59 protein-coding genes (2 of these 59 running past the window's edge) are annotated in these 57,671 nt (G+C 51.6%); 31 read left to right on the forward strand and 28 right to left on the reverse strand.

Going from position 1 to position 57,671, the window contains the following annotated elements:
- The 4 genes in view from OGY04_RS06210 to OGY04_RS06225 are tightly spaced (at most 28 nt apart) and all read right to left on the reverse strand, a layout consistent with a single transcriptional unit that may run on beyond the window.
- Positions 1–458 carry the 5' end (the start) of a BamA/TamA family outer membrane protein gene (locus tag OGY04_RS06210; RefSeq protein ID WP_286584962.1) on the reverse strand. It extends 655 nt beyond the left edge of the window, so only the first 458 of its 1,113 coding nucleotides appear in the window; the start codon lies at positions 456–458; the stop codon falls past the left edge of the window.
- Between the two features lie 17 nt (positions 459–475).
- Positions 476–1,414: a hypothetical protein gene (locus tag OGY04_RS06215; protein WP_048235382.1), complete on the reverse strand. Its 939-nt coding sequence runs from the start codon at positions 1,412–1,414 to the stop codon at positions 476–478.
- Positions 1,415–1,442: 28 nt separating this feature from the next.
- Complete coding sequence (locus OGY04_RS06220) at positions 1,443–2,558, reverse strand: BamA/TamA family outer membrane protein (RefSeq protein ID WP_375714245.1); 1,116 nt, start codon at positions 2,556–2,558, stop codon at positions 1,443–1,445.
- Positions 2,558–4,171 carry a mechanosensitive ion channel family protein gene (locus tag OGY04_RS06225; protein ID WP_286584963.1) on the reverse strand — a complete coding sequence of 538 codons (1,614 nt, stop codon included), beginning with the start codon at positions 4,169–4,171 and terminating at the stop codon, positions 2,558–2,560. Before OGY04_RS06225 ends, OGY04_RS06220 begins: the two co-directional genes overlap by 1 nt.
- A gap of 626 nt (positions 4,172–4,797) precedes the next feature.
- On the opposite strand from OGY04_RS06225, the gene OGY04_RS06230 reads away from it, so the two are divergent.
- The 11 genes from OGY04_RS06230 (at position 4,798) to OGY04_RS06280 (ending at position 15,893) form a co-directional block, all read left to right on the forward strand.
- Positions 4,798–6,390, forward strand: a complete 1,593-nt coding sequence (locus tag OGY04_RS06230; RefSeq protein ID WP_103285205.1) for an arylsulfatase — start codon at positions 4,798–4,800, stop codon at positions 6,388–6,390.
- Positions 6,391–6,471: 81 nt separating this feature from the next.
- Positions 6,472–7,767, forward strand: a complete 1,296-nt coding sequence (locus OGY04_RS06235) for an anaerobic sulfatase maturase (RefSeq protein WP_286584966.1) — start codon at positions 6,472–6,474, stop codon at positions 7,765–7,767.
- Entirely contained in the window at positions 7,764–8,768 is a 1,005-nt protein-coding gene (locus OGY04_RS06240) for an AAA family ATPase (protein ID WP_079934029.1), read from the forward strand. The genes OGY04_RS06235 and OGY04_RS06240 overlap by 4 nt, the downstream gene beginning before the upstream one ends.
- The gene (locus OGY04_RS06245) at positions 8,768–9,673 is read left to right on the forward strand and encodes a DUF58 domain-containing protein (RefSeq protein WP_128611571.1); all 906 of its coding nucleotides are present in this window, start codon (positions 8,768–8,770) and stop codon (positions 9,671–9,673) included. Before OGY04_RS06240 ends, OGY04_RS06245 begins: the two co-directional genes overlap by 1 nt.
- Positions 9,674–10,114: a DUF4381 domain-containing protein gene (locus OGY04_RS06250; protein ID WP_286584968.1), complete on the forward strand. Its 441-nt coding sequence runs from the start codon at positions 9,674–9,676 to the stop codon at positions 10,112–10,114. It abuts the gene before it with no gap.
- Positions 10,107–11,084, forward strand: coding sequence for a VWA domain-containing protein (locus OGY04_RS06255; RefSeq protein ID WP_204191700.1), 978 nt, complete (start codon positions 10,107–10,109; stop codon positions 11,082–11,084). The genes OGY04_RS06250 and OGY04_RS06255 overlap by 8 nt, the downstream gene beginning before the upstream one ends.
- Positions 11,081–12,595 (forward strand): vWA domain-containing protein, encoded by a 1,515-nt coding sequence (locus OGY04_RS06260; RefSeq protein ID WP_286584969.1) that lies wholly within the window; start codon positions 11,081–11,083, stop codon positions 12,593–12,595. Before OGY04_RS06255 ends, OGY04_RS06260 begins: the two co-directional genes overlap by 4 nt.
- Complete coding sequence (locus tag OGY04_RS06265) at positions 12,592–13,605, forward strand: oxygen tolerance domain protein (protein WP_286584971.1); 1,014 nt, start codon at positions 12,592–12,594, stop codon at positions 13,603–13,605. The genes OGY04_RS06260 and OGY04_RS06265 overlap by 4 nt, the downstream gene beginning before the upstream one ends.
- Complete coding sequence (locus OGY04_RS06270; protein ID WP_286584973.1) at positions 13,602–14,603, forward strand: HAD family hydrolase; 1,002 nt, start codon at positions 13,602–13,604, stop codon at positions 14,601–14,603. The genes OGY04_RS06265 and OGY04_RS06270 overlap by 4 nt, the downstream gene beginning before the upstream one ends.
- 23 nt (positions 14,604–14,626) lie before the next feature.
- Positions 14,627–15,004, forward strand: a complete 378-nt coding sequence (locus OGY04_RS06275) for a hypothetical protein (RefSeq protein WP_048235393.1) — start codon at positions 14,627–14,629, stop codon at positions 15,002–15,004.
- Between the two features lie 52 nt (positions 15,005–15,056).
- On the forward strand, positions 15,057–15,893 hold the full coding sequence (locus tag OGY04_RS06280; protein WP_153753091.1) for a DMT family transporter: 837 nt from the start codon (positions 15,057–15,059) through the stop codon (positions 15,891–15,893).
- Between the two features lie 9 nt (positions 15,894–15,902).
- On the opposite strand, the gene OGY04_RS06285 is transcribed toward OGY04_RS06280, so the two are convergent.
- Positions 15,903–16,424 (reverse strand): GNAT family N-acetyltransferase, encoded by a 522-nt coding sequence (locus OGY04_RS06285; protein ID WP_048226507.1) that lies wholly within the window; start codon positions 16,422–16,424, stop codon positions 15,903–15,905.
- 110 nt (positions 16,425–16,534) lie between these two features.
- On the opposite strand from OGY04_RS06285, the gene tam reads away from it, so the two are divergent.
- Positions 16,535–17,293 (forward strand): trans-aconitate 2-methyltransferase, encoded by a 759-nt coding sequence (gene tam, locus OGY04_RS06290; RefSeq protein ID WP_286584977.1) that lies wholly within the window; start codon positions 16,535–16,537, stop codon positions 17,291–17,293.
- Positions 17,294–17,424: 131 nt separating this feature from the next.
- A complete protein-coding gene (locus OGY04_RS06295; RefSeq protein WP_003832953.1) occupies positions 17,425–17,802 on the forward strand; it encodes a GFA family protein in 378 nt (125 codons plus the stop codon).
- Here the strand turns inward: OGY04_RS06295 and OGY04_RS06300 are convergent.
- From OGY04_RS06300 to sad, 7 genes are all read right to left on the reverse strand, one after another.
- A complete protein-coding gene (locus OGY04_RS06300; protein ID WP_048235395.1) occupies positions 17,799–18,713 on the reverse strand; it encodes a bestrophin family protein in 915 nt (304 codons plus the stop codon). The genes OGY04_RS06295 and OGY04_RS06300 overlap by 4 nt on opposite strands.
- 215 nt (positions 18,714–18,928) lie before the next feature.
- Complete coding sequence (locus OGY04_RS06305; RefSeq protein ID WP_191214674.1) at positions 18,929–20,380, reverse strand: tagaturonate reductase; 1,452 nt, start codon at positions 20,378–20,380, stop codon at positions 18,929–18,931.
- Between the two features lie 106 nt (positions 20,381–20,486).
- Positions 20,487–21,014 (reverse strand): GNAT family N-acetyltransferase, encoded by a 528-nt coding sequence (locus OGY04_RS06310; protein ID WP_137377908.1) that lies wholly within the window; start codon positions 21,012–21,014, stop codon positions 20,487–20,489.
- Between the two features lie 80 nt (positions 21,015–21,094).
- Positions 21,095–21,454, reverse strand: a complete 360-nt coding sequence (locus OGY04_RS06315; protein ID WP_008784753.1) for a DUF4186 domain-containing protein — start codon at positions 21,452–21,454, stop codon at positions 21,095–21,097.
- Positions 21,454–22,380, reverse strand: a complete 927-nt coding sequence (glsB, locus tag OGY04_RS06320; RefSeq protein WP_003832944.1) for a glutaminase B — start codon at positions 22,378–22,380, stop codon at positions 21,454–21,456. Before glsB ends, OGY04_RS06315 begins: the two co-directional genes overlap by 1 nt.
- Before the next feature lie 62 nt (positions 22,381–22,442).
- Complete coding sequence (locus OGY04_RS06325) at positions 22,443–24,020, reverse strand: methyl-accepting chemotaxis protein (protein ID WP_008784752.1); 1,578 nt, start codon at positions 24,018–24,020, stop codon at positions 22,443–22,445.
- Between the two features lie 103 nt (positions 24,021–24,123).
- Positions 24,124–25,512 (reverse strand): succinate-semialdehyde dehydrogenase, encoded by a 1,389-nt coding sequence (gene sad, locus OGY04_RS06330; protein WP_286584979.1) that lies wholly within the window; start codon positions 25,510–25,512, stop codon positions 24,124–24,126.
- Positions 25,513–25,614: 102 nt separating this feature from the next.
- Between sad and ptrR the strand changes: the two genes are divergently transcribed.
- Both ptrR and OGY04_RS06340 read left to right on the forward strand, forming a co-directional pair.
- The gene (ptrR, locus tag OGY04_RS06335; protein ID WP_286584981.1) at positions 25,615–26,490 is read left to right on the forward strand and encodes a putrescine utilization regulator PtrR; all 876 of its coding nucleotides are present in this window, start codon (positions 25,615–25,617) and stop codon (positions 26,488–26,490) included.
- 222 nt (positions 26,491–26,712) lie between these two features.
- The gene (locus OGY04_RS06340) at positions 26,713–27,909 is read left to right on the forward strand and encodes a sugar transporter (RefSeq protein WP_032943422.1); all 1,197 of its coding nucleotides are present in this window, start codon (positions 26,713–26,715) and stop codon (positions 27,907–27,909) included.
- Positions 27,910–27,952: 43 nt separating this feature from the next.
- On the opposite strand, the gene OGY04_RS06345 is transcribed toward OGY04_RS06340, so the two are convergent.
- Positions 27,953–28,618, reverse strand: coding sequence for a MarC family NAAT transporter (locus OGY04_RS06345; RefSeq protein ID WP_003832936.1), 666 nt, complete (start codon positions 28,616–28,618; stop codon positions 27,953–27,955).
- 257 nt (positions 28,619–28,875) lie between these two features.
- Between OGY04_RS06345 and marR the strand changes: the two genes are divergently transcribed.
- The 3 genes from marR to marB are packed head-to-tail and all read left to right on the forward strand — an operon-like array spanning position 28,876 to position 29,961.
- Positions 28,876–29,310 (forward strand): multiple antibiotic resistance transcriptional regulator MarR, encoded by a 435-nt coding sequence (gene marR / locus OGY04_RS06350; protein ID WP_003832935.1) that lies wholly within the window; start codon positions 28,876–28,878, stop codon positions 29,308–29,310.
- An 18-nt stretch (positions 29,311–29,328) separates the two neighbouring features.
- Positions 29,329–29,712, forward strand: a complete 384-nt coding sequence (marA, locus tag OGY04_RS06355) for an MDR efflux pump AcrAB transcriptional activator MarA (protein ID WP_003032424.1) — start codon at positions 29,329–29,331, stop codon at positions 29,710–29,712.
- Positions 29,713–29,742: 30 nt separating this feature from the next.
- Complete coding sequence (marB, locus tag OGY04_RS06360) at positions 29,743–29,961, forward strand: multiple antibiotic resistance protein MarB (RefSeq protein WP_003832934.1); 219 nt, start codon at positions 29,743–29,745, stop codon at positions 29,959–29,961.
- A gap of 761 nt (positions 29,962–30,722) precedes the next feature.
- Here marB and eamA read toward each other — a convergent pair.
- The gene (gene eamA / locus OGY04_RS06365; RefSeq protein WP_100272486.1) at positions 30,723–31,622 is read right to left on the reverse strand and encodes an O-acetylserine/cysteine exporter; all 900 of its coding nucleotides are present in this window, start codon (positions 31,620–31,622) and stop codon (positions 30,723–30,725) included.
- Positions 31,623–31,819: 197 nt separating this feature from the next.
- Between eamA and ydeE the strand changes: the two genes are divergently transcribed.
- Positions 31,820–33,007: an efflux MFS transporter YdeE gene (gene ydeE / locus OGY04_RS06370; protein WP_286584982.1), complete on the forward strand. Its 1,188-nt coding sequence runs from the start codon at positions 31,820–31,822 to the stop codon at positions 33,005–33,007.
- Positions 33,008–33,047: 40 nt separating this feature from the next.
- Here the strand turns inward: ydeE and urtE are convergent, their stop codons facing one another.
- From urtE to urtA, 5 genes are read right to left on the reverse strand one after another with little or no spacing between them, the layout of a single operon-like run.
- Positions 33,048–33,746, reverse strand: coding sequence for an urea ABC transporter ATP-binding subunit UrtE (gene urtE, locus OGY04_RS06375; protein ID WP_048214207.1), 699 nt, complete (start codon positions 33,744–33,746; stop codon positions 33,048–33,050).
- A 9-nt stretch (positions 33,747–33,755) separates the two neighbouring features.
- Positions 33,756–34,553 (reverse strand): urea ABC transporter ATP-binding protein UrtD, encoded by a 798-nt coding sequence (gene urtD, locus OGY04_RS06380; RefSeq protein ID WP_286584983.1) that lies wholly within the window; start codon positions 34,551–34,553, stop codon positions 33,756–33,758.
- The gene (gene urtC / locus OGY04_RS06385) at positions 34,553–35,626 is read right to left on the reverse strand and encodes an urea ABC transporter permease subunit UrtC (protein ID WP_008784742.1); all 1,074 of its coding nucleotides are present in this window, start codon (positions 35,624–35,626) and stop codon (positions 34,553–34,555) included. The genes urtD and urtC overlap by 1 nt, the downstream gene beginning before the upstream one ends.
- Complete coding sequence (gene urtB / locus OGY04_RS06390) at positions 35,626–37,200, reverse strand: urea ABC transporter permease subunit UrtB (RefSeq protein WP_267454674.1); 1,575 nt, start codon at positions 37,198–37,200, stop codon at positions 35,626–35,628. The genes urtC and urtB overlap by 1 nt, the downstream gene beginning before the upstream one ends.
- A 43-nt stretch (positions 37,201–37,243) precedes the next feature.
- Positions 37,244–38,515: an urea ABC transporter substrate-binding protein gene (urtA, locus tag OGY04_RS06395; protein ID WP_071446471.1), complete on the reverse strand. Its 1,272-nt coding sequence runs from the start codon at positions 38,513–38,515 to the stop codon at positions 37,244–37,246.
- Between the two features lie 486 nt (positions 38,516–39,001).
- Here urtA and mgtS point away from each other — a divergent pair, with 486 nt between their 5' ends.
- Both mgtS and OGY04_RS23210 read left to right on the forward strand, forming a co-directional pair.
- The gene (gene mgtS / locus OGY04_RS06400) at positions 39,002–39,097 is read left to right on the forward strand and encodes a protein MgtS (RefSeq protein WP_003032406.1); all 96 of its coding nucleotides are present in this window, start codon (positions 39,002–39,004) and stop codon (positions 39,095–39,097) included.
- Complete coding sequence (locus tag OGY04_RS23210) at positions 39,097–39,141, forward strand: hypothetical protein (protein ID WP_424953288.1); 45 nt, start codon at positions 39,097–39,099, stop codon at positions 39,139–39,141. The genes mgtS and OGY04_RS23210 overlap by 1 nt, the downstream gene beginning before the upstream one ends.
- Positions 39,142–39,381: 240 nt before the next feature.
- Here OGY04_RS23210 and OGY04_RS06405 read toward each other — a convergent pair whose 3' ends face one another.
- From OGY04_RS06405 to dcp, 3 genes are all read right to left on the reverse strand, one after another.
- Positions 39,382–40,308, reverse strand: coding sequence for a diguanylate cyclase (locus OGY04_RS06405; protein WP_286584985.1), 927 nt, complete (start codon positions 40,306–40,308; stop codon positions 39,382–39,384).
- A gap of 155 nt (positions 40,309–40,463) precedes the next feature.
- Complete coding sequence (locus OGY04_RS06410) at positions 40,464–40,724, reverse strand: hypothetical protein (protein WP_235123791.1); 261 nt, start codon at positions 40,722–40,724, stop codon at positions 40,464–40,466.
- Positions 40,725–40,942: 218 nt separating this feature from the next.
- The gene (dcp, locus tag OGY04_RS06415; RefSeq protein ID WP_286584989.1) at positions 40,943–42,988 is read right to left on the reverse strand and encodes a peptidyl-dipeptidase Dcp; all 2,046 of its coding nucleotides are present in this window, start codon (positions 42,986–42,988) and stop codon (positions 40,943–40,945) included.
- A gap of 137 nt (positions 42,989–43,125) precedes the next feature.
- Here dcp and ydfG point away from each other — a divergent pair, with 137 nt between their 5' ends.
- The 3 genes from ydfG to ydfZ all read left to right on the forward strand — a co-directional run bounded on the left by ydfG (position 43,126) and on the right by ydfZ (position 45,040).
- Complete coding sequence (gene ydfG, locus OGY04_RS06420) at positions 43,126–43,872, forward strand: bifunctional NADP-dependent 3-hydroxy acid dehydrogenase/3-hydroxypropionate dehydrogenase YdfG (RefSeq protein ID WP_020996406.1); 747 nt, start codon at positions 43,126–43,128, stop codon at positions 43,870–43,872.
- Positions 43,873–43,958: 86 nt separating this feature from the next.
- On the forward strand, positions 43,959–44,645 hold the full coding sequence (locus tag OGY04_RS06425; RefSeq protein ID WP_167819925.1) for a GntR family transcriptional regulator: 687 nt from the start codon (positions 43,959–43,961) through the stop codon (positions 44,643–44,645).
- Positions 44,646–44,836: 191 nt separating this feature from the next.
- The gene (gene ydfZ, locus OGY04_RS06430) at positions 44,837–45,040 is read left to right on the forward strand and encodes a putative selenium delivery protein YdfZ (RefSeq protein ID WP_003032393.1); all 204 of its coding nucleotides are present in this window, start codon (positions 44,837–44,839) and stop codon (positions 45,038–45,040) included.
- Positions 45,041–45,114: 74 nt separating this feature from the next.
- Here the strand turns inward: ydfZ and OGY04_RS06435 are convergent, their stop codons facing one another.
- From OGY04_RS06435 to OGY04_RS06455, 5 genes are all read right to left on the reverse strand, one after another.
- Positions 45,115–46,581 carry a mannitol dehydrogenase family protein gene (locus OGY04_RS06435; protein ID WP_286584991.1) on the reverse strand — a complete coding sequence of 489 codons (1,467 nt, stop codon included), beginning with the start codon at positions 46,579–46,581 and terminating at the stop codon, positions 45,115–45,117.
- Between the two features lie 165 nt (positions 46,582–46,746).
- On the reverse strand, positions 46,747–48,126 hold the full coding sequence (locus OGY04_RS06440; RefSeq protein WP_286584992.1) for an MFS transporter: 1,380 nt from the start codon (positions 48,124–48,126) through the stop codon (positions 46,747–46,749).
- Positions 48,127–48,179: 53 nt separating this feature from the next.
- A complete protein-coding gene (locus tag OGY04_RS06445) occupies positions 48,180–49,199 on the reverse strand; it encodes a Zn-dependent oxidoreductase (protein ID WP_003832908.1) in 1,020 nt (339 codons plus the stop codon).
- A 13-nt stretch (positions 49,200–49,212) separates the two neighbouring features.
- Positions 49,213–50,427, reverse strand: a complete 1,215-nt coding sequence (rspA, locus tag OGY04_RS06450; protein ID WP_003832907.1) for a starvation-sensing protein RspA — start codon at positions 50,425–50,427, stop codon at positions 49,213–49,215.
- 107 nt (positions 50,428–50,534) lie between these two features.
- Positions 50,535–50,861 carry a YnfA family protein gene (locus OGY04_RS06455; protein WP_008784733.1) on the reverse strand — a complete coding sequence of 109 codons (327 nt, stop codon included), beginning with the start codon at positions 50,859–50,861 and terminating at the stop codon, positions 50,535–50,537.
- A gap of 153 nt (positions 50,862–51,014) precedes the next feature.
- Between OGY04_RS06455 and OGY04_RS06460 the strand changes: the two genes are divergently transcribed.
- On the forward strand, positions 51,015–51,356 hold the full coding sequence (locus OGY04_RS06460; RefSeq protein WP_003032382.1) for a DUF1283 family protein: 342 nt from the start codon (positions 51,015–51,017) through the stop codon (positions 51,354–51,356).
- Positions 51,357–51,391: 35 nt separating this feature from the next.
- Positions 51,392–51,952: a spermidine N1-acetyltransferase gene (gene speG, locus OGY04_RS06465; protein ID WP_008784731.1), complete on the forward strand. Its 561-nt coding sequence runs from the start codon at positions 51,392–51,394 to the stop codon at positions 51,950–51,952.
- 6 nt (positions 51,953–51,958) lie between these two features.
- Here speG and OGY04_RS06470 read toward each other — a convergent pair whose 3' ends face one another.
- Complete coding sequence (locus tag OGY04_RS06470) at positions 51,959–52,669, reverse strand: YnfC family lipoprotein (protein WP_286584995.1); 711 nt, start codon at positions 52,667–52,669, stop codon at positions 51,959–51,961.
- A gap of 102 nt (positions 52,670–52,771) precedes the next feature.
- Between OGY04_RS06470 and OGY04_RS06475 the strand changes: the two genes are divergently transcribed.
- The 5 genes from OGY04_RS06475 to dmsD all read left to right on the forward strand — a co-directional run.
- Positions 52,772–53,080 (forward strand): DUF1161 domain-containing protein, encoded by a 309-nt coding sequence (locus OGY04_RS06475; protein WP_008784729.1) that lies wholly within the window; start codon positions 52,772–52,774, stop codon positions 53,078–53,080.
- Positions 53,081–53,228: 148 nt separating this feature from the next.
- A complete protein-coding gene (gene ynfE / locus OGY04_RS06480; protein WP_128316584.1) occupies positions 53,229–55,667 on the forward strand; it encodes a selenate/tellurate reductase subunit YnfE in 2,439 nt (812 codons plus the stop codon).
- Between the two features lie 10 nt (positions 55,668–55,677).
- Positions 55,678–56,295: a dimethylsulfoxide reductase iron-sulfur subunit DmsB gene (dmsB, locus tag OGY04_RS06485; protein ID WP_032943391.1), complete on the forward strand. Its 618-nt coding sequence runs from the start codon at positions 55,678–55,680 to the stop codon at positions 56,293–56,295.
- A gap of 1 nt (position 56,296) precedes the next feature.
- A complete protein-coding gene (locus OGY04_RS06490; protein ID WP_286584997.1) occupies positions 56,297–57,151 on the forward strand; it encodes a dimethyl sulfoxide reductase anchor subunit family protein in 855 nt (284 codons plus the stop codon).
- 42 nt (positions 57,152–57,193) lie between these two features.
- On the forward strand, positions 57,194–57,671 hold the 5' portion of the coding sequence (gene dmsD, locus OGY04_RS06495; RefSeq protein WP_286584999.1) for a Tat proofreading chaperone DmsD. 137 nt of this gene lie beyond the right edge of the window; 478 of the gene's 615 nt are visible here — the first part of the coding sequence; the start codon lies at positions 57,194–57,196; its stop codon lies beyond the right edge, outside the window.

Raw genomic sequence — 57,671 nt, forward strand, 5'->3', positions numbered from 1 at the left:
TCTCGCATCAATACAGGATGCAAACTCACGGAGTTGTTGGTGTAATCCTGTTCATTACCCTGGGCTGCGTCGTAGCCAATGCCCCAAAAACCCGTTGGCACTTTGTTCACTGAGCCGTCCACAAACAATCGCCAACGGTCGTCGGTAAAAAAGGTATAACTGCTGATCCCCATTCCCAACGCCCCGCTGGCACTGACATAACCCGTCAAGGAAACAGAGGAGTTCTGAGTTGTTTTATCTGCCGCATCCACCCGGTAGATCCCCGCCACCGCCATGCCAAGACCCAGCTTCAGCTCTGGAGTGTAAAATGGCCCCGGCAACACGCTCCAGTTCACCCCTTTTGCCGGATCGTACTGGTTATCCGCACCCAGCTTCCCGAGGAAAGCGTCAATTGAGGGTTGATCCAATGTTAACGCCTCCGCAGACCAGGTCGTCAGAGCCAATAGCGATGTCAACATGACGCGATAACCGTTCATCAGAAGCGATATTCACCGGCAATAAAGAAGCTATTGCGTTCGTTAAATCCAAACTCCGTCAGGACGTTAAATTGTGGCGTCATTTCAAACTGAGTCCCCAGCAGCATGTTCCACGGAGAGGTCAGATTCTGTTTAACATCAAATCGCCCGTTGCCATCCTGGTTTACGGCCTGGATCAGTGGCTGAAGCTCAGCGGGCATATGCAGATCGGAGAGGCTACCCCTGAACTCCTGCTGCACGTTCTGGTACATACTCCCCACCCAGACGCTCAGATGCGATTCGCCCACCGGCCCCTGAAATTTAAAGCGATATCCAACACGGGGAGACACGGTAAGGGCTGAAATTTTGCCATCCAGAATGTCAAAATCAGTACGGGTATAGTTGGTATCCACCAGGGCAAACCAGTTTTCGTATCCTCCTGCCAAAGTAATACCGGTTCCCCAGGTTGTGCCTTTAAAATCGAGAACAAAATCAATATCCTGTAGCTCACCGCTCTGATAAAGCTGATGCACAGATGATGCGATAATGCGGTCAACACCGGTGTAGCGCGAAGGGTCTGCATCTACTGAAACATTCGAGACCGACGATCCGCGTGTGTGCCCTACCAGCCCGTAAATGTTCAAAAACGGGAAGACCCACATGTCCAGACGTAGGTTTTCAGTTTTGCTCTGTTCACGCGTATGGCCGGCATCAATATTGAACATATCGACAGGAATCGGGTGATTGCCAAGCGCCAGTCCGGAAAAACTGATGCTATTGACATCAATATTTTGCCGCATGTTCATATAGCTCAGGTTGATGCCAAACGGTAGCGGAATGGCATATCCCCGCGCCCTGGCCTCCTCGCCCCAAATCGGAAACGTGCTGGCATCAGTTTCAGCTGCGCTGGCCACGCCGGAAACCCACAGCAACGGAACAACCGCGTGGAACCATTTCATTATTTGTCCTCATTCATTCCGCTCATCCCTACAGGCCAGAGCCAACATTAAAATAAACTGCTTGTTCGTTATCGCTAAAAGCGACATCTACACCGGTACGCAGTCCGTATTCGCGCGCAATCAAATATCGAATACCGCTGCCCCAGGCCACTTCTGCGCTACGGTAAAGCTCTGATGTACTGTCTGCCGCACTTCCAGCACCGACAAAACCCAAAACAATCCAACGCGACGACATTTGCCAGGCTAACTGCGTCTGAACGGTACTCACGTCATCCCCCTGATAGCGATAGCGAGAGATACCACGAAGTTCGATATAAGGGCGCGCCATCGGTGGCAGATGTTTATCCTGCTGCGACAGCGTTTGATAGTCCCCTGCAAGTGAAAGCGTCCAGTCGGCGTTCAGTGGCAGGAAAAACTTGCCTTCGAGCGTCAGCAGGTCGTAGCGATAGTCGCCCCCAAGATAGTGACCGTAGAATTGATACTCGCCGCTAAGAGAAAGCCCGCGTCCGGGCCAAAAGAAGTTATCAGTTGTGTCGTATTCCGCTACCAACCCCAATGCAGAGGTGATGCTGCTTTCACCCAATAGCTGCCGCCATACCTGGTTGACGAGCGGATTATTGCGGGCAGAGATATCCATCTTTGCCCAGAACTGTGATGCTCCCAGAAAAACGGGAGAATCCCCTGCGCGAAAGAGAAGCTTTTGCATACCGCCATAACCGCGAGTTTCGGTTTCCACAGCCCGGTTATTGCCAAAGCCAAATACGTCACCGGAATATATATCCAGATTGACATCGGCATAGCCTCCTGCAACCAGATAGCGAATGTGGTCATCCTGCCAGGTGTGGCGATGCCCCCCACCTACAAACCAGGTACCGTTTTGCGTTCCGCCACCGCCAAACGCGCTCATGGCCGGAGGAATAAACTGCCCATCAACCTGTCGTCCCTTGCCATGCAGAAACAGACCGAACAGGCCGCCGCCATAACCAACGGCCGGTTCGGTAATAACCAGCGGAATCGGTAGAAAACCGTACGGGTTTTCTTGTAAATAACGGCTCATGTCCACCATGCCGTCTTCAGGATCAATAAGCCCTGTCGCCATAGCGCGCCAGCACAGCAGAGGAATTAGCAGAAAAAGCCAACGCATTATTTCCCGCCTTCTGGCGGTGTTGCTGGTGCGGTATACCAATTCTCTTTGGCCACCATCACGCTGTTTTCTGGCTGTAGCACAAAATTCGGAGACATAATCTGCACGTTAAATTCGTTGAAGACGTCCTGAATATTGCTGTGCAGTTCATTACGGGCATCGGCCAGTGATACATCCGGCAGCAGGCGCACCTGCAATTCATAGGAAATATACCAGTCCATCAGACTCAGCTGACGCACCAACGGCGGCTGTGAAAGATCGATTCCTTTGGCCCGCTTGGCTGCCAACTCCAGCATTGCGTGGACCTGGCGCCAGGGCGTGTCGTAGCCAATGGTAACGCCGACCGTCAGGTTGACGCCGCCGTTGGTGCTTTGCGCGCTAAGGTTAGTAATTTTTCCACTAACCACTACCGCATTTGGCACTGTGACCACGTAATTTTCACGAGTAATAATTTTGGTCGCGAGCATGCCAATTTCGCTTACCAACCCCTCGTTGTCCGCTACCCGAATCATGTCGCCTTTGCGCAGCGCGCGCGAATAGATCAAAACCAGTCCGCTCATTGCGTGGTTCATCACCCCGGCCGACCCCAGCGTGAGCATCAGGCCAAAGAAAACGCTGATACCTTTAAACGCCAGTGAATTGGCACCGGGCAAAAAGGGATAGGCTGCAGATAGCGCAAAGAGCCACACCACTACAGAGATTAACTTACGGGTTGCGCCCACGGTTTCTGGATGAATTCCAGGCAACTGCAAACGCCCTGCCTCCACCTGGTTGAGAACCACCTTAAGCAACTTCAGGATGAACGCCGTGATGAGAAAAATGATCAGGACGATCATCAAGCCAGGTAACGCTGAGACAATCGACAATGCAATATCACGCACTACGCGTACAGACCAGTCACCAAGGGACTCTCCCCAGACGCGCGTCCAGGGAAACAGGCTAAAGACCCAACTCAGCCAAACGTAAAGTGCAACGATACCCAGCAGGATCATCAACAGTGCGTACAGGCGTGTCTCGATAGCGCCGATAAAACGCCGCCAACTCTGGGGGATCCAGCTTTTGTTCTCAAAAATGCGACGACGATAAACGCGTCTGACCCAACGCCAGGAACGGTATGCACCGAACCAAAACAGCACCAGTCCCACCAGACCAGCCACCGTTTTCACCGCCGACAGCGCCAGCCAGACGCTGTTATACTGATCGCTCAATGCAGACCGCTGCGCCTCCATGCGCGCCAGTACGCGCTGCGCCGCCTGGTCGAGCGTAAGATCGTCTCCTTCGTCGAGATCGCCTTGTGTCAGCAACATCACCGGTTTACCGTTCATCACGATAAGCCTTCCCGGCTGGTTATAACGCGTGACCGATACAACCTGTAGCGGTTCGCGAACATCGGCTTCAGTGAAATTTCGTAGCGTATTGCGGATGCGCAGCACCCGCTCTTCTGGCGTAGTAAGGCCGAATTTCGCCTGGAGCATGACAATCGGTTGATGAAAAATATAAACCGTTCGCGCGCGTTCCTTTTCGGTGGGCTCCTGACGAGGTTCCGCCGCATATGTGTTAACAACCAAAGAGGAAAGAAAGCACATTAAAAAAGCGATCACAATCCTGTTCATATTCGCCACCGAAAACACGAGAATTATCGTTATTATTCAAAAAGCCAACGCAAATTTGATTGCTTTTTTTAGCATAGACCAGCCTTTCACTTACGCAATGTTAGTGATAAAGAGATCTTCATTTCATGTGAAAGATGATATTGCCTTTCAAAGGTTCTTTTCCTCATCACTAAATATAAGCGTTCGATTATCCCCTCTGATAAAAAGGTAAATAACGTTTCCCTACGGGGTCAGTCAGCGTATCCATTCGTAAAGAAATAGCACCTCTTTGACCTGAATAGAGCATTTGGCAGCTATGTATCCGCGTGGCTTGCATAGCGTCCTGGTGCGTAAAATTAACTGTCAGTATGTGTTGCATCGATTCAGCATTATGTTGAAATCCAATAATCATAACTTCTTCCATAATTTATTATTAAATAACTTCCAGATGGAATAACCCCTCCGCCTTAATTAAGCTGCATTAAATTAATCACGATGCGAAAGATATGCCCTGCATTATTCATATTTTTGCAGGAATTCTCGAATAGTTATCTTGTGAAAGTAATTAACCTCCATTAGAAAAAATTTGGAGGATTTTTTTCGTGTCTATACTCAAAAGGCTTTCCTAATGAACGGAGTTCCCCACCATGCATAAAAGTGTCCCTTTTAGAAGGACGATGATTGCCAGTGTGCTAACGTTAGCAGCTGGCGCTGTGTCCACTGTTCATGCTGCACCGGCGACATCTACCGCACCGGAAAATGCGCCAAAGCAAGACTCATCTAAACCAAATATTGTCGTTATATTTGGCGATGACATCGGATACTGGAACCTGAGTACCTACAATCAGGGCACCATGGGATATAAAACCCCAAATATCGACAGCATCGCTGCCGAAGGTGCCAAGTTCACCTCCTACTACGCTGAGCAAAGCTCGACCGCTGGCCGTTCTTCATTCATTACCGGTCAAATGCCGTTCCGTACCGGGATGAGTAAGGTGGGGATGCCGGGTGCGCCGCAGGGTCTGCAAAAAGAAGATCCGACCATTGCGAACATCCTGAAGCAACTGGGCTACGCTACTGGCCAGTTTGGTAAAAACCACCTTGGTGATCGCGATGAATTCCTGCCAACCGCGCACGGATTCGATGAGTTCATGGGTAACCTTTACCACCTGAACGCCGAAGAAGAACCGGAGAACCCGGACTACCCGAAAGATCCGGCCTTCCGCAAAGAGTTTGGCCCACGTGGCGTCATTAAGAGCACCGCCGATGGCAAGATTGAAGATACCGGTCCGCTTACCGTCCAGCGTATGAAAACCGTGGACGAAGAAACGCTCGCGGCCAACAACGACTTCATGGAACGTCAGGTTAAAGCCGGTAAGCCATTCTTCACCTGGTTCAATACCACCCGTATGCATAACAAAACGCACCTGAAAGACGGGAGTATTGGTGCTACGGGCCTTGGAACCTACGCCGACGGCATGGTGGAACATGACAAGATGATTGGTGAAGTGCTGCAGAAGATTAAAGATCTCGGCATCGAAGACAATACGATCCTCGTCTATACCACCGATAACGGCCCGATGACAGCAACCTGGCCGGATGCAGGCGAAACGCCTTTCCGCGGCGAGAAGAACACCGGTTGGGAAGGTGGTTTCCGCGTACCTGCGATGATTCGTTGGCCGGGCCACGTTAAGCCAGGCACCATCGTTGACGGCATTTTCGGCAGTAACGACTGGTTCCCTACCCTGGTTGCGGCTGCGGGCGATCCGAACATTAAAAACGAGCTGTTAAAAGGCTACAAAACGCCGTCCATTACCTACAAGGTGCACCTGGATGGCTACAACCAGCTCGACTACCTCCAGGGCAAGGGCCCGAATCAACGTAAAGAATTCTTCTACTGGAGCGATGACGGCGATCTGCTGGCTATGCGCTACGAGCGTTGGAAAGTTCACTTTATGATTCAGGAACATACCGGTCTTGATCTATGGAAATACCCGTTCACCAAGCTGCGTACGCCACTGATCTTTGACCTTGAAGTCGATCCGCTGGAGAAAGGCAGCGACGGTATGGGCTACAACTCCTGGTTCTACGACCGTCTGTTCCTGATGGGCGGCGCGCAGAAATACGCGAAACAGATGCTGGAAACCTTCAAAGAGTTCCCACCGCGTCAGAAACCGGGTTCGTTCACCATTTCCGACGCTTCGGCGATGCTGGAACAAGGCTCTAATATCAATAAATAACCTAAGCCTCCGGGCAGACTGTTCAGACAGCCTGCCCGTTTTTTGAAGAGTAGTGACGTTTTCTTGTTAGGGGTCTGCTATATGAAGTACAGCACCACACTACCGGTTAAAGCGCTTCCGTCGGCGGAAAAATATGACGGCAAAGGGCCAGAATACAAGCGCCGCTTTCATGTGATGGCCAAGCCCACCGGCTCGACCTGTAACCTTGACTGTTCCTACTGTTTTTACCTGCACAAAGAAGAGCTGCTGCATCAGGACAGACATACTGGCATGAGCGATGAGGTGCTAGAGAATTTCATTCGTCAATACATTGATGGCCAGGACGGCGACCAGGTGGTCTTTTCCTGGCAAGGTGGCGAACCCACATTGATGGGGTTGGAATTCTTCCAGAAAGTAGTCAAATTTCAGAAGCAGTACCAGAAGCCCGGCCAGCGCGTCGAGAACGATTTACAAACTAATGGCGTGTTGTTGAACGACAAATGGGCTGAATTTCTTAAAGAACATCAATTTCTGGTGGGGCTGTCAATTGATGGCCCACGAGAACTGCATGACCGCTACCGTGTCACCCGTAGCGGCAAACCGACATTCGACAAAGTGATGGCAGGCGTTGAGGCCCTCAAGCGTCACGGAGTCCCATTTAACGCCCTGGTCACGGTAAACCGCACCAATGCCCGCTTTCCGTTGGAAGTATACCGCTTCGTCACCCGTGAACTGGGCGCAACCTACGTACAGTTTAACCCGTGCGTCGAACCGGTTGATTTCAAGCAAACCGCACCACAGTTCTGGCAGGACGAAAGCATCCCGTTAACCGGTAGCCGCCGCGCGCGCCCTGGCGATCTTGATTCGATCGTCACCGACTGGTCAGTTGACCCGGAGGACTGGGGCACATTTCTGATCGCCGTGTTTGAAGAGTGGGTTAATAACGATCTGGGCCGCGTACAGGTCAATCTGTTCGAAACGGCGGTCGCGCAGACTATGGGAATGCCTGCTCAAATCTGTACCCATTCAGAGTTCTGCGGTAAAGGGCTGGCGATCGAGAAAAACGGCGATATTTTTTCCTGCGATCACTACGTCTATCCCGAGTACCAGATCGGCAATATTGAACATGCCCAACTTTCACACCTGGCTTTTTCCGAACGGCAAAAAGCCTTCGGCATGGGCAAGCGCGACACGCTACCCAACTACTGCAAAACCTGCCCTTATCTGAAGCTGTGCTGGGGCGAATGCCCGAAAAACCGCATTGTACGCGCACCGGACGGCGAGCTGGGGTTGAACTACCTTTGCCCGGGCATTAAAGCCTTTTTTAACTATGCCGAGCCGATTCTGGTGGGCATCACAACCTTACTTAAACGTGATTTTGCAGGGCTACGCCAATGATAAATCGAGAAAAATTATTACAACTTGAACAACGCATGAATGAGCAGGTTCTCGGTCAGGAAGAGCTGGTGCGCATGCTGATCATCGCCCTGCTTTGTGATGGACACGTTCTGCTGGAAGGCCTACCGGGTCTGGCGAAAACTCGCGCTGTGCGTGAGCTTGCGCGCCACGTTGAGGGGGATTACCGCCGTATTCAGTTCACGCCGGATCTTCTGCCTTCAGACATCACCGGCAGCGAAATCTATCAGCAAAACGCTTCCCGCGAAGAGGATCAGTTCCGCTTCCGCCCTGGCCCGGTGTTCGGCAATATCATTCTCGCCGATGAAATTAACCGCGCCTCGGCGCGCGTGCAGTCCGCTCTGCTGGAAGCCATGGAAGAACGTCACGTAACGGTGGCGGGCAACAGTTGGCCTCTGCCCGGTGTTTTTATGGTCCTTGCCACGCAAAACCCGGTGGATCAGGAAGGAACCTGGCCGCTGCCGGAAGCCCAACTGGACCGTTTTTTGATGAAGGTGCTGGTGCATTACCCGTCTAAAGAAAACGAACAGAAAGTGATGCAACTGGTGCGCAGAGAACAGCAGCAAAAGTACCAACAATTGACGAACGTCACACCGGCCGCACCTGAACAACCCGATGCGCTGATGCTTAGCCAACAAGAAATTGCCGAATGTTGGCAGGCTATTTCCGCCGTTCATGTTTCCTCTACTGTCGAAAACTATATCGTCAATCTGGTGGACTTAAGCCGCCATCCGCAGTCGGTGAGCGATACGCTGGCCGGGTACCTGACCTTTGGCATTAGTCCCCGCGGCACCCTGGCCCTTGAGCGTTGCGGTCGCGCGCAGGCCTGGCTGGAAGGTCGGGATGCGGTGCTGCCAGAAGACATTAAAAAGATAGCCCCGGCCGTGTTGCGCCACCGCCTGATGCTCAGCTACCAGGCCAGCGCCGACAACTGCACGCCGGATGATGCCGTACGGATGCTCCTTGATGCCGTGGTAGCGTGATGAACAGTGCCGTTCGCGTTGACCGCGATACGCTGCTGAAGCTCGCTGGCGATGCGCGAGCCATTGCCAATCCGCCAGGGCAGATCCCACCAGGCGCACTTGGCGGAGAGCGCACATCACGACAGCAAGGTCGCGGGCTGAACTTTGACAGCCTACGCCGCTATCAGCCCGGCGACGACGTCCGGCTGATTGACTGGCAGGCCACCGCGCGCATGCGTACGCCGTGGATTCGCCTGTATAACGAAGAGAAAGAACGTCCCGTGTTCTTGTTGGTCGACCAGCGGCGGGATATGTTTTTTTCGACGCGCGTGCAGACAAAATCCGTCGCTGCGGCTAAAACCGCCGGGCTGCTGGCCTGGCGTAGCTGGCACGACGGCGATCGTTTAGGCGGTATCGTCTTTGGTGACCAGGACTTTTCCCTGCGCAAATGCCGTGCGCCAAACGCTTCACTCCCTGCATTTCTCGACGATTTAGTGCAGTACAACCACGCCGTGGCGGACAACTATCCGCATGAAGCCCCCCATCCGCTCACGCTGGCAGCCATCCTGCGCCACAGCCTGCCGTTGATTCCAACCGGCTGCTGGGTCGCGTTAATCAGCGACTTTCACGATATGGATAGTGAATGCGATGCACTGCTGGCGGCACTGCGCCGTCGGGGAGAAGTGAGCGCGTTCGTGATGCTCGACGATCTGCATTTGCGCCTGCCTGCTCACGGGCGACTGGCGGCCCGTTATGAAGGGCAAGAGGCGGCATTTTCACTCTCGCCTGCACTACAGGACGGCATCAAACAGAGTATTACAGCGCGGCTTTCGGCGCAGGCGTCGCGCCTCACGCGGCTTGGCGTCCAGGTGAAGCAGATTGTTGTCGCCGGGGATCTGCTCAGACAGCTACAAAAAGGGGTTTAGATGCTGGAGAAAGGATTTACGGTACCCGAACTGGCGGAACCGGTTCTCCCCGATTCACCGTCATGGTTTCCCCTGCCGCCGGGATGGTTCGCTCTGGGCGGCGTCGTGCTCCTCGTGATACTTGTTTTTCTCATCATTCGCGTCGCCAGATGGCGCCGCAATCTGTGGCGTCGTCAGGCCCTGACGGCCCTCACTCAACCGCAAACGGTGGACAGCTGGCTGCTGCTGATGAAACGTATTTTGCTGGTGCATCAGCCGCGTGAACAGGTTAGCGGTGCGCTGGCCCCTGCCCAATGGCTCCCGTCCGTCCCACTGGATAATGCGCTGCGCCAACGTCTTTGCGAACGATACTGTCAACCAGACAACCAGTTGAGTGATGCCGATACCGCGCGGCTGCGTGTGCAGCTTCGCACCTGGCTTGAAGGACTACCCCATGTCTGAATACTTTTCACGCCTGGCGTTCGCCTGGCCATGGGCTTGGCTGCTACTTATCCTACCGTTGGTAGGCCACTTTGTGATGGCCAAAGAGCGCTCACTTAAAGAGTATGTTCGGGTCCCTTTTTTGCCCGGGCTGATCAATGAACTCCAGCTCAATAGCCAGCCTGCCCACAGCGGAAAGTTATCGACCGGGCTGTTCTGGCTGGTCTGGGCGCTGCTGGTCTGCGCGCTTGCCCGCCCGGAATTGCTGACTCCGCCACAACATATTGAAAAACCAATGCGCAACATCATGCTGATTCTGGACGTTTCAGGATCAATGGAAAAAAACGATGTTGCGGGGGGCATTACCCGGCTACAGGCGGTGCAGGAATCGGTTAAAAAATTCGTGGCCGCCCGCAAATCAGATCGTATCGGTCTGGTGATCTTTGCTAACAGCGCCTGGCCATTTGCGCCCGTCAGTGAGGATAAACAGGCGCTGGAAACCCGTATCAATCAGCTTGCGCCAGGCATGGCGGGGCAACAGACGGCGATTGGCGACGCGTTGGGCGTGACGGTGAAACTGTTAGATTCCAGCGGCGATAATGAAGCCAGCAAATTGGCCATTCTTCTGACCGACGGTAACGACACAGCTTCGCAGTTGACACCTCGCCTTGCCGCACAGCTGGCGGCCAGCCATCACGTACAGGTCCACACCATCGCTTTTGGCGACGTCAACAGCAGCGGCGATGACAAGGTGGATTTAGGTCTTTTGCAGGATATCGCCCATACCACCGGCGGGCGCGCATGGACGGCGCAGAACAGCGGTGCGTCGCTGGATGCGGTCTGGCAAGAAATTGACGCCATCACGCCGGTGCAGGTGAAGAGTATTGGCTGGTCATGGCGAATACCGTTGTTTGCCTGGCCTCTCGCTGCCGCACTGGTTTTATTGCTGGCTTTTAATATTTATCGCGCGCTCAGGGAGAGAATGGCATGAGTGATTTTCACTTTTTATACCCCTGGTGTTTGCTGCTGTTGATTCCTGCCATCGCGCTGTGGTGGTTACCCTCTGCCGGGCGTAGCGCCTGGTCACGCATTATGGATAAGTCGCTGGCAAACGCGCTGATCGTCGGGCGACAACGTAAACTCAGTCGGGCGCTGCCGTGGCTGGTGATGCTTGGTGTTATCGCGCTCGCAGGCCCAAGCTGGCAGCGTCAGCTTCCCGCCGCCCTGACGCCAGAAAGCAACGTGATGGTGATTTTGCAGCAGGATACCGCGATGCTTGCCAGCGACCTGCCTCCCAGCCGACATCAGCGGATGCAGACCAAAATCATGTCGCTGATGGAACGCATGCCGGGAACACGCTTTGGCCTGGTGGTCTATAACGCCGGGGCCTGGCTTACCACTCCACTTACCGTCGATACGGCCTTTTACTCGCTGTTCCTGCATGCGCAAACGCCTGCACTATTACCGTCTGGCGAAGGTTCTGGATTACAACATGCGGTCTCGCTGGCAATGCACAATATGCCCGCCGCGCCGCGCAGCATTATCCTGGTGACCGATACCTTAAGCGCGGAAGACGCCAGATGGCTTGGTGAACAAAATACGCCGCTACAAATCTGGGTGCCCGGAACCGCGCAAGGGGGCGTGCTGCCCGAGAAATATGCCGCCAGCGGTACGGATACACGGTTGAACGTTTCGCGCTTCGAGCAGATGCGCGACGACGGAATTCCGGTCACGCTGGTAACCACCGATGATGAAGACCTGCCCGTGGTACAGAGCCACATCCAGCAAAGTGTCACCGCGCAAAACAATGCCCGCAGCGATTTACACTGGCGGAACGATGGCTGGATGCTAACGCTCCCAATACTTGCCCTGCTGTTAATCTGGCGACGCCAGCTCTTTTGCTGGGTGTTGGTCGCGCCGCTGCTGCTCTGGCAGCCTTCCGGCCACGCCGCCTGGCTGGATGCCTGGATAAGCCCCGATGTGCAGGGGCAGCGTGCGTTCTCCAAAGGGGATTACGCCCGCGCGGCCCAGCATTTTAACGATCCACTCCGGCAAGGTATCGCATGGTATCGGGCGGGAAATTATCCCGCCGCTACCGCCGCGTTCCGACAGGCGGAACAAACCCCGGAAGCACTGCTCTGGACAGGCAATAGCTACGCCCAGCAAAAGCAGTGGCAACAGGCGTTGAACAGCTACGATCGGGCGTTAAGCCTGCGCCCGGACTGGAAGCTGGCGCAGGGTAACCGCGCAAAAATCGCCGCAATCATTATGCAACTGCGACAAAAGGAGCGCGAAAATAAATCGGCTCAGGGAGAAGAAGAAGATTATAAACCCGATGAAATTAAGCACGACCTGAAGCCCCACCAGGGGGCAGAACAAAAGGATATTCAGCCCATTGCCGGAGGGAATCCACAGGTGAATCAGTGGTATGAAAATCTGGCGGTTTCACCTTCTGGGCTGTTAGAAAGCCTCTACCGAACCCAGCCAGGAGAAGACCAATGAAGCTTATCTGGTTATTACTGCTGGCGGTACTTCCCTGCCAGGCGGCAATGACGGTCTCCCGCGAATTGATCGCCCCAGAACACGTTGTCCCTGGCCAGCCGGTGCGGGTAGCGGTAACGTTCTGGACAGATTCCTGGTTTAACCCGCCGCCGCAGTGGCCCGATTTCCCAGTAGAAAATGGCGATATTCTAACCAGCACGTCACCGAACCAATTGCTGACCCGTCACGATGGCGGTACAAGCTGGAGCGGCGTGCGCATGGAACGCCAAATCACTGCATGGGATCAGGGTAAGCTGGATTTACCGGCTTTCGAAATGACATTAACCGCATCCGGGCAAGCACCCGTTACGGTCAAACTGCCTGCACTGGAAACGGCGGTTAGCTGGCCGACAGGTGTCCAACAACCGGACCGTTTTCTGCCCGCTTCCAGCTTTTCGCTCAGCCAGAAGGTCAATATTTACCGCAATGGTGAAGATAAAACGCTGCGCGCCGGTGACGTAATCGAACGCGTCGTCACCGCCAGCGCTACCGATGTCATGCCCGCTCAGATCCCACAGCTGCTGTATGCTATAAACGGCACGCACACCCAACGGTTGACACCTGAAAACCGTATGCTGACGTCGGGGCGCGGTGACATTACAGGCGCTGAACGCATGGAAACACTCCGCTATTTACCGGTTGATGCAGGAGAAATCACACTACCGCCGATTAAATTACGTTGGTGGGATACAACCCATCAGCAATGGCAAATCGCTGAACTGCCCGGCAGTAAATATACCGTTGCCGCTTCACGCACCGCTGGGGCAGAATCTGTGTTAAAAGGCAGCCGCGACACCTTCACCTGGTCGACCGTGCTGCTGCTGACGGGCGGCCTCGCTTTACTCGTTCTTATGTTTATTTTCCGCCGCACATTGCTGCGTAGCACGCGTTATTTATCTCACCGCTGGTGCCGATTCTGGCAGCCGATTTCGTTACCGGGACAAACCCCAGATAACAGGAACTCACAATGAAGCGTACGTTAATTACACTGGCTTTATGCGGCCTTTGCAGCACCGCCGCGGCTGAGCCCCTCTCCGCATGGAATGACACGGCAGCCAAACACGCTATTGAAGAATGGGTACAAAATGCCACCAACCCCGATCGTCCAACGTTTATTCCCACTGATAAACGCTACGTCGTATTTGATAATGACGGGACACTGTGGCCGGAAGCGCCGATTACGTTTCAGATCCAGTTCGCGCTGGACGAGATTAAACGTCTTGCCCCAGAAAATCCCAATTGGTCGAACGATCCGCTGGTGCAGGCCGTATTGAAAGATGACCTCAAAAGCGTCGTCGGTTCAGGAGAAAAAGGGCTTATGCACCTGTTATCGCTCACGCACAGTGGCATGACAACGGAGGACTTTACTCAGCGCGTTACCAACTGGGTTTCAACGCATAAAGACCCACGTTTTGGCTGCCAGTATGACCAGATGGGATATCAACCTATGCGTCAGTTGCTGGATTATCTACGAGAGAATGGCTTTAAAACCTGGATTGTTTCCGGCGGCGGGATAGATTTCATGCGCGTGCTCTCGCAAAAAATGTATGGTATTCCGCCAGAACAGGTGATCGGATCGTTCGCGCTCGGCGAGTTCGCGTTATCCGGAGATGGGACAACAATCACCAAGACGATGTCGGGAGCCTTCAATGATGACGCGGCGAACAAGCCCGTGGCGATCCACCTGTTTATGGGGCAGCGCCCCGTGGGCGCATTTGGCAATAGCGATGGCGATCTCGCCATGCTGCAGTACACGGCCGCCAATCCGGACGCGAAAACCTTCGGACTGCTGGTCCATCATACCGATGCCGCACGTGAATACGCCTATGATAGTCACCCACCCGCAAGCGGAAAACTTGTTGATGGATTAACGCAGGCGAAATCGCATGGCTGGACCGTGGTTGATATGAAACAGGACTGGAAGACCGTATTTGACCCAGCGCAGTGCGTCGTGAAATCATCACCATAACGATCTGTTTAAGGCATCAGTCCATGTTCCTAAAAGACGATAACATCTTCTTACGTATCATATTATTACTACTTTCTACCTCTACGCTGTCGAGTTGCACATTAACCCGTGTTTCCGACAGCACACATGCCAAAGAGGTCGATGAGCTGAATGTTATTGGTCTGAGCCTGGAGGGAGCAAGGCAAAGAGCAACTGAAAAAGGTTTTGTGTGCAGCGAATACGGAAACGTGAACACGGTTGTAACCGAACAGGGTGAGCATCGATGGCTACAAACTGAATGCAGCAAGAAAAGTGCTGAGCTGTTCTGCCCGCAAATGCGTTTTGTCGTTCTTAATGTCGATCCCAACACGAATAGAGTCGTTGATGTTGGCAATTATGTTAATCAACACACCTGTTTTTAAAGACAACACCTGCATCTTGCGCTAATTATCGTATCGACTAAAGGACGTTATCTTGCTCATCAGAATCATCATCGCAATGGTCGCATTTGCCGGCAACTCCGTACTTTGCCGACTCGCATTGAAGGGGATGCATGCTGATGCTATTTCATTCAGCAGCCTCCGGTTGATAAGTGGCGCAATTGCCCTTTTCTTTTTTATTGCGATAACATCTGACAGCAGAAAATTTGAGTTCAAGTGGTTAAATGCCCTGCTCCTTTGTATCTATGTTTTTTCATTCTCCATTGCCTATGTTTCTCTCAGCACCGGTGCTGGTGCCCTGCTGCTCTTTGGTACCGTTCAGCTCGTCATGACAGTTTGGGGGATAGCTCAGGGAGAAAAGCTCGTAATTTTAAAAATAACAGGAATACTCGGGGCATTGGCTGGAATAGCCATATTGCTGCTTCCTGGTGCAGAACGCCCTTCCTTGTATGCTGCAATAATGATGGTTATTGCTGGGTTAGCCTGGGCTTTCTACAGTATCACAGGGAAAAAAATCACGGATGCTGCTGCCTCAACCGGGGGGAATTTCATCCTGGCAATCCCGGTCGCATTGATTATCCCTCTGTTCTTCCGCTCTCATCTTCATATTGATATATATGGATTAGTTCTGGGCGTGCTTTCTGGTGCAATTACATCGGGAGGTGCATATCTGCTCTGGTATTCATTGCTCCCCTTACTTAGGTCCACAACGGCCAGTACTATTCAACTCAGCGTACCTTGTCTGGCCACTCTCGGTGGGATCCTATTTTTGGGCGAAACGCTCACCGTCAGAATCCTTCTCGCAAGCGTCATTATTTTGGCTGGAATTGGCTTAGTTATTTTCTCTGATATGAGAAAAGGAGCAAAATAGACTGATTAATTATCGGCAAAGACGATACAGAACATGTTGTGCCAATCGATGATCTGGCGGCAACGCGGGATGCGTAAACTCTTCTGTTTTATTCATACCAAGTCGTATCATCAGATTCTCTGACGGTTTATTCAGCACAGAAGTAAACGAAACGACTTCATTTAACGCCAGTACGTCAAAAGCAAATGCAAGACTCGCTTGCGCGGCTTCTAACGCCAGACCCTGGTGCCAGTATGCTTTAGCAAGGCGCCAGCCAATTTCGGTACAGGGTGAAAAATGAAATTTATCAGGTTGTGGATGCAACCCCACACAGCCCACAAACTGGTGTGTTTCTTTTAGCTCTACGGCCCAAAATCCCCAGCCGCGTTCTGCAATACCTTCACTAAATCTATCGGCCAGGTTATCGCTTTCAGCTTTCTGTAGCGGCGCGGGGAAAAAACGCATCACGTCAGAATCGGCATTGAGTGCAGCAAAAGGGGCTCGGTCTTTAGCCTCCCACTGTCGTAATATCAACCTTGATGTTTCCAGCATATTCCTGCCCTTATCATTCATTTTCATATAATCTTCTAAAATAAGTGGCTCATCGGCAAGGTCTTATACCGTCCTTTTCCGACTTTTCCTCTCATACTGGAGATTTATACATGGCCGACTGGAACCCTTCGCTTTATCTGCAATATGCAACTGAACGTTCAAGACCCGCAGCAGAATTACTCAGCCGTGTGGCGTTAGAAAATGTCCGCTCAGTTGTTGATCTAGGTTGTGGTCCGGGAAACAGTACGGCATTGCTGCATCAGCGCTGGCCCACGGCAAAGACAACAGGTGTCGATTCTTCACCTGCTATGCTGAATGAAGCGCGCAACGCATTACCTGACTGCCATTTTATCGAAGCGGATATTAGCCAGTTTCAGCCCGAGCATCCCGTGGATCTGCTTTATGCAAATGCGTCGTTACAGTGGGTGCCCGATCACTATGAATTATTCCCACATTTGGTCTCACAACTGAGTCACAACGGCGTTCTGGCCGTGCAAATGCCGGATAACTGGCTGGAGCCCACGCATGTACTGATGCGCGAAGTGGCTTATGAACAAGATTACCCCGACCGGGGGCGTGCTCCGCTTCCTGGCGTTCACGCCTACTATGATATTTTGACCGAAGCGGGTTGTGATTTGGATATCTGGCGTACAACGTATTATCACATTATGGATTCGCATCAGGCGATTATCGACTGGGTAAGCTCAACGGGACTACGCCCCTGGTTGCAGGATTTGAGCGAAAGCGAGCAGCGTCATTACCTGGCTCGCTACCATGAACTGCTTCAGGATCAATATCCGTTGCAGGAAAACGGCAATATTTTGCTGGCATTTCCGCGGTTGTTTATTGTTGCCAGACGCAATAGTTAAGCGTTTATCATCAGACAGATCACAGGACAGGGCTACCGAGTATGCGCGCCCTCGCCTTTTTATCATAAGGATCTAGTGGCTATGTCAGGCATCTGCTAGTGTCTTGCCACATGTTTCTGACGGGGGTTGTTATGTCTAAAGTCTACATTGGTGGGTGTCTGTGTGGCTCGATCCGCTTCACTGCCAGCAGTCCTAATAATTCCCATACCTGCTCATGCGATATATGCCGGAAACATACGGGGGCCCCGACTGTCGTCTGGATTGAGTTTGATGCAGAAAATGTAGAATGGACGGGAAAAGCCGGAAAACCAACAACCTGGCGCTCATCTGAAACCACCAGTCGGGCTTTTTGCCCTCAGTGCGGTAGTTCCGTGGGCGCCATCGATGACGCTCCGGTCATTGCGCTTTTAGCCGGCGCTTTTGACGATCCTAATGATGAAGATTTGGCGCCGGAGTTTCATTCGTTTTCTGATATGCGGCCAGCATGGTGGGAAACAGAACGAAACTAAGTTAGTTGGTAATGTTTATCCGGCATATGTTTTGCTGGCACATTAGTTTCATCGTTCATTTGCAGTAAATCGATTTCGATTGCATTGCAAATCGCATCCAGCGGCAGATCATTGTTCTCAGTACCAAACGGATCTTCAAGCTCTTCCGCAAGCGCATCGAGCGAGATAAAAGTATAGGAAATAAGCACTGAAATAAACGGCGTCATGTAGTGAAGATCCACCACCAACGCGAATGGCAGCATGATACAAAACAGATAAACAGTGCGATGAAGGATCAAAGTATAAGCAAACGGAACGGGTGTATTCGCGATTCGCTCACAACCTGCCAGTACTGCCGACATATCATTTAATCTGTTGTTTAAACTATGAAATAATATATCGGACAGCTGTCCATCACGTCTGCGTATGGCCAACCACTCCCCCATCAGCAACAAAATGCGGTTTGCTGGCGATTGTGCGGCAAATACCGTCTGCAGATCTTTCTCGCTGAGATATTTCGCCAACGGCTCTGCCTGTGGGTTTCGACGTAATGTCATGCGTAAACAGTGGGCAAATGCGATTTGCAGACGAACAAACTGCCCCAGTTCAGCGTCATCCGGTAAGGTGGTTTTCACCTCGCGAAGTAGCGATCGGGAAGCAATCATCAACTGTCCCCACAGGTGTCTGGCTTCGACATAACGTGAATAGCAGGCGTTATTGCGAAAACCTAAAAAGATAGCAATCGCCACGCCCAGAATACTGAACGGTGCCAGGGTAAATTTGATACCCAACATCGTATACCAGGGCAACATGATGATAACGGCGATGGAGAGCAGGAAGTTCAGCAGCAACCGTGAGAATATTTTAGATAATACTGAACCATGCCAGACGAATATCAGGCGCAGCCAGTGTTGTTGGGGACGAACGATCATGGTTATCTTCGGGAAAATGTGAAATCCGTCACATTAGACGCGATAGCGATCAATGTTGCAAGTTAATCGCAACATTAACCCAACAACTTTTACCCTGCTTAAAATGAAGCCGCACCTAAGTCACAGACCGGGTTTATGATATAAACCACACAGTATGTTGTAACTAATGTATATCCAGAAAAAACCCGGCCTGAGCCGGGTTGTCGGTAGTCGTCTTAGCAAAGTGGCTTAACGGCTTCACGCATACCTTTTGCCAGAATGGTATCCAGATCGGCAGAGACCTGTTCCACCAGTCCAGAAACCTGCGTCAGATCTTGTTCCCAGTGTTCTTTGACACCCAGTACAGATTTGACCAACGCTTCGGTACTTATCTGGCGATCGCGATGCTGGGACCACAGCTGTTGAAAACGCTCTATCCAGTGCGCATCATCCTGAACCGGATAAGACTCACCGTTGCGCTCTCCACGATAAAAAGCAATTAACGCGGCAAGCGCAAACGTCAAACGCGCCGGCAGCTTACCGCTGTCCTGTTGCCCTGCCAGCAGTTGCGGCAATATACGGGTGCGGAATTTGGTCATGCCATTCAGGGCAATCGACAGCAGCTGATGTTTGATGTACGGATTGCAGAATCGACCGGTTACCGCGCTGGCAAAAGAAGCTAACTCATCACGTGGTAAATCCAGTACCGGAATGATCTCTTCATAGATCGCTTTCTCCACGAAAGCACAAATCTCAGCGTCATTCATCGCCTCACCCACGGTGTCCAACCCTGCCTGCCAGGCAACAGGGACCAGCGCGGTGTGAGCACCGTTGAGAATCGCCACTTTGCGCTCTTTGTACGGCTTGATGTCATCCACGATCAGGACATTCAGCGGATACTTATCCAGACGTAGTTCTGCTGCTAATGACTTCGGCCCCTGAATGACAAACAGATAGAAATGTTCTGCGGTATCGAGGAAAGCATCATGATAGCCCAGTTCAGCTTCGAGCTTAGCTACCTCATCACGCGGATAGCCGGTAACAATACGGTCCACCAGCGTGGAGCAAAATGCATTGGCCTGATCCAGCCACTGAATAAACGCTTCCGGCAGCGCCCATTCCTGAGCGTAGCGCAGAACCAGTTCACGCAGCGCATCGCCGTTATAATCAATCAGTTCGCAAGGGATGATAATCCAGCCTTTATCCAATGCGCCGTTAAAATAGCTGAAGCGTTCGAACAGCAGACGCGTCAGTTTAGCCGGATAACTAACCGCTGGCGCGTCGTCAAACTTATCGCCTGCGTGGTAACTGATACCTGCTTCCGTGGTGTTAGAGAACACAAAACGCATATCAGGATTATGCGCCAGCTTCAGGAACTCATCGTATTCGCTATAGACGCTGATTTCACGGTTAACTGAACGAATTAGACGGGCATCACTGACGGCCTCACCCTTCTCATTCAAACCACGAATGATAGTGGTATAGAGGCCATCCTGCGTACTCAGCGATGGCGGGAAGGAACTTTCGATAGGACGAACAATGACCACACCAGCGTTCAGATCGGTATGCTCGTTCAGCAGATCTACCTGCCAGTCTACAAAGGCGCGCAGGAAGTTTCCTTCACCAAACTGAATAATGCGTTCAGGATACTGAGCACCGGGGAAATCGCGACGATTTAGTGTTTGCACAATGGGTTCCCTTTATGATTAGTCATACAACTTGATTGAATTGGTCCAATAGGTTAGCAAACTTTAATACATTGAAACCCTGTTTTGATCAATCCCCGGCGACAAATTAGAGCGTTTTATAGAAAAGTGTGGTTCCGGTCAGCGTCCCGTCGGGCATTTGGGCATAGTCAGGTATCACCCCTACCTTTTTCCACCCACAATTGTGGTAGAACAACTCCGCACCACTGCCCGTCGCCGTATCAAGCACCAGCAGCGTTTTACCTTGTTGACGCGCGCAACTTTCCAGTTCATTCATCAATTCACGGGCCAGGCCACCGCGTCGCGCTGAAGGGTGAACCAGCAGTTTGGCGACATCAGCACGATGAGGTTGATTTTCGGGTTGATCGATAATGAGTTGGACGGTACCGACAAGCCCCCCCTGCGCATTCTGCGTACCAAGAACGATCCGTTCTCCGCGAGAAACACTTTGCGCGACCTTCATCCAGAAAGGCTCTGATTTTTCCCGATTAAAGGGCAGCATAAAACTGATGGAGGCGCCGTCATTGACGCACTGTTCAAGAACATCGCTGAGCTCGTCGATTCGCGACAGAATCTGTGCCGCGCTCAGCACAAAGCAGGGTTTGCCGGAAGCCATGGTTTCTCCTTAGATTGACCCCTTCATACTGCTTTTAACAATTAAACAACACAAGGGGGCATATCATAGGATAATGTTATCTATGGCTTGTTCATTTGGAGCACTAGCCAGTGGTAAATAACCGTGACAACGTAACGTTGCTGTTCATCGTTTAGCGCTACACCCTGAGGTATATCATGCCATTTCGCCAGACACCCTCGACAGCACGTCGCCGTAGCATGTTGAGCAATAAATACCGGGTGACCACGCATAGGAGTCTGTTTTCCATCATTGGCGGGAAACGCAGGTGCCAGTCGTTTAGCTATAAAATCCGCAGCATGTTGTTCGATAACTGGCGCCCCTTTATCCAGACAATACTGCCTTTCTTTCTGACCAAGACGAAACCGCGAGCGAAACGTTGATTTCGCCAGCCGGGCAAAAAGAGGATCGAGCGTTTTCATCAGTAAACCGAGCGCCCCAGCTGTTGTGTTAATTGCTCCAGCACGGCGATACCGGCCAGAGAATTTCCCGCCGGATCCAGTTCCGGACTCCAGACAGCAATCGCCATCTCGTGTGGCACGATCGCCACGATGCCGCCACCCACGCCTGATTTCGCCGGAAGCCCGACCCGCCAGGCAAATTCCCCTGCGTTCTGATACATGCCGCTGGTCGCCATCAGCGCATTGATCTGCCGGGCCTGCATCGGTGTGACCACAGGCTCAGCAAGATGAAATGCATGCCCTTGATTTGCCAAAAAGACAAAAGTCCGCGCCAGTTCCACACAGCTCATTTTCAGCGCGCAGTAGTGAAAATAGTTCTGCAAAACGGTGGGCACGTCATGGTGAAAATTGCCGAAGGATTTCATCAGCCAGGCAATAGCGGCGTTACGCGCCGAGTGCTCAAACTCCGATCGCGCGACCGTCGCATCATAGGCGATATCCGAAACGCCGCTTAATGCCCGCACCACTTCCAGCATCCGTTGACGCGGTGCGCTTAGACGCCCTTGCAGCATATCGCAAACCACCAGCGCCCCGGCATTAATAAAGGGGTTGCGAGGGATACCCTGCTCCATTTCCAGCTGCACCAGGGAGTTAAAAGGATGACCGGAAGGATCTTTGCCGACGCGCTGCCAGATCTCCTCTTCCTGATAGTGACGCATCGCCACGACCAGACTGAGCACCTTTGAAATCGACTGAATAGAAAAACGTTCTTGCGCATCTCCCGCCTGATAGTGCTGCCCATCAACGGTACAGATAGCAATACCCAGTTTTGAACCGTCGACGGATGCTAATGCCGGAATGTAGTCAGCGACTTTACCCTGACCAATCAGCGGACGAACCTGCTGCACAATGGTCTCTAAAATTGAATTGTCCATGGCCCTGGCCACAACATGCTCCTTGCTCGCAGGTATGAAAGGCCTGCGAGTATAACAGAGCTGAATACGCAGCGTCAGGCCGGAAGGCGGAATCTGGCCACGGCCTGCATAAGCTGGTTAGATTCATGGTGAAGCTGTAAGGAAGAATCAGATGCAGCATTCACCAGATCACTGGTTTGTCGGGCTTCGCCGTTCAGGACATGGAGCTGACGGGTTAACTGGTGAATACTGTTCCCCTGATTTAACGTTGCAGTCGAAATGTCGTTCAGTAACGCGCCGAGGTTTTCCACCAGTGCGATAACCTGCTGCAAATTCTTATCCAGTCCGTTAACCGCGTGAAAGCCCTCTTCAATGCCCTGTAACGAGTGTTTAATCAGTGTCTGAATGTTTTGCGTAGACTGACCACTTTTTCGCGCCAGCAGCCCAACTTCTTTCGCAACCACGGCAAACCCGCGCCCTTGCTCCCCGGCATGTGCTGCCTCGATTGCCGCGTTAAGAGCCAGGATATTTGTCTGAAATGCAATGTTGTCGATAAGCGTTGTAATCCCTCGCATTTCAGACGAGCGAGTCACAATCGCCTGCATTGACGCATTTACCGTCGCCATCATTCGGTCTCCACCTGCCGCAATATCACGCGCCTGCACTGCGCGTTGATTCGCCAGTTCAGCAAAGCCACTGTTATCCTCAACATGCGTTTCCAGAACCGAAATATGCGATGTCACAGTGCTCAACTCTTCACTTTGTTTTGCCGACTGCTGGTATAGTTGTTTATTGTTCTGCGCAAGTTCGTTGATATTTCCTACCATTGCGGTGGTGGCATCATTCACCTGCCGCACCAGCGCGCAGAGCCCCTGCTGCATTGCAGCAATACGCGAACTTAATTGCGTCACTTCCCGATTAAACTGACTCACCTGCGGGGCTGGCCGAGAAAGATCACCCGCCGCTAAAATATCGATATGATCGATCAGCCGTCGCAGCGGCATAATCACCCAACGGAACATACTACGCCAGACCAGAAAGGCGATAACCACCAGCACCAGAGGAATAAACAAAAATAGATTCTGTAAACGCTCAAGACTGGTCAACAGCTGCTGACGCCCAGCTTCCGCATGTCGCCCACTGTCCTGCTGAAAGCGCGCGTAATTACCGTTAAAGTCTGTCTGAAAGGCCTGCACGGGTACGGCAAAAAACGCATCAATGGAACCTGACTGCATCAGCCCATCCGCCTGCTCCTGAATACCGCTATAAAAACGCTGATAGCTCTCAGTTAGATCCGGATCCGACTGCGGCTTCATATCCCGCCAGGCATCCCATGCACTTTTTGACTGCGCCAGCGCCCGATACGCCTCTTCCATTAACGGACGCCAACTCCCGTCCGAACCGGTGGCGGCATCCTGCATAAAATAAATTCCCGCACGGTTAAGTAAATCGCTGGCAGATAATAACGCCACCCGCGCTTCATCGACCTTTGCCTGCTGCAAAAGCGCGAGTTGATTACGCCCTTCATTATGCTGTGCGTCGCTGACTGAGGCCGAGAGCATCAAGGAGGACACGACCTGCAAAACAGAGAACAGCGCAATAATGCAAAAAATGCCGGTTAACAGACCGAACTGACGGGGTATTAGACGATGGAAAATTTGCGTTATGTTCATATTACTCTTCTGTATCAAAGCGTTAGCTGCGAGTGTACGGAGAGTAAATGACAGAAAAATTGCAGAAATAAGACAGGTGCCCCCAGCGGAGGCACCCACACCATCAAAGGCGGTTTTTCCAGACGGTCTGCACGTTACAAAACTCATGCAGGCCAAAGTGAGAAAGTTCGCGGCCAAAGCCACTTTTCTTCACACCACCAAACGCAACGCGGGCATCGCTGGCGCTGTAACCATTGATAAATACGCCACCACACTCCAGGCGTGACGCCATCTTCTGCGCCAGCGCTTCATCCGCAGTAAACACCGTGGCGGATAAGCCGAAATCACTGTCATTCGCCAGCGCTAAGGCATGTTCAGCATTCTTCGCCACGGTAATTGCCGCAACCGGACCAAACAGCTCCTGGCGGAACGCCGTCATCTCTGGAGTGACATCGCCCAGTACCGTCACGGTATAGTAATTGCCCTGACCCGCAATTTTTTCCCCGCCGAGAAGTAACCGTGCCCCTTCGGAAAGGGTGGCTTCTACCTGCTGGTGCAGCTCATCACGCAGATCAAATCGCGCCATCGGCCCCAGATCGTTTTCTTCGTTCAGCGGATCGCCCATTTTGAGCGCGCTCGCAGCGGCCACAAAGCGTGAAGTAAACTCTGCCGCAATCCCTTCTTCGATAATAAAGCGCTTGGCTGCCGCACAAACCTGCCCGGTGTTCTGATAACGCCCAGCGACCGCCGCCTTAACGGCCAGATCGAGGTCAGCATTATTGAGGACAATAAACGGATCGGAGCCGCCCAGTTCAAGCACACATTTTTTCAGAGCGGCCCCAGCCTGAGCGCCAATCGCCGCACCGGCACGTACACTGCCTGTCACCGTTACCGCCGTAATACGCGGGTCATTGATCATCTGACTGACCCCGGTGTTATCGGCATTCACCCAACCGTAAACCCCCGCGGGTACACCCGCATCAGCGAAAACCTGCGCAATAATTGCAGCACAGCCGGTTACGTTAGGCGCATGCTTTAACAGGTAGCCATTTCCGGCCAACAGAATCGGGACGGCACCTCGCATTACCTGCCAGAGCGGGAAGTTCCACGGCATGATCGCCAGAATGGTTCCTAGCGGACGATATTCAATCACTGCCTGGTTATTCTCCACCAGCGTAGGTTCCGGATTGAGCATCGCCGGTCCATGCTCGGCGTACCAGTCACACAATGCAGCTGACTTGGCGACTTCAGCACGCGCCTGCTTAATGGGTTTACCCATTTCACGTGAGATACACTGCGCCATCTCTTCCGCACGATGGCGCAGAGATTGCCCGATCTGGCGCAGCGTTTGCGCACGGTGCTCAACGGAAGTATGTTTCCATTCGCTATAGCCATTCGCGGCAAGGTTCAGCGCATGATCAATCTCTTCCGCGCTGGCCCACGGCGTCGCCGTCAGCCTTTCACCGCTGGCAGGGTCAATGGAAATCGCATGTGTTGCTGCTGTGATAGTCATAAGTGCCTCTCTTTATCGCAGGGTATGGTTATATCATGAGCATATTTACTCTTTCTGAAAAATGAATAATATTAACCATACCATTCACGAATAGAGAAGATTATGGATCTGACGCAGCTGGAAATGTTCAATGCCGTCGCGGAGACTGGCAGTATTACACAGGCCGCCGCGAAAGTGCATCGCGTGCCATCCAATCTCACCACCCGTATACGTCAGCTTGAAGCCGACCTGGGCGTTGATCTGTTTATTCGTGAAAACCAGCGCCTGCGGCTTTCCCCATCCGGGCACAACTTTTTGCGCTACAGCCAGCGGATCCTGGCACTGGTTGAGGAAGCCAGGATGGTCGTCGCCGGGGATGAGCCACAAGGACTCTTCTCTCTCGGCTCGCTTGAAAGTACAGCAGCAGTTCGCATCCCCGCTACGCTGGCTGAATATAATCAGCGTTACCCCAAAATTCAGTTCGCGCTGGCGACAGGTCCTTCAGGCACAATGCTGGACGGCGTACTCGACGGAACATTGAACGCGGCCTTTGTCGATGGCCCAATTACCCATCCGGGACTTGAAGGAATGCCGGTCTACCGTGAAGAGATGATGATCGTGACGCCGCACGGCCATCCCCCCATTCAGCGGGCCAGCGACGTCAACGGTTGCAGTATTTACGCCTTTCGTGCCAACTGTTCCTATCGCCGCCATTTTGAAAGCTGGTTTCATGCCGATCGCGCCATGCCCGGCACCATTCATGAAATGGAGTCATATCACGGTATGCTGGCCTGCGTCATTGCCGGCGCGGGTATCGCACTGATCCCGCGTTCGATGCTGGAGAGCATGCCTGGGCATCATCAGGTCAACGCCTGGCCGCTAAGCGAGAACTGGCGCTGGCTGAAAACATGGCTGGTCTGGCGCAGAGGTGCAATGACACGGCAACTGGAAGCGTTTATTGAGGTGTTGAACCCTCAGTTATCACAGAGCACGGAGTAACTGGCAATCCTCAAAGAACATGAATACCTTTAAATCCGGGTGAAGTCATACGCCCGGAATTTCATTATTATTGAAATACTTAAAAATCCAAGGAATGTTCGGCAGCACATTGTGGCGCCCTGCCAATGAAATGAGATCCACATCACAAAATGATTGTATTTTCGCCAGCAAACGTTTTAAGATCGTGGCCTTACCTTTTCGCAGCTAATCCTCTTATTTGATATGACAACAGACACTGTTTCCCGCAAGGTCGCGTGGCTACGGGTAGTTACGCTTGCCATTGCCGGTTTTATTTTCAATACCACCGAGTTTGTTCCTGTCGGCTTGCTGTCCGACATCGCACAAAGCTTCAATATGCAGACCGCTCAGGTCGGGATCATGCTGACGATCTACGCCTGGGTTGTCGCCCTGATGTCGCTCCCTTTTATGTTACTTACCAGTCAGGTGGAGCGCCGAAAACTGCTGATCTGTCTGTTTGTTGTGTTTATCGCCAGCCATGTGCTCTCTTTCCTGGCATGGAATTTTACCGTGCTGGTAATTAGCCGTATTGGTATTGCTTTTGCGCACGCTATTTTCTGGTCGATTACCGCATCGCTGGCGATCCGCCTGGCCCCTGCAGGTAAACGTGCACAGGCTCTCAGCCTGATTGCCACTGGCACCGCACTGGCGATGGTGTTGGGGCTGCCAATCGGGCGTATCGTCGGTCAGTATTTTGGCTGGCGCACGACCTTCTTCGCCATCGGTATGGGGGCGTTAGTTACCCTGCTTTGCCTGATTAAGCTCCTGCCCAAACTCCCCAGTGAGCACTCCGGCTCTTTAAAAAGCCTGCCGGTGTTATTCCATCGTCCGGCATTGATGAGTCTGTATCTACTGACGGTGATTGTGGTCACCGCACATTACACGGCCTACAGCTATATCGAGCCGTTTGTGCAGACCGTCGCGGGTCTGAGCGCAAACTTTGCTACCGTGCTGTTGCTGGTTCTGGGTGGCGCGGGAATTGTCGGTAGCGTCATTTTCGGTAAGCTGGGGAATCTGCATGCGTCAGTGCTGATTAGCAGTGCCATTGCCCTGTTGACGGTATGTCTGGTGCTGTTACTTCCCGCTGCTGACAGCGAAATGCACCTTGCTGTCCTGAGTATTTTCTGGGGCGTCGCCATCATGCTGATAGGTCTGGGAATGCAGGTGAAAGTGCTGGCGCTTGCTCCGGATGCGACTGACGTCGCAATGGCACTGTTCTCAGGTATCTTTAATATCGGTATTGGCGCTGGTGCGCTGGTAGGCAATCAGGTGAGTTTACACTGGTCGATGTCTACGATTGGTTACGTCGGCGCAGTGCCTGCCGTTGCCGCGTTGATATGGTCGGTGATTATCTTTCGTAAATGGCCGGTATCGTTGGAAGAACAGCCTCAGCATTCGTGAAAAATGCGCCCGGTAGACATTAACGATTACCGGGCACAGCGTTCTAAGCGTAGGTTTTAATAATTTCCAGCACGCCGTTAATAATAAACTGCACGCCCATACACACCAGTAAGAAGCCCATCAAACGAGAAATCGCTTCGATACCACCTTTGCCGACGAGGCGCATGATCCCCCCGGAACTGCGCAAACAGCCCCACAGGATAATCCCAACAACCGCAAAAATAATCGGCGGTGCGACCATGATCACCCAGTCCGGAAATTCGGAACCATGACGCACGGTTGACGCGGAACTGATGATCATCGCAATCGTCCCCGGACCGGCAGTGCTTGGCATAGCCAACGGTACAAAGGCGATATTGGCAGTCGGCTCGTCTTCCAGCTCTTCTGACTTACTTCTCGCTTCCGGAGAATCATGCGCCTTCTGCTGCGGAAACAGCATCCGGAAGCCGATAAACGCAACGATTAACCCACCCGCAATACGTAGTCCGGGAATCGAAATCCCGAAGGTATTCATCACAAGTTGCCCGGCATAGTACGCCACCATCATGATGGCAAACACGTAAACGGACGCCATGAGTGACTGACGGTTACGCTCTGCGCTGTTCATATTGCCGGCAAGGCCAAGGAACAACGCTACGGTGGTTAACGGGTTTGCCAACGGTAACAGGACTACCAGCCCCAGCCCTATTGCTTTAAACAAGTCCATCATAATGTCATCTTTCCTGTGCGTTAATCGTCAACGGCAAGTATACGGTGAAATCCGCGAGATAAGCCATTTTCGCGATGTAAGGATTCATTTTTCATCCACGCGTATAAACCATAATTATCAGATCGTTAAAATTTCACTCATCGGATGTTGAGTCTGATGATTTAACAAAACGTGGCATTTGCTGACTCATTCATTTGACTTATATTTGCCTAAGCAATAATATCAGCCGTGACTAACTACTTGCCAGGGCAACCATTGTGAAAAACACCAGTGATCTGTTTAACGAAATCATCCCACTGGGTCGTTTGATCTATATGGTTAATCAGAAAAAAGATCGTTTGCTAAACGACTATCTGTCACCGCTGGATATCACGGCATCGCAGTTCAAGGTGCTCTGCTCCATCCGTTGCGCGGTGTGCATCACCCCTGTCGAATTGAAAAAAGTGCTGTCTGTCGACCTTGGCGCCCTGACGCGGATGCTGGACAGACTGGCCTGTAAAGGCTGGATCGAAAGGCTTCCGAATCCACATGACAAGCGTGGCGTGCTGGTGAAACTCACTGAGCATGGCGCAGCAATTTGCGAGCAGTGTCATCAATTAGTAGGGCAAGACCTGCACCAGGAACTAACAAAAAACTTAACGGCGGATGAAGTAGCCACACTTGAGCACTTGCTTAAGAGAATCCTGCCGTAAACAGAAAGAGGTATGACGATGTCCAGACGCAATACTGACACAATCACTATTCATAGCATTTTGGACTGGATCGAAAATAACCTTGAATCGCCGCTCTCGCTGGAAAAAGTGTCTGAGCGTTCAGGTTACTCCAAATGGCACCTGCAACGGATGTTTAAAAAAGAAACCGGCCATTCACTGGGTCAATACATTCGCAGCCGTAAAATGACTGAAATAGCGCAAAAATTAAAAGAGAGTAACGAGCCCATTCTTTATCTGGCAGAGCGTTACGGTTTTGAGTCTCAGCAGACGCTGACCCGGACATTCAAAAACTATTTTGATGTTCCGCCGCATAAGTACCGTATGACGAATATGCACGGCGAATCACGCTATTTGCTTCCACTCAATCAATGTAATTGCTAATCGCCAGTTAACGACGTAACCGAGGAAATCATGAAACTTCTGTCTTATGCAATGCTGGCCCTGCTGTTTGTTGTTTCGGGCCAGAGCATGGCGGAACAGACCGCGCAACCTGCCACCCAGAACAGTCGCGACGCGATGATTATGCCCCCTGCGCACGATCAGTCCCCGTTCGATTTTAATCATATGGGTGCAGGCAGCGACAAGTCCGACGAATTAGGTGTGCCTTATTACAATATGCGCAACCTGTAATTATATTGCCCAGCAACTGCGGTAATGCCTGTCAGTTAGCGCCTCAGTTTCAGTAAGCATCAACCTGTGCTGGCGGAGGTAAATAACATGCTATCTAGGAGAAAGAGTTCCGTTCACCTCATGTGCATTGCTTCTCTAAAACACTGACTCCTGTGAACGTGTAAAGGGCGTTCTCCGCCACGCCCTTTACAATCCCGACTCCCGGCGGGAAAATTGTTGCTGCGCAATACCCTCCGCTTATTCCTAAAGGCTACCGGGCCGGGCGCGAGGAAGCGTCCTTGCAAAGCGCGCCCTGAGCCAGCATCCATGCTGGCTCTCCCGGCCTTACGGAAACACGTCGGCAATTTTCAGCCGGACCAGCCCACACCTGACCATCTGCGTTTTTTGTTTAAACAGCAAAAAAGATTTAACTGGAAGTCAGTGCGTTGAAGCGATGACCCCGGTCCGGCTGAAAATCGATGAGGCGTTGACGGCTGACCGGGGCTGTCCGCAGGGATGCGGACAGAGGGGACGGCCTGCATGGACGCAGGCTCGGCCCCGACCCGACAGGCAGACGACATAAGACGAATAACTCGCGCAGCGACGATTTTCCCGCCGGGAGCCTGGGATGCAAGGGAGACGGCGGTGAGTCTCCCTTGCACGTTCACGGGTATCTACGCTTCAGAGAAATGACACCGCTGAGGTGAACGGAACCATGAGCAATAATCACATGTTCACCATACATGCTTAACTGACGAGCATTACTCCACTGCGGGGCTTTTTTAGCCCCTCACCGATGCAACCTTACGCAACCGAAAGCCAAACACATTGATATACAACCCTGCCATGATCAGTAGCGCACCGAGCAGTTGCAATCCGGTCAGCGTTTCATCCAGCAGCACGACCGCACTCGCCAGTCCAACGACCGGCACCAACAGCGACAACGGCGCGACACGCCAGGTTTCATAGCGTCCGAGTAACGAACCCCAGATACCGTAACCCACAATGGTCGCCACAAACGCCAGATAAACCAGTGAAAGAATGGTGGTCATATCTATCTCCACCAGACTGTGGGTCATTTGCGTTGGACCATCCAGAAGCCATGATGCCAGGAAGAACGGAACAATGGGAATTAACGCGCTCCATACCACCAACGACATAACGGCCGGACGCGATGTATGCTGCATGATTTTTTTGTTAAAGATATTGCCGCAGGCCCAGCTTAGCGCCGCCGCCAGCGTCAGCATAAAACCGAGCATGCCAACATGCTGACCATTCAGACTGGCCTCAATCAGCACCAGCACGCCAAATACCGCCAGCGCAATCCCAACCAATTGTTTACCCTGCAGACGTTCACCGAAAGCAAATGCGCCCAGAACAATGGTAAAAAACGCCTGAGCCTGCAATACCAGAGAAGCTAACCCTGCAGGCATGCCGAATTTGATAGCGCTAAAGAGAAATGCGAACTGCCCAAAACTGATGGTCAGGCCATAGCCGAGCAATAACGAAAGTGGGATTTTCGGCCTGGCAACAAAGAGTATTGCCGGAAACGCCACCAGTAAAAAACGTAATCCCGCCAACATTAGCGGTGGCATATTGTGCAGACCCACTTTAATAACGACAAAGTTCAGTCCCCAAACCACGACAACCAGTAACGCTAACAACCCGTCTTTACGCGACATACCACCGCCCCTGCAAATATTAAATTTTTGTAAACAAGTTAAAGTAACGGAAATCGTTGTGCCGTAACAGATCATTATTTCAGGTAGGCCACGCAAGGCATTTTCGGACAACTTATTGAGTGTACATCACAGTTTTGGCATGCTATTTGTTTCTTATATCTAAAAAAACATAACAACATGCATTGTCGGGCAGGCAAATGAATATCTCCTTGAGAAGGTCCACTCTCGCGTTACTCGCGTCATCATTATTATTAACAATTGGCCGTGGCGCCACTCTGCCATTTATGACGATTTACCTCAGTCGGCAGTATCATCTGAGCGTTGACCTGATCGGCTATGCGATGACGGTCGCGCTGACCATTGGCGTGGTGTTCAGCCTTGGCTTTGGTATTCTGGCCGACAAGTTCGATAAAAAACGCTATATGCTGCTGGCAATTTGTGGCTTTGCTTCTGGCTTTATTGCAATCCCACTGGTGCATAACGTGGTGGTAGTGGTTTTGCTTTTTGCCCTGATCAACTGTGCCTACTCCGTCTTCGCCACGGTGCTGAAGGCCTGGTTTGCCGATAATCTGTCTGCCACCAACAAGACTAAAATTTTCTCGCTCAACTATACCGTGCTGAATATTGGCTGGACCGTTGGCCCACCGCTGGGCACGCTGCTGGTGATGCAAAGCATTAACCTGCCTTTCTGGCTGGCTGCCGCCTGTTCAGCATTGCCACTGGTGTTTATCCAGACCTGGGTAAAACGTTCGACTGCACCATCAGAAGGTTTAAACGCCGCGGTGTGGTCCCCATCGGTACTCCTGCGCGACCGGGCATTATTTTGGTTTACGTTATCGGCCTTTCTGGCATCGTTTGTTGGCGGTGCTTTTGCGTCCTGTATTTCGCAGTACGTTATGGTGGTCGCCGATGGCGATTTTGCCGAGAAAGTGGTAGCAGTCGTCCTGCCCGTTAACGCCGCCATCGTAGTATCACTGCAATACGCGCTTGGCCGCAGGCTCACCGCCACGAATATCCGCCCGCTGATGACAGTGGGTACAGTCTTCTTTGTCGTTGGCCTGGTCGGTTTCGCTTTCTCCGGCAACAGCCTGTTGTTTTGGGGAATTTCTGCTGCCTTTTTCACTATCGGCGAAGTCATTTACGCGCCGGGTGAATACATGCTTATCGACAACATCGCGCCAGCAGGCATGAAAGCCAGCTATTTTTCCGCCCAGTCGTTGGGCTGGCTTGGCGCAGCGGTTAACCCATTAGTCAGCGGCGTCATTTTAACCACATTGCCGCCATGGTCGCTGTTTGTCGCGCTGATAGTGGCGATCGTTCTTGCCTGGGCGCTCATGATAAAAGGCATGCGCGCCAAGCCCTGGGGGCAGACGGTGGTTTGCTGATGAGTATAGCGACAGAGCCGAAGCCGCTCTGTCGCATACCTCAGATTGCAACCAGTCCCCGAACGCCCTCGGCCTCCATATTTTTACCATCGCCGCTTTGAATAATGCTGCCCCGCGACATGAGCAGGTATTTGTCGGCCAGCTGCTGCGCAAAATCGTAGAATTGCTCCACCAGCAATATAGCCATATCCCCCCGGTGCGCCAGTTGAGAAATCACCTGACCAATCTCTTTAATCACCGACGGCTGGATCCCTTCCGTTGGCTCATCAAGAATCAACAACTGTGGGCGACTTGCCAGCGCTCGTCCAATGGCCAGTTGCTGCTGTTGCCCGCCGGACAAATCTCCGCCACGCCGATGCTTCATCTCCTGTAAAACCGGAAAGAGCGCGTAAATATCATCAGGCACATGTCGGGCCTCCGGTGCTGAAAAACGGGAAAGACCGAGCAGCAGATTCTCTTCGACCGTCAAACGCGGAAAAATATCACGCCCCTGTGGGACATACGCCACACCGGCTCTGACCCGCTGGTGTGGCTTCCAGTGAGTGACATTTTTATCCTGCCAGAGTACGCTTCCGCTACGGGCCGGAATAAGCCCCATCAGACACTTTAGTAGTGTTGTTTTCCCCACGCCGTTACGCCCCAGCAAGCATGTCACCTCACCGATACGCGCTTCAAAGCTCACCCCGCGCAGAATATGGCTGCCACCATAATATTGATTCAGTTCTTTCACCTGCAGCATATGAACTCCTTAACGCCCGAGATAAACTTCAATAACCTGCTCGTTGGCCTGCACATCGCGAAGACTCCCCTGAGCGAGGACACGTCCCTGATGTAATACTGTGACGCGATCGGCAATGGTTTCAACAAATCCCATATCGTGCTCAACAACCATCAGAGAGTGCTTACCGGCAAGCTGGCGAAACAGCTCCGCCGTGTATTCCGTTTCCGCATCCGTCATCCCCGCCGCGGGTTCATCCAGTAGCAGTAAATGCGGCTCCTGTACCAGCAGCATGCCAATTTCGAGAAACTGTTTTTGCCCATGCGAAAGCAGACCGGCGCGGCAGGCCCGCTCATTACCCAGCCGCAACAGCGCCAGTACTTCATCAATACGATCCCGTTGTTCGCCTGAGAGTCGTGCCCGTAGTGACCCCCAGACAGATTTATCATTTTTCAGCGCCAGCTCCAGGTTCTCTTCCACCGTTAATGCTTCAAATACCGTGGGCTTTTGAAATTTCCGTCCAATCCCCTGACGCGCGATGGCAATGGGATCCAGCGTTGTTAAATCGGTCGACTGATCGTATATCGCACGACCACTTTGCGGTCTGGTTTTTCCGGTTATGACATCCATTAACGTCGTCTTCCCGGCGCCGTTGGGGCCAATAATACAGCGCAGCTCCCCGACGCCAATATTGAGCGAGAGATCCGTTAATGCCTGGAATCCGTCGAAATTAACGTTAATTTTTTCCAGTTGGAGTACCGGGTCCGTTTGTTCGCGAAACCGATCGCCCGGCATCTGGCGAGTAAAAAGTCCTTCATCCGGCTGCATTATTTGTCTCCTTTGCGAAACAGGCCAATCACACCACGGGGTAAAAAAAGCGTAACGCCAATAAAGATCAGGCCAAGAAACAGCTGCCAGTATTCCGGCATAATGACGGTAAACAGGCTTTTAGCACCGTTCACCAGTACAGCGCCAAATACCGGGCCGATCAGGGTTCCACGTCCGCCGAGAGCAACCCAAATCGCCGCTTCAATCGAGTTGGTCGGCGACATTTCGCTGGGGTTGATAATCCCTACCTGCGGGACATAAAGCGCCCCGGCAAGGCCGCACAGTACAGCGGAAAGCGTCCACACCAGTAACTTGAAACCTTTCGGATCGTAACCACAGAACATCAAACGGTTCTCGGCATCGCGCACGGCGGTCAGAATACGACCAAACTTACTGCGGGCCAGCGCAAGTCCCAGCCATATTGCCAGCACCAGTAGCATAACCGTCGCCAGAAACAGCGCGATCCTGGTGGACGTCGCGGTCACCGGAAACCCCAGAATGGTGGTAAAACCGGTAAAACCGTTATTTCCACCAAAGCCGGTTTCATTGCGGAAAAACAGCAGCATTCCGGCGAAAGTCAGGGCCTGGGTCATGATGGAGAAATAGACACCTTTGATTTTTGAACGGAAGGCAAACCAACCAAATACCAGCGCCAGCAGGCCCGGCACCAGAACAACCAGCAGCATCGCCCAGAGAAAATGTTGCGTCCCCCACCAAAACCAGGGCAGCTCGCTCCACGACAGGAACGACATAAAGGCCGGTAATCCTTCGCCGGAAGCCTGGCGCATCAGGTACATTCCCATCGCATAGCCCCCCAGCGCGAAGAAGATACCGTGTCCCAGCGAGAGCATTCCGGCATAACCCCACACCAGATCCAGCGCAACGGCCACAATGGCATAGCAGAGAATTTTCCCGGCCAGCGTCAACGTCCACACCGATATGGCCAGCGGATGCTCCGCAGGTAACAGCGCAAGAAACGGCAGAATAATCAACGCCAGCAGTAAGCCCAGACCCAGCACGCGTGTTGTACGCGGCGCTTTACGCGCCAGCGTTATTGTCATTGGCATCGTCATCAGTCAATAACCCTCCCTTTCAGCGCGAACAGTCCCTGAGGTCGTTTCTGAATAAACAGAATGATCAACACCAGGATCATGATTTTGCCGAGAACCGCCCCCACCTGAGGCTCCAGAATTTTATTGAAGATCCCCAGCCCAAATGCCGCAGCCACGCTCCCGGCAAGCTGTCCAACGCCGCCCAGTACCACCACCAAAAACGAATCGATAATGTAGCTTTGCCCCAGCTCCGGCCCTACGTTACCTAGTTGCGAGAGCGCCACACCTCCCAGTCCGGCAATTCCTGAACCAAGGCCAAAGGCCAGCATATCGACTCGTCCGGTAGGTACGCCGCAGCAGGCCGCCATATTGCGATTTTGCGTCACGGCACGCACGCGCAGCCCGAGGCGCGTTTTATTCAACAGCAGCCAGGTGAAGAACAGCACCAGCATGGCAAAGCCAAGCACCACTATTCGGTTCCACGGCAATATCAGATTGGCATAAACCTGAATGCCGCCGGAAAGCCATGCCGGATTGGCGACTTCCAGGTTTTGCGCGCCGAAAGTCATACGCACCAACTGGATGAGCATCAGGCTGATACCCCAGGTCGCCAGTAGCGTTTCAAGCGGACGGCCATATAAATGGCGTATCACCCCACGCTCGAGCAGCATTCCTACTGCCGCAGTCAGCAAAAAGGCGACCGGAAGTGCAATAACCGGATACCAGGCTAACCCGTGCGGGAAAAACTGCCCCATCAGCTGTTGCACCATCCAGGTACAGTACGCCCCGAGCATCAACATCTCGCCATGCGCCATATTGATGACGCCGAGTAATCCATAGGTTATCGCCAGACCCAATGCCGCAAGCAGCAAAATAGAACCCAGTGACAGTCCCATGAAAGCCTGCCCAAGAAGATCCCCAACCTTCATGCGATGCGAGATGGAATTCAGACTTTCGTCAGCGGCAGCACGCACTCGGGCATCGGGTTCATGTTCAGCCCGGGTAAATGGCTGCAGGCGCGCCTGAGTTTCAGGATCATTTGACGCCCCTAATAGTTCGATTGCCTGAAGCCTGACCTCCGGCGAGGTGCTACCCAGTTGCAGATTTGCCAGTACAATAGCGAGTGCGGATTTCACATCACCATCTGACTCCTGAGCCAGTCGTTGTTGTAAAAACGGCAGCATGTCCGGCTGCGCCTCACGCTGTAATGTACGAGCTGCCTCCTCCCTTACCGTGACACTGTCACTTAAAAGCTGATGGACAGCCAACGCTCCGGCTACCAGATTACGCAGGCGGTTAGTCAGGCGAATTTTTTTTAGCTCGCCGTTTGGGGCTATCGCTGTTCCTAACGGCTGTACGTGCGAGCCGTTCATGATGAAGGCATTTTTCGTGTTATCGGTCAGCAGGTTCTCATCTCGCAGTGCGCTGAGCAGCGGGATGCGCTGAACGTCGGGATTCACCGCCCATTGTTCAAGTAAGGCGGCCTGCTGAGCACGGTTGGAGGCGGTAAAGATATCAGCATCTGCGGCCTGGGCTATCCACGGCAAAAACCACATCAGCAACAACACACCACGAATAAAGCGCATAGCTTTCATGAGCGTTCTCCAAAACATTACCCTCCCGCAGGAGGGCGTTAGATCAGTTGCTGGCGGTTTTCACAGGCTGTTCAGATTTTTTATCATTACCAGCGATGTACGGACTCCACGGCTGGGCGCGGACCGGCTCATCGGTTTGCCACACCACGTTAAACTGGCCGTTGCCTTCAATCTCGCCAATCATGACGGGTTTATGCAGGTGATGGTTGGTCGTATCCATGGTCAGGGTAAAACCTGATGGCGCAGCGAAGGATTGCCCCGCCATAGCAGCACGAACTTTATCCACATCGGTAGTTCCGGCTTTTTCTACCGCCTGCGCCCACATGTGCAGGCCAACATATGTGGCTTCCATTGGGTCGTTCGTCACCACCGAATCCGCATTCGGTAATTTGTGCGCTTTGGCATACGCCCGGTAATCCGCGACAAACTTCTTGTTGGCCGCATTATCGACGGACTCAAAGTAGTTCCAGGCGGCAAGGTTGCCCACCAGCGGTTTGGTATCAATACCGCGTAGCTCCTCCTCACCCACGGAAAAAGCCACCACCGGTACATCGGTGGCTTTCAGCCCCTGATTCGCTAACTCTTTATAGAACGGTACGTTAGAATCCCCATTGATGGTTGATACCACCGCCGTTTTTCCCCCTGCGGCGAATTTTTTAATGCTGGCGACAATGGTCTGGTAATCGCTGTGTCCGAATGGGGTGTACACCTCTTCGATGTCTTTATCGGCGACCCCTTTTGAGTGCAAAAAGGCGCGTAAAATTTTGTTGGTCGTACGCGGATAAACATAATCTGTGCCCAGCAGGAAGAAGCGTTTCGCGCTACCGCCGTCCTCACTCATCAGATACTCAACCGCAGGGATCGCCTGCTGATTGGGGGCTGCGCCGGTATAGAAGACGTTAGGCGACATCTCCTCACCTTCATATTGCACCGGGTAAAACAGCAGACCGTTCAACTCTTCAAATACCGGTAGAACCGATTTACGCGAAACCGATGTCCAGCAGCCGAAAACTGCCGCCACCTTGTCCTGACTCAGCAGTTGTCTTGCTTTTTCAGCAAATAACGGCCAGTTCGAGGCCGGGTCAACCACCACCGGTTCCAGCTTTTTACCCAACACACCGCCCTGAGCATTTATTTCATCGATGGTCATCAACGCCACATCTTTTAGCGGCGTTTCGGATATGGCCATCGTGCCGGATAACGAATGCATGATGCCAACTTTAATGGTGTCGGCTGCCTGAACGCTAAAACTCACGCCCATTGCGACAACAGAGGCAGAAAGTGCAAAAGCTTTTAAAAATGTACGACGCTGCATAGTTTCACTCCTGAAATTAGACTTGCTGAAAGCTCCGGTGCAGCCGGGCAGACAAAACGGTGCAAATTAAGGGTGTTCAGAAGTGATAAGGCAAAAACGATGCCAGATATTAAAACCTCATATAAAATCAACAGATTAGCATCTGACGCACATAGATCAGTTTTACATTTTCCCGCCAAAAGGATTAATCACACGAAAAATTGAACCACCATGAGACAACTCTGCATTATAAACGTGCAACAATCTGTATCAGCAGCACACCGTCATAACAGCGTCTCAGGGTTTAAAAACAGGGTTATTTGTGCGCAGATAAATGTGTCTCGTCACTATTATTTATTTTATTCGACGTGATCATGTCAAAAATTTACTTTTCAGTCGAAATAATCACACAGTTCAGCCTTTGTTTAAGATTGAATTGCTACTATAGTCATAAGCGAGGTGAACTTAAGGTAAGAGAGGAAACTCACAGATAAAGGAGCATTTACTATGCTGGGTAATATGAATATTTTTATGGCTGTTCTGGGAATTATTTTATTTTCCGGTTTCCTGGCCGCGTATTTTAGCCACAGATGGGATGATTGATGAACGGAGATAGTCCTGCACCGAACCGGCCCCTTGTTGCGTAGCTGCACAAGGGGCCATTTTTTTACCTGAATCGCACTCGCTGTGCCTTTTTCCTGATTTACAGATAAAAAAAACCGCCGGATAAACCAGCGGTAAATGCTTGCATGGATAGATTTGTGTTTTGCTTTTATACGCTATCTGGCAATTCCCTGCGAAGATAACGGATAGTCAGCTAACCTATCATCGACAACCCCAATGAAAGTTAAACGAAACGCAACTACCTCAAAGCGTTTTTCGAAAACTCACGCACTGAGGGGATACGAGGTTCCGTCATTGGTGTCCACCAACGCAATTTGCTCATTTTTATCTATAAACATGCAGCGATTCCTGCCGGTCTGTTTCCCCTGATACATCGCCCTGTCGGCCCGACCAAGCGCGGTATCCAGCGTTTCACCCTGTTGAACCCGGGTTATGCCTGCCGTCACCGTGATACCGATCTCTCCCTCAGCGTAGGGAATTTTTTTCTGACCAATCAGACAACAAAGTCGCAAACCCGCCTGGCATGCCTGCTCGTCCGTTTTTGTTCTGATGATGATAATGAACTCTTCTCCACCGTAGCGGTACGCCGCCTCATCATATCGCGTCCATGACAATAAATTTGATGCCAGAGCCCGCAATACCACGTCACCCACCAAATGGCCGTAGGTATCGTTAACGTATTTAAAACGATCGATATCTAACAACAATATATAAAGATTAAGCGGTTCGGCATCGAGCAACTGCCGATCAAAAGACTCATCGAGCATTCTTCTGCCAGGTAAACCTGTTAATGCGTCGATATTACTGCGGATACTCAATAAATATATTTTGTAGTCCATTACAGATGAGGTAAATGCCAGCAGCGCGTCCTGGAAGCTGTCGAAATGCCATGAATGGCTACGATTCTCCACGATAGCCATTAGCAATTTCTTGCCTGATAAATGCATCTTTTCGTGGGTGGCGCTTATCTTGCTTACGTAACTACAATCATCCTCATTGTACCGTGATTGATTATTAAGCCACTGTCCAAATCGACAAGCAAAATGCGAGTTTTCACCCATAATATCTGGCTGCGTAACATCTGAAGACACCACGCAGCGGAACATTGTCACTAACCATTTGTAGTGGGCATCAATGGACTTGTTCAACTCAATCAAAATTGCATCTATTTCCTTCGTATTTCTCATCATCACGTTCTCCCTCCCTGTTCGAGCGTTTCTGATGGAATTATCTTAACGATAAAAAAGAAAATTTATGTAAATTTTTTAATAGTAATTAATAAATCATAATTAACAGGATATTACGCTATACCATCTGTTGTGGCATAGCGTTGTCACTAAAGCGGTCAAACCAATAACGGTTCATTCAGCATTTCATTAAGCCCAATCACCTCTAATTGATCGGATGTGTAGGTTTTGTCGCCTCTGGCATATTGATACGCAGAACCATGGGAAAACCCGGATTCACGCGCTTCTTTATACCGTGCGATGATTTCAGCATTTGAGCGTGAAACATGTGGCGTAAACGGAGTGACGCTGGATTGCACAATTTTACTATCTGCACATCCTGACATAACAAGCACAGCTATTAGAACCCCTATTTTCATTAACAATTACCTGAGAAACCTGCCCGTACATGAACGCTAATCTTATCAAACATCCAAAGGCATCATCATTATTAAACTAGCATTCCTGAATATATTTCATCATCATTTGTTGATAACCATTATTGTCAACTTTCATATAAAACCCTAAAAATTGCCATCTTTTAAAATAATAAAAAACCGGGCATCACGCCCGGCTCAATATTCTGGCTAATAATCTCTTAGACGCTCAAACCACGATGTTCCAGCATCGGATCCATTTTTGGATCACGTCCGCTCCATTGGCGATAAAGTTCAGTTAAATCAGTACTGTTACCGCGGGACAAAATCGCTTCACGGAACTTTTGCCCGTTTTCACGAGTTAATCCGCCCTGCTCTACAAACCACTGATAGCCGTCATCGGCCAGCATTTGCGTCCACAAATAGGCGTAATAACCTGCGGCATAACCGCCGCCGAAGATATGGGCAAAATAGCTGCTGCGATAACGAGGCGGCACAGCCTTGAGATCCAAACCTTCAGCCGCCAGCGCCTGCTGTTCAAATTGATCGACCGAAAGAGATAACGCGCTCTTTTCCAGACTGTGCCAACGCATATCCAACAATGCGGCACTGAGCAGTTCGGTCATGTCGTAACCTTTGTTAAACAGGCTGGCCCGCTGCATCTTATTCCGCAACGCCTGCGGCATTTGCTCCCCGGAATCAACATGACGAGCAAAACGAGCAAAGACCTGCGGATGACTCGCCCAGTGTTCGTTGATCTGCGAAGGAAACTCAACAAAATCACGCGGAGTGTTGGTCCCTGAAAGCGTGGCATAACGCTGAGTGGCGAACAGGCCGTGCAACGTGTGCCCAAACTCATGAAATAACGTAATAACATCATCCCACAATAACAATGCAGGCTGACCCTTTGCTGGTTTTTGATAATTACACACGTTGTAAATAACCGGCCGGGTTTCATTGAGTTGCGATTGCTCAACAAAATTGCCCATCCAGGCACCACCGCTTTTCGATTCCCGGGCAAAGAAATCGCCGTAAAATAACGCCAGCCCTACGCCATCGTGATCGAATATTTCCCATACCCTAACATCCGGGTGATAAACAGGAATGTCGAACCGTTCTATAAATTTTATGCCAAAGAGTTGATTAGCTGTCCAGAAAACGCCCTCGTTCAGCACCGTATCAAGGGCAAAGTAAGGTTTGAGCTGCGCCTCATCAAGTGCATATTTCTCACGACGAACCTGCTCGGCATAAAATGCCCAGTCCCAGGCCTCGACGTTAAATTTCCCCTGTTCGTGATTGATAACATTCTGGATTTCGGCCTGTTCATCCAATGCCCTGGCTCGCGCAGCGGGAACAATCGCCCGCATGAAATTGAGTGCAGCTTCCGGTGTTTTTGCCATCTGATCGGCAATTTTCCAGGCGGCGTAATTGGCAAAACCGAGTAGTTTCGCCTGCTGCATCCGGATCTCGACCAGTCGCTGAATAATCGCCCGAGTATCGTTAGCGTCATTGTTTTCTGCTCTCGTCCATGCGCGGTTGAACAGATTCTCGCGGGTCTGGCGATCGCGTAACGCCGCAAGCGCCGGTTGCTGAGTCGTGTTCAATAGCGGGATAACCCAACGCGCTTCAAGCCCTTTCTCCTTTGCAGCTTCGGCGGCAACAGCAATTTCCTCTGCGCTGAGTCCGTCCAGGTAACGTGCATCATCCACCACCAGAGCACCGGACTTGTTCGCCGCCAGCAGACGTTGATTAAACTGGCTGGTCAACGTGGCGGACTCTGTATTGAGCGCTTTAAGGTTCGCTTTATCGACCTCATTCAAACGCGCGCCGGCTAATACAAAACGCTGGTGGATGACCTCCAGCAAGCGTAATGATTCGCTATCCAACCCCAGCGAACCTCGCTGTTGCCAGACCGCTTCAACGCGCGAAAAAAGCGCGCCATTGAGATAAATATCATTGGCAAGGTTCGCCAGTTCTGCGGAAAATTCTTCGTCAAGGCGCTGTAGTTCATCGTTGGTGTGCGCCGCCGTCATCGCGAAGAAAACGCTGGTTACGCGTGTCAGCAAAGCGCCGCTTTGTTCAAGCGCCAGCAACGTATTGGCAAAATCAGGGGCCTGCGGGTTTTGCACAATCGCCTCGATCTCTGCACGTTTTTGCCGCACGCCTTCATCGAACGCTGGGCGATAGTGCTGCACCTCTATCTGATCAAACTGCGGTGCCTGGTACGGCAACGTGCTGTGACGTAAAAAAGGATTCGTTAACGACATCTTTCACTCCTGAAAACGATTTGTTTACCAGAGTAGACTTCCCAGGAATCAACCGCAATCGCGTTACGCAGGAATAGCTCTGAACGGAAATGACGTGCTATGGTAGTACGACATAAAAAGCGTTGAGGAACAGTGAGATGATCGTTTTAGTAACCGGAGCAACCGCAGGTTTTGGTGAGTGCATTACGCGTCGTTTTATTGAGAATGGGCATAAAGTTATTGCCACCGGACGCCGCCAGGAGCGCCTGCAGGAACTGAAAGAGGAATTGGGTGACCGCCTCTATACCGCGCAACTGGACGTACGTAATCGTGCATCGATTGAAGAGATGATGGACGCCCTGCCTGCTGAATGGCGCAATATTGATGTTCTGGTCAACAACGCGGGTCTGGCGCTGGGCCTTGAGCCTGCTCACAAGGCCAGCATTGAAGACTGGGAGAATATGATCGACACCAACAACAAGGGGCTGGTTTATATGACCCGTGCCGTTCTGCCTGGCATGGTTGAACGCAACCGCGGTCATATTATCAATATCGGTTCTACCGCGGGCAGTTGGCCATACGCTGGCGGTAACGTCTACGGTGCGACCAAAGCGTTTGTTCGCCAGTTTAGCCTGAATTTACGTACTGATTTACACGGCACTGCAATTCGCGTTACCGACATCGAGCCGGGTCTGGTTGGCGGTACGGAGTTCTCTAATGTCCGTTTTAAAGGTGATGACGCCAAAGCTGAAAAAGCCTACGAAAATACCACGGCGCTGACTCCGCAAGATGTTACAGAAGCGGTATGGTGGGTGGCTTCTTTACCGGCTCATGTCAATATCAACACCCTTGAAATGATGCCTGTCACACAGTCTTTTGCCGGGCTGAGTATCCACCGGAGCTAATTTCTCTGCCCGGCCTTGTGCCGGGTATAGATAGCCTGAAAGAAGTGATAAAATATCCGGGTTAACTCTCTAAAAAGTAAGAATGAATGACCGTAGAAACGCAGCTCAACCCTACACAGCCAGTAAATCAACAGATTTACCGTATTCTTCGCCGTGATATCGTGCATTGTCTGATTGCACCCGGTACACCGCTGTCGGAGAAAGAGGTTTCTGTACGCTTTAATGTGTCACGCCAGCCGGTACGAGAAGCATTCATCAAACTGGCCGAGAACGGTCTGATTCAGATCCGCCCGCAGCGTGGCAGCTACGTGAATAAAATTTCGCTGTCGCAGGTGCAAAACGGCTGTTTTGTTCGCCAGGCAATTGAATGTGCCGTGGTACGCCGTGCCGCATCGCTGATCAACGATCAACAGTGCTATCAGCTTGAACAGAATTTGAATCAGCAGCGCATCGCAATTGACCGAAAACAGATTAATGATTTCTTCCAGCTTGATGATGAGTTTCATCAGAAACTGGCTTTAATCGCCGAGTGCCAACTCGCCTGGGATACCGTTGAGAATATAAAGGCTACAATTGACCGCGTTCGTTATATGAGCCTGGATCATATTTCCCCGCCTGAAATGCTGCTACGCCAGCATCACGATATCTTTGCCGCCCTTGAGAAGCATGACGGCGATGCGGTCGAGCGCGCAATGATGCTCCATCTTCAGGAAATTGGTGAGTCCGTTCAGCTTATTCGTCAGGAAAATAGCGACTGGTTCAGCGAAGATTAATACTACGCTCACCTCACTCCGGGGTGAGTTTCTCCTGCGTTTTCCCCGCTCCCGCATAACTGCATAAAAAAAGCTGTGATTTTGATCGAAAACAAAAAAAATCATTAACGAGAAGCGTATTTATATTGCGCCCGTTACGTGGGACTAAAAGCCCACGGGCTTTGACGGTAAGTTGGAAAGGAGAAAACACCATGAAAACATACGATCGTAACCGTAACGCAATCACCACCGGCAGCCGCGTCATGATCAGCGACACCGGACTCACAGGCCGCATTACAGCAATAGATACCGATGGCCTGACCGCTGAGCAGATTCGCCGCGGGAAAACAGTGGAAATCGAAGGATGTGAAGGCAAATACGCCCCCCTCGAGCTGATTCGTTTAGGCATGAACTAATTGGTGTGAATGCCAGAAAACACAGCGCCATCTGGCCGTTGCAAGCCAGATGGCGACATAAAGCATAATCTTCGTTACTTCAGTTTTGCTGCATACTTCGCAACCGTCGCCTTCGCCCCTTCAGCCAGTAAAGTAAGATACGCTTGTGTGACCTGACGGTTGAACAGTTCAACCTGTGGCAGTTCACGGCCAAAAATAGCATCGATTGCCAGCAGCGCCTGAACGCGCTCTTCGCCCTCGTTGCTGCTACGCACCGCATTCTGGATCACCGGCAACAGTGGATCGCTAATTTCAATCGCCTGGCCCTGTTCATCCACACCACCTACGTAACGCATCCAACCAGCGACACCCAGTGCCAGCAGCGCAAAGTCACTACCGTGCACAATGTGCCAACGAATGGAATCAAGCATACGCTGCGGCAGTTTTTGGCTACCGTCCATGGCGATCTGCCAGGTACGATGACGCAGCGCCGGATTGCTGTAGCGTTCAATTAACAGATCGGCGTAACGCTGTAGGTCAACACCTTTTACTTTCAGCGTAGGTGCTTGTTCCTGCAACATCAGCGCACGTGCAGCAAGACGATAGTTTTCATCGCCCATGCAATCGTTAGTATGTTGATATCCCGCCAGATACCCAAGATACGCAAGGAAAGAGTGGCTGCCGTTGAGCATACGCAGTTTCATCTCTTCAAACGGAATGACATCAGCTACCAGTTCCGCCCCGGCCTTTTCCCATTCAGGACGGCCGGCAACAAAGTTATCTTCAATTACCCACTGGCGGAACGGTTCGCATGCCACGCCTGCCGGGTCGCGTACACTGGTGATATGTTCAATTTTGTCCAGCGTCTCCTGCGTAACTGCAGGGACAATGCGGTCAACCATTGTTGATGGGAATGTCACATGTTGTTCGATCCACGCGGCCAGTTCCATATCTACCGCTCGGGCATATGCAATGACAACATTGCGCATCACATGACCGTTTTCTGGCATGTTATCGCAGGACATCACGGTAAAAGCGGCTAAACCCGCGGTTTTGCGACGTGCCAGGGCTTCAACCACCACGCCCGGCGCAGTTTTAGGCTGTTTGGGGTTTTGCAGATCGGCTGCAATCATCGGGTTGTCTAACATCAGTTGGCCGGTCGCCGGAGAATGGCAGTATCCTTTCTCGGTGATGGTCAGGGAAACGATCGCGACCTGCGGTTCACACATCGCTGCCAGTACGCTTTCCAGACCATCAACCTGCGCATGCAATGCATTTTTCACCACGCCCACGACTCTCGCAGTCCAGGCATCAGCAGACATCTCTGCAACGGTATACAGATTATCTTGCTGTTTCAGATCGAAAATCTGCTGCTCGCCGCCAATCAGGTTCACTTCGCAGTAGCCCCAGTCACTGCCGTGATCGGCGGCCAGAATGTCAGCGTAAACACCCTGATGTGCGCGGTGAAACGCGCCAAACCCCAGATGAACAATACGCGGAACCAGTTTTGTACGATCGTAGTCAGGAAGTGCAGCCTTTGCCGCTAAGAGCTTGTTTTGCATGGTATGGCCTACTTATAAATGAAATCAGGACTGTTCCAGAGTAACGCCTGTATGGTTGTATGTTTTGATTTGCATTAAGCTTTTTATGATTGGTATGACATCATGTAAAGCTGTGTAATAGCATGGGCAGCGTTCAAGTACATCCGCCCATGCTACTGTCTGGTATCAGCTTGTCTGAGTCACCGAACAACGAACCTTCTCGGCTTTATTCACCTCGGCAGCATCCTCAAGTACGCTCAGGTCGCGATCTTTCACTTCTGGCATCAGCAACGCGGAAATCAAACCAATCAGTGAGTAAGCGATGACCATCACCAGAATTGGCCACCAGGAATTAGTCATGTTGCAGAAAATACCCGCCAGAACCGGACCAAAACCAACAGCAACCAACCCGCCTGCTTCTTTTGAAATCGCCATTCGCGTAAACCGGTTACGCGCACCGAACATTTCCGCCATAGTAATATTTTCGAGAGCAAACAACCCCAATACGGCAAAATTATGAATAACAATCAATGCCGTCATAATGACACCCGGGCTATACGTTTTATCCACTACAATTGACAGCATCGGGTAAGCCAAAATAATTGCTGAAATATTCAGGATAATATAAGGCAAACGACGACCAAACTTATCAGACAACCAGCCAAGCAACGGTATTGTAATAAAGCCCAACACCGAACTGATCATTAAGGCATCAGTGGGTATAGATTTATCAAATAAAAGCGCCTGCACTAAATAACCGGCAAGGAAGGTTTGGATTAATCCTGAATTACCCGCCTGTCCAAAACGTAGGCCGGTTGCCAGCCAGAAAGATTTACTGGTAAACATCGCCCCCAGCGTATTTTCTGACGAATTATTTAATGCCGGAGCGTTTTCTTCATCATTCACTTTCTCAAATACCGGGCTTTCTTTGAGATTCATACGCAACCAGATGGCAAAGATCATCACCACGACACTCGCCAGGAACGGAATGCGCCAACCCCAGGCTAATAACTCCTCACGGTCGAGCGCAAAGAACATCACCGCCCAGATGGCCGTTGCGCTAAGGGTTCCACAGTTGGTCCCCATGGCAACAAGTGAGGAAATAATGCCACGTTTACCTTTTGGCGCGTACTCGGCAAGCATCGTGCCTGCGCCCGAAATTTCAGCCCCCGCACCAAGCCCTTGCACGATACGCAGCGTCACCAGCAGCACAGGCGCAAAGATACCAATTTGTGCATATGTTGGCAGCACGCCAATTAAGGTCGTACAAATTCCCATCATCGTAATGGTAATAAAAAGTACTTTTTTACGGCCGATGCTGTCTCCCATTTTGCCAAATATAAATGCCCCAACAATGCGAGCAATATATCCTGCACCGTATGTACCCATCGCTAAAATAAGCGCCATGGCGGCAGACTGTTCCGGGAAAAATATTTCATGGAATACCAGTGCGGCACCCAAAGAATATAACTGAAAATCCATAAATTCAAGCGCAGTACCCAACCATCCGGATACGGCAGCTCTAACCAGATCTTTCGTGGATCTTTCGTGTTTTTCTTGATTCATATTGGCTATCTCTAAGAGGTAAGATGCGTACCACTTACTCGCAGTTATTTATATTATTCACTGAATGTAAGTAAGACTTTGCAGCAGTGCTGCTGATCTTTCTCAAACAATTCAATTGCGTCGGTAACGTGGTGATAGTCAAAAGTGTGAGTAATAAGTTGATTAGGATCGATAAGTCCGTTGACCAACCAATCAATCACAATCGGGAATTTGTTCGCATTTAATCTTGAGGAATAAATGGACAGTTCTTTCCCGGTAATGCCTTGTTGAATAATCTGACAAGGATCGCTGGAGAAGCCCATCAGAACAATTCGCGCGGCCGGCGATGCCAGCGTGATTGCCTCCTGTAAAATGGATGGATGGCAAGCTGCATCCACGATAATGGTCGGTTTTAGTCCGTTTTCCGCAAGGAACTCTTGCAACGAGTGCTGACTATTATTGATTGCCCAGTCTGCACCGCACTGCTTCGCCATGGCCAGGCGCTCATCGATTCTGTCAGCAATCACTACAGTTTTGACCTTATAGACACGCTTAAGCGCCTGTACAGTGGTCAATCCCATAGGCCCTGCGCCATAAATTAGCGCAATATCGTTTTCTGTTGGTTTAATTTGCCCGGTCACGTTTGCGGCGATAGTGAAAGGTTCCACCATAACGGCATGCTCATCAGGCACTGTATCGGGGATCGTCCAGGCATTTTTCGCTGGCACAACAGCGTACTCGCTGAAACCGCCATCGCGATGCACGCCCAGCACCACCAGCGATGTACAAACGTTAGGTTTACCAATTGAACAGGGATAACAATGTCCGCAGCTGATGACCGGATCAACGGACACCCGTTCACCTATTCTCGAATGGTCAACGCCGTCACCTACCGCCTCGATCACGCCATAAAACTCGTGGCCAATCACGCGCGGGTATTGTGCGAATGGATTATGACCGCGATAAATATGACTGTCGGAACCACAAATCCCCGCCAGTTTCACTTTTACCCTCACCTCACCTGCTAAGGGTTCTGGCACCGGTCGTTCGGCGATAATCAGCGTATTCGGTTTTTCAATTACGATACTTTTCATAGCAAATCACTCCTTACCAGTTCCACAGCGTGCCATCTTCCAGGCGAGCAACGGGCAGATATGCAGGGTCATACGGATATTTCGCCGCCAGTTTTTCGTCAAACTCGATCCCAAGACCAGGTTTGTCTCCTGGGTGCATATAGCCGTTATCAAAGGTCCAGTTATGTGGGAACACCTCCAGCATTTGCTCGGAATAGCCCATATATTCCTGTACGCCGAAGTTCGGCACCCACAGATCAAAATGCAGCGCGGCGGCCATGCACACAGGCGACAGATCGGAAGGTCCATGTGAACCGGTACGAACCTGATACAGCGACGCGAAATCGGCAATCCGGCGCATACCGGTGATACCACCCGCATGGGTGATGGTGGTGCGGATATAGTCGATCAGTTGTTCTTCAATAAGCTGTTTACAGTCCCAGATGCTGTTGAACACTTCCCCTACCGCAATCGGCGTGACCGTATGCTGGCGGATCAGGCGGAAGCACTCCTGGTTTTCAGCTGGCGTTGGGTCTTCCATCCAGAACAAACGGTACTGTTCAATGCTTTTGCCAAAACGGGCCGCTTCAATTGGCGTCAGACGGTGGTGCATATCGTGTAAAAGGTGTTCGTTGAAACCAAACTTGTCACGCACGGCAGCAAACAATTTTGGTGTGAAATCCAGGTATTTCTCCGTTGACCACAACTGCTCTTCCGGCCATTGCCCTTTGGTGGCGGGTTCGTAGGCCAGTCCTTTGCCCTTAGACATACCGTAAGTGGTTTTCATACCCGGCACGCCGCACTGCACGCGAATGGCTTTAAAGCCCATTTCTTTATGACGTGCATAATCTTCGAGTACGTCATCAACGGTATGGCCTGTGGTGTGGCAGTAGACCATAACCCCTTCACGAGAAGCACCGCCGAGCAACTGGTACAACGGCATATTCGCCGCTTTCGCTTTGATGTCCCAGAGAGCCATATCCACCGCAGAAATCGCCGACATGGTGACCGGACCACGACGCCAGTAAGCGCCTTTGTAGAAAAACTGCCAGATGTCCTCAATACGATGCGCATCGCGACCAATAAGCTGCGGACACACGTGATCTTTCAGATAGGACGCCACGGACAGCTCGCGTCCATTTAACGTGGCATCTCCCAGCCCGGTGATCCCATCTTCTGTCGTAATTTTCAACGTTACAAAATTACGCCCAGGACAGGTGACAAACACTTCAGCCCCAACAATCTTCATTTCTTATTCCCTACATCTGTTCTTGTGATGCAGGAAATTTACTCAACTGAGCTACTACCATACAAGTATAAAGATCAAAAAAGCGCTGTTTGATCACAAAAAAGGCGCTATGCGCGCCCCCATCCAGCCACAATGATCAGCATGCCGCACAACGCCACCAGCGCGCCAGACCAGTCATATAAACTGAGTTTTACACCATCGACAATACGTAGCCATAGCAGCGCGGTCACCACGTAAACACCGCCATAGGCTGCGTATACACGCCCGCTGGCTGCCGGATGCAGTGTCAGCAACCAGACGAATAAAGCCAGTGACACCCCGGCGGGTATCAGCAACCAGGCTGTAGCTCCTCGCTTAAGCCAAAGCCAGGGTAAAAAGCAGCCAATAATTTCGCATAACGCGGTGATGAAAAAAAGAAATGTGGTCTTAAGCATTGATGTTATTCAGTTACCTTCGGTTTAACCATGATACGACAGAATCTCGTTAGCGTATCCATATCCACCGGGTGGGTATGCCCGCAAACTGGAATAGTGTAGAATTTAACCCTGTTTTATCGTTTTTACCCTTTCCCATAAAAGGAATTCACCATGAAAATTACACTGACCAAACGCCTGTGCCTGACGGCTATGCTGACGCTGGCTGCGGCTGTGTACACCTCTTCCGCATTTGCTGAAACCAGTAAACTGGTCATTGAATCCGGAGACAGTGCGCAAAGTCGTCAACAAGCCGCAATGGAAAAGGAACAATGGAACGATACGCGTCAGCTTCGCCAGAAAGTCAATAAACGTGCAGAGAAAGAGTGGGACAAAGCCGATACGGCCTTTGATAGCCGTGATAAGTGCGAGCAGAGCGCTAATATTAATGCGTACTGGGAACCTAACACCTTGCGCTGCCTCGACCGCCGTACTGGCCGCACCGTTGCCCCATAATCATTGCACTTTGAAGGATATTGAAAGGATACGATATGACTAGCGCCCTCAGTGTTAAGTTGCGCCCGCTGGAGCGTGAAGATTTACGATTCGTCCATCAGCTTGATAATAATGCCAGCGTAATGCGCTACTGGTTCGAAGAGCCTTACGAAGCGTTTGTTGAGCTGTCAGACCTGTATGACAAACACATCCACGACCAAAGCGAACGCCGCTTCGTGGTGGAGTGCGACGGTGAAAAAGCCGGGCTGGTGGAATTGGTTGAAATTAACCATGTACACCGCCGGGCCGAGTTCCAGATTATTATTTCGCCGGAATATCAGGGGAAGGGTCTGGCCTCACGGGCAGCAAAGCTGGCAATGGACTATGGCTTTACCGTGCTCAACCTCTATAAGCTGTATCTGATCGTCGATAAAGAGAACGAAAAGGCTATCCACATTTACCGTAAACTCGGTTTTATGGTCGAAGGCGAGCTGATCCATGAGTTCTTTATCAACGGCCAATACCGCAACACGATTCGTATGTGTATCTTCCAGCAGCAGTATCTGGCAGAGCACAAAACGGCAGGCCCTAATCTGCTGCCGCCTACCGCTCAGTAAACACGACTAGTAGTAGTCGATCGTGTTTTCAATCGAGTAATGATGTTCAACTGCCGGCTTCACGCTCTCGTCCACGATAACAAGCTGGCAGTTGACCGGATTTGCGTATTCATCGTATTTGCACGTTTGTTTGACATTGCCTAACGGATGATTGTTGAGCAGACTCACCGCGGTGTAATCTAACTTCTTCAATGGATCAACCGACGGTTTAGCATCAACCTGCAAAGTGCTGTCCTTACTGACGGTTGTTTTGCCCAGCGGGTAGCCTTCGGCATCATATCGATACTGCACCTTCATCTCTTTCCCCGTGGCGGAAACGACAAAACCGTTATCGTCGGTATCCCACACCACACCTGCAGCAGGCAGTTCCGCCAGTTGGCATTTGCCCTGTAAACGGATCCGTTTTTCCAGCGTTTCGGCATCCCGATAGTAGTTAGCATCCAGGACCAGCGCCATACCGGTATTGTTTTCGATATCGTGCAGTTCAAGTGTATCGAAACACCCTTCCTGTGACAGGGTACCAGCGACGCGCTTGGTGACCTCACCTTTGTCGTTGAGCAGCGTTTGACTGAAATCTTTCACCGGCCCGCGCAGCGGATCGAAATCAAACTCATTGGAAAAACTGGCCATTTCCGGCGTAAAGGAAACCAGCCCTTTGGCGTTATCACACCCAACCAGCACGACACACAGGAAACCTAACAGGGTCTGTTTCTTCACATTTTTCACCGGGATAAGAAGATAATTCTCAATCATATTAGCAAATACAGTTATTTACACCAGAAATGCTAATCTTAGTCTATGTCGATCATAAAGGAGCTGATGATGAAATACGTAACAGGAATTGCCGCGATCTTACTGGCAGTTGCATCCCCACAGGTTCTGGCGGCACCTGCGTCATGTGAACGCGTGAAAAGCGATATCGAGCAGCGCATCATCAATAATGGCGTCGCAGAGTCCAGCTTTACGCTGAACATTGTCCCCAACGATCAGGCCGATCAACCTGATTCACTGGTGGTAGGACATTGTGCAAACGATACGCACAAAATTCTCTACACCCGGACTAACAGTGGAAACGCCCCTGCCAACAGCTCACCTGCACAGGACGGGCACGTCGCCGAACCGCAATAAATCATACCCTCCGTACGCGGAGGGTTACTCCAGTTTGATATGCATTAAGATGCCATACTCATAAATGGGTAAACTCACTCTATTATTAGCATGCTATTAATTTCGCTGTAGAGATTAATATATAGCGATAACTATAATGGAGTGAGTTATGTCTGATACTGAGCAATATGGAGGCATTAGCCGCAGGATGTTAGTGAAATCCTCGGCTATAGGTTCGTTGGCGCTTGCCGCTGGCGGGTTATCGTTACCTTTTGGGATGCGCACCGCAGCGGCTGCGGTACAACAGGCAATGCAACCGGCTGAAGAGAAAGTGGTTTGGGGCGCTTGTTCCGTGAACTGCGGCAGTCGTTGTGCCCTGCAACTCCACGTCAAAGATGACGAGGTCGTATGGGTGGAGTCTGATACGACCGGAGACGATATTTATGGTCAGCACCAGGTGCGTGCCTGTTTACGTGGACGCTCAATCCGTCGACGGATCAATCATCCGGATCGCCTCAATTATCCTATGAAGCGCGTGGGCAAACGCGGTGAGGGTAAATTCGAACGCATAACCTGGCAGGAAGCGCTGGATACCATCAGCACCAGTTTAAAAAATACCGTACAGAAATACGGTAATGAGGCCGTGTATATCAACTACACCTCTGGCATTGTCGGCGGCAATATTACTCGCTCCTCCCCTTATGCCTCGCTGGTCGCTCGATTGATGAACTGCTATGGCGGATTCCTGAGCCATTACGGCACATACAGTACCGCACAAATCGCGGCGGCAATGCCTTACACCTACGGCTCAAATGACGGCAACAGTACCTCCGACATTGAAAACACGAAGCTGGTGGTGATGTTCGGCAATAACCCTGCCGAAACGCGCATGAGCGGCGGTGGCATAACATACTTCCTTGAGCAGGCCCGGGAGCGTTCTAACGCCCGCATGATCGTCATCGACCCGCGTTATACCGATACCGCTGCGGGTCGTGAAGATGAGTGGATCCCTATCCGTCCGGGAACCGATGCCGCACTGGTGGCGGGAATCGCCTGGGTCCTGATTAACGAAGATCTCGTCGACCAGGCATTCCTTGACACATATTGCGTCGGTTATGACGAGAAAACCCTACCCGCTGACGCCCCCGCTAACGGACATTACAAGGCCTATATACTTGGCAATGGCGATGACGGTGTCGCTAAAACGCCCCAATGGGCCTCGCATGTCACAGGGATCCCGGCCGAGCGCATCATTAAACTGGCACGAGAAATCGGTAGTACAAAACCGGCGTATATTTGTCAGGGTTGGGGTCCACAACGTCAGGCTAACGGCGAACTGACTTCGCGCGCGATCGCAATGCTGCCAATCCTGACCGGCAACGTTGGCATCAACGGCGGCAATAGCGGTGCACGAGAATCAACCTACACCATCACGATTGAACGCATGCCGCTGCCGGATAATCCCATCAAGACCCAGATATCATGCTTTAGCTGGACCGACGCCATCGCCCGGGGTCCGGAAATGACCGCAACCCGCGATGGCGTGCGCGGGAAAGATAAGCTCGATGTACCGATTAAATTTATCTGGAACTACGCGGGTAACACCATTACTAATCAGCACTCAGATATCAATAAAACACATGAGATCCTTCAGGATGATACGAAATGCGAAATGATAGTGGTCATCGAAAATTTCATGACATCTTCGGCGAAATATGCCGATATTCTGCTGCCGGACCTAATGACCGTCGAACAGGAAGACATCATTCCTAACGACTATGCGGGCAACATGGGATACCTCATTTTTATTCAACCCGCGACGTCACCGAAGTTCGAACGCAAACCGATCTACTGGATAATGAGCGAAGTCGCCAAACGCCTTGGCAATGATATCTATCAACGGTTTACGGAAGGCCGTACGCAGGAACAATGGCTCCAGTATCTGTATGCAAAAATGCTGGCCAAGGACCCCGCGCTCCCTTCTTATGACGAGCTGAAAAAAATGGGGATCTATAAACGCAAAGATCCTAACGGGCATTTTGTCGCTTATAAAAAATTCCGCGACGATCCGCAGGCCAATCCGCTCAAAACACCGTCTGGAAAGATTGAAATTTACTCCAGCCGGCTGGCGAAAATTGCCAACACATGGGAGTTGCAGAAGGATGAAGTAATTAGCCCGCTTCCCGTCTACGCCTCCACGTTTGAAGGGTGGGACGATCCCAAACGCAGCGCATTTCCGCTGCAGTTGTTTGGCTTCCATTACAAATCCCGTACGCACTCCAGCTACGGCAATATCGATGTTCTGCAGGCGTCCTGTCGTCAGGAAGTGTGGATCAACCCCGTCGATGCCCAAAAGCGTGGTATTGCAAATGGCGATATGGTGCGGGTCTTTAACGACCGCGGGGAAGTACGTATTCCGGCCAAAGTGACGCCACGGATCCTGCCTGGCGTCAGCGCAATGGGCCAGGGTGCATGGCACGATGCCGATATGGCCGGCGACAAAATTGACCATGGCGCCTGCGTCAATACGCTGACAACACAGCGCCCTTCACCGCTGGCAAAAGGCAACCCACAGCACACTAATCTGGTCGAGATCGAGAAGGTTTAAGGACTAACCCATGACAACTCAGTATGGATTTTTTATTGATTCCAGTCGTTGCACCGGGTGCAAAACCTGCGAACTGGCCTGCAAAGACTACAAAGACCTCACTCCTGACGTCAGTTTCCGGCGGATTTACGAATATGCAGGTGGTGACTGGCAGGAAGACAACGGCGTCTGGCACCAGAACGTTTTTGCCTACTATCTCTCCATCTCCTGTAACCACTGCGAGGATCCGGCCTGCACCAAGGTTTGTCCAAGTGGTGCGATGCATAAGCGTGAGGATGGTTTTGTGGTGGTCGATGAAGACGTATGCATTGGCTGTCGCTACTGTCATATGGCCTGCCCGTACGGTGCGCCACAGTACAATGCTGCGAAAGGACATATGACCAAGTGTGATGGCTGCCATGATCGTGTGGTAGACGGCAAAAAGCCCATCTGCGTCGAGTCCTGTCCGCTGCGTGCGCTGGATTTTGGCCCCATCGACGAACTGCGCAAAAAACATGGTGAACTGGCTGCCGTCGCCCCGCTGCCGGGTGCGCACTTCACCAAACCAAATATTGTGATCAAACCAAACGCCAATTGCCGCCCGACCGGGGATACCACGGGTTTTCTGGCTAATCCAAAGGAGGTGTAAAATGGGAAATGGATGGCATGAATGGCCGCTGGTACTGTTTACGGTGCTGGGCCAGTGCGTAGGCGGGGCGCTGATCGTCAGTGGTTACGGCTGGCTGACCGCTAAAGACGAGTTGGCAAAACAACGTATCGTTCGCAGTATGTTTTTTCTCTGGCTGGTAATGGGCATCGCCTTTCTCGCCTCGATCATGCATTTAGGTTCGCCGCTGCGCGCGTTTAACTCGCTGAACAGAATTGGCGCATCGGCGCTAAGTAACGAAATCGCCAGCGGTTCGCTGTTTTTCGCCGTCGGTGGCCTGTGGTGGCTGGTGGCGTTTCTCGGTAAAATGCCCGTAGCGTTAGGTAAAATCTGGATGCTGTTGAGCATGCTGCTGGGCCTGGTATTTGTCTTTGCGATGACCAACGTCTACCAGATAGACACCGTCCCAACCTGGTATAACGGCTATACTACACTGGCGTTTTTCATGACGATGCTGCTCAGTGGACCGCTATTTGCCGCTCTGCTGCTGCGTGCTGCAGGTGTTTCTTTTAACGTCGTCAGATTCGCCGGTATCAGCGTATTGGCTCTGCTGGTTACGGTGGCCGTTATTGTGCTGCAGGGACTGTCACTCGGCGAGATCCACAGTTCGGTACAATCCGCCAGCGCGCTGGTTCCCGACTACGGCAGTTTACAGGTCTGGCGAGTCCTGCTGTTGGCTGCGGGTCTGGGTTGCTGGATATGTCCGTTGATCCGTCGCAAACGACCGTCCGTTGGCGGGTTGGTGCTCGGGTTAATTCTGGTGCTTGTCGGTGAAATCATTGGCCGCGGATTGTTTTACGGTTTACATATGACAGTCGGAATGGCTGTTGCAGGTTAACTTTCGGGTGCGGGGCAACCCGCACTGTTCAGGATTGTTTGCATGACCCATTTTTCACAACGAGACAACTTTTCTACCGCAGCGCGCGTGCTTGGCGCGCTGTTTTACTATGCCCCAGACAGTGCGGAAGCTTCGGCACTGGTCAGTGCGTTAAGAACCGATGGCTGGCAGGCGCAGTGGCCGCTTGAAAAGACAACGCTTTCGCCGTTAGCCGCTCAGTTTCAGGCTGATGCCGATGAGTATCTCCCGCAGGCCTGGCAACGTCTGTTTGTTGGGCCTTATGCGCTCCCTTCTCCGCCATGGGGATCCGTCTGGCTGGATCGTGAAAACGTGTTGTTTGGCGACTCCACGCTGGCATTACGTCAGTGGATGCGGGACAACGGCATCCAGTTTGCCATGCAGCAAAATGAGCCAGAAGATCACTTTGGTTCGCTGCTGCTGCTGACGGCCTGGCTTGCCGAGAACGAACGCCACACCGAGTGCGAGCAACTGCTGGCCTGGCATCTGTTCCCATGGTCAT

It is taken from the genome of Citrobacter sp. Cpo091 (genome assembly GCF_030332645.1).
In the GTDB taxonomy this organism is placed as follows: domain Bacteria; phylum Pseudomonadota; class Gammaproteobacteria; order Enterobacterales; family Enterobacteriaceae; genus Citrobacter; species Citrobacter portucalensis.

Bases quoted from the DNA above. Each gene is read 5' to 3' on its own strand.
- OGY04_RS06215 (WP_048235382.1), bottom strand. From the start codon at position 1,414: ATGAAATGGTTCCACGCGGTTGTTCCGTTGCTGTGGGTTTCCGGCGTG.
- OGY04_RS06220 (WP_375714245.1), bottom strand. From the start codon at position 2,558: ATGCGTTGGCTTTTTCTGCTAATTCCTCTGCTGTGCTGGCGCGCTATG.
- OGY04_RS06225 (WP_286584963.1), bottom strand. From the start codon at position 4,171: ATGAACAGGATTGTGATCGCTTTTTTAATGTGCTTTCTTTCCTCTTTG.
- OGY04_RS06230 (WP_103285205.1), top strand. From the start codon at position 4,798: ATGCATAAAAGTGTCCCTTTTAGAAGGACGATGATTGCCAGTGTGCTA.
- OGY04_RS06235 (WP_286584966.1), top strand. From the start codon at position 6,472: ATGAAGTACAGCACCACACTACCGGTTAAAGCGCTTCCGTCGGCGGAA.
- OGY04_RS06240 (WP_079934029.1), top strand. From the start codon at position 7,764: ATGATAAATCGAGAAAAATTATTACAACTTGAACAACGCATGAATGAG.
- OGY04_RS06245 (WP_128611571.1), top strand. From the start codon at position 8,768: ATGAACAGTGCCGTTCGCGTTGACCGCGATACGCTGCTGAAGCTCGCT.
- OGY04_RS06250 (WP_286584968.1), top strand. From the start codon at position 9,674: ATGCTGGAGAAAGGATTTACGGTACCCGAACTGGCGGAACCGGTTCTC.
- OGY04_RS06255 (WP_204191700.1), top strand. From the start codon at position 10,107: ATGTCTGAATACTTTTCACGCCTGGCGTTCGCCTGGCCATGGGCTTGG.
- OGY04_RS06260 (WP_286584969.1), top strand. From the start codon at position 11,081: ATGAGTGATTTTCACTTTTTATACCCCTGGTGTTTGCTGCTGTTGATT.
- OGY04_RS06265 (WP_286584971.1), top strand. From the start codon at position 12,592: ATGAAGCTTATCTGGTTATTACTGCTGGCGGTACTTCCCTGCCAGGCG.
- OGY04_RS06270 (WP_286584973.1), top strand. From the start codon at position 13,602: ATGAAGCGTACGTTAATTACACTGGCTTTATGCGGCCTTTGCAGCACC.
- OGY04_RS06275 (WP_048235393.1), top strand. From the start codon at position 14,627: ATGTTCCTAAAAGACGATAACATCTTCTTACGTATCATATTATTACTA.
- OGY04_RS06285 (WP_048226507.1), bottom strand. From the start codon at position 16,424: ATGCTGGAAACATCAAGGTTGATATTACGACAGTGGGAGGCTAAAGAC.
- tam (WP_286584977.1), top strand. From the start codon at position 16,535: ATGGCCGACTGGAACCCTTCGCTTTATCTGCAATATGCAACTGAACGT.
- OGY04_RS06295 (WP_003832953.1), top strand. From the start codon at position 17,425: ATGTCTAAAGTCTACATTGGTGGGTGTCTGTGTGGCTCGATCCGCTTC.
- OGY04_RS06300 (WP_048235395.1), bottom strand. From the start codon at position 18,713: ATGATCGTTCGTCCCCAACAACACTGGCTGCGCCTGATATTCGTCTGG.
- OGY04_RS06310 (WP_137377908.1), bottom strand. From the start codon at position 21,014: ATGGCTTCCGGCAAACCCTGCTTTGTGCTGAGCGCGGCACAGATTCTG.
- OGY04_RS06315 (WP_008784753.1), bottom strand. From the start codon at position 21,454: ATGAAAACGCTCGATCCTCTTTTTGCCCGGCTGGCGAAATCAACGTTT.
- OGY04_RS06325 (WP_008784752.1), bottom strand. From the start codon at position 24,020: ATGAACATAACGCAAATTTTCCATCGTCTAATACCCCGTCAGTTCGGT.
- sad (WP_286584979.1), bottom strand. From the start codon at position 25,512: ATGACTATCACAGCAGCAACACATGCGATTTCCATTGACCCTGCCAGC.
- ptrR (WP_286584981.1), top strand. From the start codon at position 25,615: ATGGATCTGACGCAGCTGGAAATGTTCAATGCCGTCGCGGAGACTGGC.
- OGY04_RS06340 (WP_032943422.1), top strand. From the start codon at position 26,713: ATGACAACAGACACTGTTTCCCGCAAGGTCGCGTGGCTACGGGTAGTT.
- OGY04_RS06345 (WP_003832936.1), bottom strand. From the start codon at position 28,618: ATGATGGACTTGTTTAAAGCAATAGGGCTGGGGCTGGTAGTCCTGTTA.
- marA (WP_003032424.1), top strand. From the start codon at position 29,329: ATGTCCAGACGCAATACTGACACAATCACTATTCATAGCATTTTGGAC.
- marB (WP_003832934.1), top strand. From the start codon at position 29,743: ATGAAACTTCTGTCTTATGCAATGCTGGCCCTGCTGTTTGTTGTTTCG.
- eamA (WP_100272486.1), bottom strand. From the start codon at position 31,622: ATGTCGCGTAAAGACGGGTTGTTAGCGTTACTGGTTGTCGTGGTTTGG.
- ydeE (WP_286584982.1), top strand. From the start codon at position 31,820: ATGAATATCTCCTTGAGAAGGTCCACTCTCGCGTTACTCGCGTCATCA.
- urtE (WP_048214207.1), bottom strand. From the start codon at position 33,746: ATGCTGCAGGTGAAAGAACTGAATCAATATTATGGTGGCAGCCATATT.
- urtD (WP_286584983.1), bottom strand. From the start codon at position 34,553: ATGCAGCCGGATGAAGGACTTTTTACTCGCCAGATGCCGGGCGATCGG.
- urtC (WP_008784742.1), bottom strand. From the start codon at position 35,626: ATGACGATGCCAATGACAATAACGCTGGCGCGTAAAGCGCCGCGTACA.
- urtB (WP_267454674.1), bottom strand. From the start codon at position 37,200: ATGAAAGCTATGCGCTTTATTCGTGGTGTGTTGTTGCTGATGTGGTTT.
- urtA (WP_071446471.1), bottom strand. From the start codon at position 38,515: ATGCAGCGTCGTACATTTTTAAAAGCTTTTGCACTTTCTGCCTCTGTT.
- mgtS (WP_003032406.1), top strand. From the start codon at position 39,002: ATGCTGGGTAATATGAATATTTTTATGGCTGTTCTGGGAATTATTTTA.
- OGY04_RS06405 (WP_286584985.1), bottom strand. From the start codon at position 40,308: ATGATGAGAAATACGAAGGAAATAGATGCAATTTTGATTGAGTTGAAC.
- OGY04_RS06410 (WP_235123791.1), bottom strand. From the start codon at position 40,724: ATGAAAATAGGGGTTCTAATAGCTGTGCTTGTTATGTCAGGATGTGCA.
- dcp (WP_286584989.1), bottom strand. From the start codon at position 42,988: ATGTCGTTAACGAATCCTTTTTTACGTCACAGCACGTTGCCGTACCAG.
- ydfG (WP_020996406.1), top strand. From the start codon at position 43,126: ATGATCGTTTTAGTAACCGGAGCAACCGCAGGTTTTGGTGAGTGCATT.
- OGY04_RS06425 (WP_167819925.1), top strand. From the start codon at position 43,959: ATGACCGTAGAAACGCAGCTCAACCCTACACAGCCAGTAAATCAACAG.
- ydfZ (WP_003032393.1), top strand. From the start codon at position 44,837: ATGAAAACATACGATCGTAACCGTAACGCAATCACCACCGGCAGCCGC.
- OGY04_RS06435 (WP_286584991.1), bottom strand. From the start codon at position 46,581: ATGCAAAACAAGCTCTTAGCGGCAAAGGCTGCACTTCCTGACTACGAT.
- OGY04_RS06440 (WP_286584992.1), bottom strand. From the start codon at position 48,126: ATGAATCAAGAAAAACACGAAAGATCCACGAAAGATCTGGTTAGAGCT.
- OGY04_RS06445 (WP_003832908.1), bottom strand. From the start codon at position 49,199: ATGAAAAGTATCGTAATTGAAAAACCGAATACGCTGATTATCGCCGAA.
- rspA (WP_003832907.1), bottom strand. From the start codon at position 50,427: ATGAAGATTGTTGGGGCTGAAGTGTTTGTCACCTGTCCTGGGCGTAAT.
- OGY04_RS06455 (WP_008784733.1), bottom strand. From the start codon at position 50,861: ATGCTTAAGACCACATTTCTTTTTTTCATCACCGCGTTATGCGAAATT.
- OGY04_RS06460 (WP_003032382.1), top strand. From the start codon at position 51,015: ATGAAAATTACACTGACCAAACGCCTGTGCCTGACGGCTATGCTGACG.
- speG (WP_008784731.1), top strand. From the start codon at position 51,392: ATGACTAGCGCCCTCAGTGTTAAGTTGCGCCCGCTGGAGCGTGAAGAT.
- OGY04_RS06475 (WP_008784729.1), top strand. From the start codon at position 52,772: ATGATGAAATACGTAACAGGAATTGCCGCGATCTTACTGGCAGTTGCA.
- ynfE (WP_128316584.1), top strand. From the start codon at position 53,229: ATGTCTGATACTGAGCAATATGGAGGCATTAGCCGCAGGATGTTAGTG.
- dmsB (WP_032943391.1), top strand. From the start codon at position 55,678: ATGACAACTCAGTATGGATTTTTTATTGATTCCAGTCGTTGCACCGGG.
- OGY04_RS06490 (WP_286584997.1), top strand. From the start codon at position 56,297: ATGGGAAATGGATGGCATGAATGGCCGCTGGTACTGTTTACGGTGCTG.